The organism is Citrobacter sp. S46_ASV_140, assembly GCF_018919545.1.
In the GTDB taxonomy this organism is placed as follows: Bacteria; Pseudomonadota; Gammaproteobacteria; order Enterobacterales; family Enterobacteriaceae; genus Citrobacter; species Citrobacter braakii.
Genome location: NZ_JAHLRC010000024.1, coordinates 1 through 52,627, shown reverse-complemented (window position 1 = coordinate 52,627; position 52,627 = coordinate 1). Strand labels below are relative to the sequence as shown.

Below are 52,627 nucleotides of genomic sequence, written 5' to 3'. Positions count from 1 at the left end.
CGACCGTTTTCAGGATCTCCAGTCCGCCATTGAGCACCTCGACCTTCGGCATGGGTAACGCCAGCACTGTTTTCTTCAGTGCTCGCGCATCCTGACGCGCGGTGTCCGTGCCCATCGTCTGCAACGCCAGAAAACGTTCCACCGTACGCTGGAAATCTTCGCTCAACTGCTGCTGGAAACCTGCCAGCACTTCTGGCTTGATACCCGGCCACTCGTCACGCGCGCTAAAGCAAGGGGAAGACGCCACGGTCACCAGCGCCTGAACACGTTCAGGATGGGTTAACGCCACCTGGCTTGCGACCAGCCCGCCCAGACTCCAGCCAAGCCAGATGGCTTTCTCCGGTGCCTGTTTTACTACCCGCTCAGCCATCTCTTCCAGCGACATTGCGCCGAACCCCTGGCTGCGACCAAATCCCGGTAAGTCGACAAGATGCAGCGTGAAATGCGAACTCAGTTCCTCGCTTATGCAATGCCACACTTGCGCATTCAGTCCCCATCCGTGCAGCAGCACAAGATGGCAATTTCCCGAACCCTGGGTCTGCCACCAGATGTCATTCATCAGTTATTGTTCTCTTTTAGCCTGAAAGGATGCTTCTATGCTAACAGTACCGGGATTGTGCTGGCTATGCCGAATGCCCCTGACGTTAGGGCATTGGGGGATCTGTTCAGTCTGCACACGGGCAACGCATCAGCACGTCAGCCGGTGCCCTCAATGTGGACTCCCTGCCGCACATACCGTCGTTCCCTGCGGGCGCTGTCTGCAAAAACCACCGCCGTGGCAGCGACTGGTTACCGTCAGCGACTATGCTCCGCCGTTGAGTGGGCTTATCCACCAGCTCAAGTTTTCCCGACGTGGCGAAATGGCCCCCGCTCTTTCACGCTTGTTGTTGCTGGAGGTATTACAGGCCCGGCGCGTCAGCGGTCTTCCTCTGCCGGACAGGCTCGTCAGCGTCCCGCTCTGGCAACGCCGGCACTGGCGCAGAGGGTTTAATCAGAGCGACTTACTGTGTCGTCCCCTGGCCCGCTGGCTAGACTGCGACTGGGACAGCCGGGCCATCACGCGGGTTCGGGCAACCGCCACACAGCACCATCTCAGCGCCCGATTACGTAAACGTAACCTGAAAAACGCCTTTCGCCTTGAATTGCCAGTGCAGGGACTCCATATGGTCATTGTGGATGATGTCGTCACTACCGGAAGTACCGTCGCGGAAATCGCGCAGCTGCTTTTACGCAACGGCGCGGCGACTGTCCAGGTATGGTGCCTGTGTCGAACCTTGTAGAGCCTCGATGATGGGCGTATTATAACCAAGTAAAATAGTCAACTATTAGGCCATTACTATGATCCATATTTCCGATGCTGCACAAGCGCACTTTGCCAAACTGCTGGCAAATCAGGAAGAAGGGACACAAATCCGCGTATTTGTGATTAATCCCGGCACGCCTAACGCTGAATGCGGCGTTTCTTATTGTCCGCCGGACGCCGTGGAAGCAACCGACACCGCCATTAAATTTGACCTGCTGACCGCATATGTTGATGAACTGAGCGCACCGTATCTGGAAGATGCAGAAATCGATTTCGTTACCGACCAGTTAGGCTCCCAGCTGACCCTGAAAGCACCAAACGCCAAAATGCGTAAAGTTGCCGATGATGCGCCGCTGATGGAACGCGTGGAGTACATGCTGCAATCGCAGATCAACCCACAGCTGGCAGGTCATGGTGGCCGCGTCTCCCTGATGGAAATCACCGATGAAGGCTACGCTATTCTGCAGTTTGGCGGCGGATGTAACGGCTGTTCAATGGTGGATGTAACGCTGAAAGAAGGTATCGAGAAGCAGCTGCTGGCTGAATTCCCTGAACTGAAAGGCGTTCGCGATTTAACCGAACACCAGCGCGGCGAGCACTCTTACTACTAACGCCTCAACCTGTAGAATCTCCGTAGGCCCGTTAAGACGCATCCGCGCCGCCATCGGGCATTGATGCCGGATGGCAGCGTAATCGCTTTATCCGGCCTACAACCTTGCATTTCTCCGCATATTTCCTGCAACAATCCCCCTCATAATTTGACCAGCCTCTCATAATTTAAATTTTGCCTGCCCAGGTGATTTTCAAGCGCCGTATGTTACCCGTATCATTCTCATCAGCACCTAACACACACATAACAGCCAGCTAAACTGATTAGTTTTGAAGGCAACCAGCATTGGTGCTGAGAATGCTCTGTTCCCGGTCGGGACAATCGGAATTTGTCATCTAAACACTGACGTTACCCATAACAAAGTAAAGGCCAGGTAAATCATGCCATTAGTCATCGTTGCTATCGGTGTAATCTTGTTACTCCTCCTGATGATCCGTTTCAAAATGAACGGTTTCATCGCTCTCGTCCTGGTGGCGCTTGCTGTCGGATTGATGCAAGGGATGCCACTGGATAAAGTCATCGGTTCGATTAAAGCCGGCGTCGGCGGAACCCTTGGCAGCCTCGCCCTGATTATGGGTTTTGGCGCCATGCTGGGCAAAATGCTGGCGGACTGCGGCGGCGCACAGCGCATCGCAACCACCCTGATTGCTAAATTCGGCAAAAAACATATTCAATGGGCGGTGGTATTAACCGGCTTCACCGTCGGTTTTGCCCTGTTCTACGAAGTCGGCTTCGTGCTGATGCTGCCGCTGGTGTTCACCATCGCCGCTGCTGCCAACATCCCGCTGCTGTATGTTGGCGTGCCGATGGCTGCAGCGCTGTCCGTAACTCATGGCTTCCTGCCGCCGCACCCAGGTCCGACCGCTATTGCCACCATTTTCCATGCAGATATGGGTAAAACCCTGCTGTTTGGTACGATTCTGGCAATCCCGACCGTTATTCTCGCCGGTCCGGTGTACGCTCGCTTCCTGAAAGGCATCGATAAGCCAATCCCGGAAGGTCTGTACAGCGCGAAAACGTTTACCGAAGAAGAGATGCCTGGCTTTGGGGTCAGCGTCTGGACCTCTCTGGTACCGGTTATCCTGATGGCAATGCGCGCCGTGGCGGAGATGATTCTGCCAAAAGGCCACGCTTTCCTGACGGTGGCAGAATTCCTGGGTGACCCGGTTATGGCAACGCTTATCGCGGTGCTGATTGCGATGTTCACTTTTGGTCTGAACCGCGGACGTTCGATGGATCAGATCAACGACACGCTGGTGTCCTCCATCAAAATCATCGCGATGATGCTGTTGATCATCGGTGGTGGCGGTGCCTTCAAACAGGTCCTGGTGGATAGCGGCGTGGACAAGTACATCGCGTCAATGATGCACGGTTCAAACGTTTCTCCGCTGCTGATGGCATGGTCTATCGCTGCGGTACTGCGTATCGCACTGGGCTCCGCAACCGTTGCAGCGATCACCGCTGGTGGGATTGTGGCACCGCTGATTGCAACGACCGGCGTAAGCCCTGAGCTAATGGTTATTGCGGTTGGTTCCGGTTCCGTCATTTTCTCCCACGTGAACGATCCGGGCTTCTGGCTGTTCAAGGAGTACTTCAACTTGACCATCGGTGAAACCATCAAGTCATGGTCAATGCTGGAAACCATTATCTCCGTCTGCGGTCTGGTAGGGTGTCTGCTGCTGGGTATGGTGGTCTGATATAACTGTGCCGGGTGGCGCTTCGCTTACCCGGCCTACCTGCTATCACCCTAAAAAAGCCGGGGAAATCCCCGGCTTTTTTACTTCTTCTTCGCGGCCGCTTTTCGGCGCTTATCCAAATCCTTAATCAGCTTGTTCACACCGTCATCGGCAAACATCTGCTCCAGCGTGGCGGTGAGCTTACGCCGCCAGTTTTTGTACTGGTCGCTGGTCCCCGGAATATTGACGGGCTCAGCCATATCCAGCCAGTCTTCCGGTTGCAGGCCCAACAGCGCACTGTTGCTGTCAGCGATGTAGCGTTGCATGCCGCGATTAAGAATCGGCGTCATCGACATCAGTGACGCCTTGTGACCAGCACGTTTTGGCAGGCACCCGTATTTGTGCAGCGCGTCCAGCAGCCCCTGTTTCGCCAGTTCTCTGTCCTGATACAACCCACGCAGCACGACTTCATCCGGGTACAGCCCCAGCGCCTTACCCAGCGTCAGATCGCCGCTATCCCAATAACCTTTAAGCGTAGGAAGGTCATGCGTCGCCGCGACTGCCATTGATTGTTCCGGGTACGCTTTCGGCGCGCGGAAATTTTTCTCATGGTCATTCTCAAAATAAAGCACTTTGTAGGAGTACACGCCGCTGTCACGCAGCTTGCTGACGATCTCTACCGGCACAGTCCCCAGATCTTCACCAATTACCATGCAGTGATGACGTTTACTTTCCAGCGCCAGAATTGAAAGCAGATCGTCGACCGGATAATGCACGTAGGCGCCGTGATCGGCAGTTTCACCGTAAGGGATCCACCACAGACGCAGCATCGACATAACATGGTCGATACGCAACGCACCGCAGTTCTGCATATTGGCACGCAGCAGTTCGATAAACGGTTCGTAAGCGCGTGCCGTGATGATATGCGGATCCATCGGCGGCAATCCCCAGTTTTGCCCGAGCGGACCGAGAATATCCGGCGGTGCGCCAACCGAGGCTTTCAGGCAATACAACTCGCGGTCGCACCAGGTTTCCGCCCCGCCTTCGGCCACGCCGACAGCCAGATCGCGATATAATCCAATCGGCATCGCAAAGCCCTGGCTGGTTTTCCAGCAATCAGCAAACTGGGTATACGCCAGCCACTGCAACCACAGGTAGAAATCCACTTCATCACGATGCTCTTCGCAAAAGCGTTTTACCTCTGGCGAATCCACCGACTGGAAAGCTTGCGGCCACACCGGCCAGCCCCAGCGCAGTGCGTCCTCTTTCACCTGATGCGCATGCAGCGCGTCAAAGGCCGCCTGCCAGTACAGGCTATCCCCTCCCTGAATCACAAACTGACGAAATGCCGCCATCTGCTCATCGTCACGTGCAGAGAAGCTTTTCCACGCCATACGCAGCGCTGTCATCTTCAATGCGGTAACGGCAGAATAATCAACCCACTCGGTATCACGCGCGCGTTGCAGAGCTTGCTGAGTCGCGGGTTTCTGCCACCAGGCCTGCGCCTCTTTACTCAGGCGAAAATCGTCTACTGCGTTCACATCAATATAAATAACGTTCAACCAGCGGCGTGACGACGGGCTGTACGGACTGGCACTCTCCGGGTTCGCCGGATACAGCGCGTGAATCGGATTCAGGCCAATAAAAGCGCCGCCGCGTTGCGCCACCTCCACCAGCATGGCACGGAGATCGCCAAAGTCGCCAATCCCCCAGTTTTTTTCTGAACGCAGGGTATAGAGCTGAACGCATGCGCCCCACAGCTTCTGCCCGGCTAATAGAGCCTGCGGCTCATAGCAGCGTTTCGGCGCGACGATGATGCGGCAATGGGTACGCAACTCCCCTTGGGTGAGGGTAAGCGTGTGATACCCTTCCGGCAGCTTCGCCGGAAGGTTGAACGATTTACCGCCGACGGCATGTCCTTTGTGCTGCACGCCCTCTTCGGTGGTCAGCAGCCAGGTAAACTCTCCGCGTCCCTCAACTGCCAGCGGCATTTTCTTACCAGCGGTATAAACCATGACATTCGGCACCGGGGTCACCGCCACCTGAGCGGTGGCGGTGGAGCGATGCATAGCGTCAAGCAAACGCCGCTTGGTTTCGACGCCAATAGACTGCGGTTTACCGTGGGCATTAATGTAATTGGGGCTGATCCCCGCCGCCAACGCGGCATTATCCAGACGTTTGCTTTCCATCGCGATTCCTTAACGTTTCGCCTGCCAGATACGAGTCTGATAATCGCGGATGGAGCGATCCGAACTGAACATGCCGCAACGCGCGGTATTCAGAATCGCCGCCCGGGTCCAGGCTTCCTGGTCACGATACAACACGTCAACCTGCTTCTGGGCTTCAACGTAGGCCGCGAAGTCCGCCATTACCAGATACGGGTCACCGCCCTGCTTGCCGATACTGTGCAGCATCTGGTCGAAGGCATGTTTATCGCCGTCGCTGTACTTCCCGCTTTCCAGCTCTTTCAGAACAGCATCCAGCACTTTATCTTTCTTACGCCATTTCACCGGGTCGTACCCATTGGCCTTGAGCGCCTTCACCTCTTCCACGGTATGACCAAAGATAAAGATATTCTCGTCACCTACCTTCTCGGCGATTTCGACGTTTGCACCATCCAGCGTACCGACGGTTAACGCACCGTTCAGCGCCAGCTTCATGTTACCGGTGCCGGAAGCCTCTTTCCCTGCGGTGGAGATTTGCTCAGAGATATCTGCCGCCGGGATCAGCATTTCCGCCGCCGAGACACAATAATCCGGCAGGAAAACGACCTTCAGCTTGTCGCCCACCTGCGGGTCGTTATTGATGGTTTCTGCAACCTTGTTAATGGCAAAGATGATATTTTTCGCCAGGTAGTAACCCGGAGCGGCTTTCGCGCCAAACAGGAATACGCGCGGCACGCGATCGGCCTGCGGGGTCTCTCGAATTTCTTTGTACAACGCCAGAATATGCAGCAAGTTGAGGTGCTGACGCTTGTACTCATGCAGGCGTTTAATCTGAATATCAAAGAGAGCGTTAGTCGTTATCTCAATACCGGTACGCGCTTTAATAAACTTCACCAGACGCGCTTTGTTCGCCAGCTTGATGTCACGATACTGCTGACGAAACTTCGCGTCGTCGGCGTATTTTTCCAGGTTAATCAACTGATCGAGGTCGTTGGCCCACTCTTTTTTCAGCGATTTATCCAGCAGCGCGGCAAGTGCCGGGTTGCACTGCTTAATCCAGCGACGCGGAGTAATCCCGTTAGTGACGTTATGGAATTTGTTCGGCCAGAGCTGATGATATTCCGGGAACAGATCCTTCACCACCAAATCGGAGTGCAGCGCCGCCACGCCGTTAACCGCAAAGCCGCTGACCACACACATGTTGGCCATACGCACCTGTTTGTTATGCACCACCGCCAGCTTCGCCCAAACTTCAGCATCACCCGGCCAGGTTTTATCGACCAGCTTCTTAAAGCGGTCGTTAATCTCTTTGATGATTTGCATATGGCGCGGCAGTAGTGCTTTCACCAGCTTCTCGTCCCAGCACTCCAGCGCCTCTGGCATCAAAGTGTGGTTGGTATAAGCAAAGGTCTTACTGGTAATAGCCCACGCATCGTCCCAGCTCATCTGGTGCTCATCAATCAACACACGCAGTAACTCAGGAATGGCGATGGTCGGGTGAGTATCGTTGAGCTGAATCACCTCAAAATCAGCCAGCTCATGCAGTTTACGCCCTGCCAGATGATGGCGGCGCAGAATGTCAGCTACGGAGCAAGCGCACTGGAAGTATTGCTGCATCAGGCGCAGCTTTTTACCCGCGGTGTGGTTGTCGTTCGGGTACAGCACTTTGGTCAGTTTTTCAGCGTCGATGCCCTGCTGCTCTGCGCGCAGGAAATCGCCGTCATTAAATTTGGTCAGGTTAAACGGATGCGCGTGGCTGGCCTGCCACAGACGCAGCGGTTGCGCCACGCCGTTACGGTAGCCGAGAACCGGTAGATCCCAGGCCTGGCCGGTGATAACAAACCCCGGCTCCCAGTGCCCTTCTTTGGTGACCTTGCCGCCAATCCCTACTTGCACATCCAGTGCCTCGTTGTGACGGAACCACGGATAGCTGCCGCGATGCCAGTCATCCGGGGCTTCCATCTGCTGCCCATCGGCAAACGACTGACGGAACAGGCCGTACTGGTAGTTGAGACCATAGCCCGTCGCCGATTGACCGACTGTCGCCATCGAATCAAGGAAGCAGGCCGCCAGGCGCCCCAATCCACCGTTACCCAGCGCCGGGTCGATCTCTTCTTCCAGCAGGTCGGTCAGGTTGACGTCATGCGCTTTCAGCTCATCGCTCACCGCCTGATACCAGCCGAGATTGAGTAAGTTGTTGCCGGTCAGACGGCCAATCAAAAACTCCATCGAGATGTAGTTAACATGGCGCTGATTTTTTGCCGGTTTCGCCGCAGGCTGGGCGCTGAGTAACTCAGCCAACGCCCCACTCACTGCCTGCCACCACTGGCGCGACGTCATTTCTTGAGCCGACAGTAAACCGAAGCGCTGCCACTGACGCGTCAGGGCAGCCTGAAATTGATCTTTGTTGAAAGTAGGCTGTGACATAGGGGTTCCAGATCCTTAGGTAATAAAACAACGTTATCGCTAGTTTGCCAGGCTCGTTGTTGACCTTCCTCATCCTGGCACGGATTAGGCAGGGAGGAGGAGCGGGGATGAGCATAAAAGTGTGATCGCTGCCACTTAAAGGGGGTGTTATCGCCCGTAAATTCGCGTAAGTCCGGCATAACGCCCCTGTAATGCCCAACGGACGGCGCATTAATAACAAGAGATAAATCGACAATATCAAATAGAGGGGTGACGATGGGAAACAATCTGTAAACAGAGAAATAGTTTCTAACCTGAAATATCCAAGGTGGATAAGATAATTCACATAAAACTTTTAAGTCGGCCACAAAATTCGGCTCTTTACATTAAGCAACTGAGTAACCTTATAAAAAGGGAGGTATTTTTCGGCTCAGCCAAAATACCGACGGATCCAGTCGCCACGCCTGTTGTGACTCTTTAAAGCAATTAATGTAATAGATGTATAGATTTGTGACATAGTGCAAAATCAGACACACAAAAAGTCCGCTTAGCTTGCATAAAACACTAATCTGGCCGACCTTATATCTATTAATTACGAAGCGCAAAAAAAATCATTTTTCCCCATTTTCACACAGTGAAGTGACTAACTTATGTTGATTCCGTCTAAATTAAGTCGTCCGGTTCGACTCGACCATACGGTGGTTCGTGAGCGCCTGTTGGCTAAACTTTCTGGCGCGAACAATTTCAGGCTTGCCCTGATAACAAGTCCTGCTGGTTATGGAAAAACGACATTGGTTTCACAATGGGCAGCGGGGAAGAACGAATTAGGCTGGTACTCTCTGGATGAAGGCGATAATCAACAAGAGCGCTTTGCCAGCTATCTGATCGCCGCTATCCAGCAGGCAACCGGTGGACACTGCACCACCAGCGAAGCGATGGTGCAAAAGCGCCAATACGCCAGCCTGACGTCACTGTTTGCGCAGCTATTTATTGAACTGGCCGAGTGGCACCGCCCGCTCTACCTGGTAGTGGATGATTATCATCTCATTTCCAATCCGGCAATTCACGAAGCGATGCGTTTCTTCCTGCGTCATCAGCCTGAGAACCTCACGCTGGTCGTGCTGTCGCGCAACCTGCCACAGTTGGGTATTGCCAACCTGCGAGTACGCGATCAGTTGCTGGAGATAGGCAGCCAACAGCTGGCGTTTAACCACCAGGAAGCCAAACAATTTTTCGATCGACGTTTGTCCTCACCTATCGAAGCGGCAGAAAGCAGCCGGATGTGCGATGACGTTGCTGGCTGGGCCACGGCGTTACAGCTGATTGCCCTCTCCGCCCGCCAGAACAACCACTCTGCACACCAGTCCGCACGCCGCCTCGCCGGGATCAACGCCAGCCATTTGTCCGATTATCTGGTTGATGAAGTGCTGGACAGCGTCGACCTCGGCACCCGTCACTTCCTGCTGAAAAGCGCCATTCTGCGCTCAATGAACGACGCACTAATCGTCCGGGTCACCGGGGAAGAAAACGGCCAGATGCGGCTGGAGGAGATTGAGCGCCAGGGATTATTCTTGCAGCGGATGGATGACGTCGGTGAGTGGTTCAGCTACCACCCGCTGTTTGGCAGCTTTTTACGCCAGCGCTGTCAGTGGGAACTGGCAAGCGAACTGCCCGAAATACACCGCGCCGCCGCTGAAAGCTGGATGGCGCAAGGTTTCCCTAGCGAAGCTATCCACCACGCGCTGGCGGCAGGCGACGCCCATATGCTACGCGATATCCTGCTTAACCATGCGTGGGGACTGTTTAACCACAGCGAACTGACATTACTGGAAGAGTCGCTGAAAGCCCTGCCGTGGGAAAGTCTGCTGGAAAATCCGCGTCTGGTTCTGCTGCAAGCCTGGCTGATGCAAAGCCAGCACCGCTACGGCGAGGTTAATACCCTGCTGGCACGCGCTGAGCAGGAAATGAAAGGCGACATGGAACCGACGCTGCACGCCGAATTTAACGCCCTGCGTGCGCAGGTCGCGATTAACGACGGAAATCCTGACGAAGCCGAGCGCCTGGCAAAGCTGGCGCTGGATGAGTTACCCATCGCCTGGTTCTATAGCCGTATCGTCGCCACCTCGGTACACGGTGAAGTCCTGCACTGTAAGGGCGATCTCACGCGTTCTCTGGCGTTGATGCAGCAAACCGAGCAAATGGCGCGCCACCATGACGTCTGGCATTACGCGCTGTGGAGTTTAATTCAGCAAAGTGAAATTTTGTTTGCCCAGGGCTTTTTACAGGCCGCCTGGGAGACTCAGGAAAAAGCGTTTCAGCTGATCAAAGAGCAGCATCTGGAACAGCTGCCGATGCACGAGTTCCTGGTGCGTATTCGCGCGCAACTGCTGTGGGCATGGGCGCGCCTGGACGAATCGGAAGCGTCTGCCCGCTCGGGTATTGAACTGCTTTCCACATTCCAGCCGCAGCAACAGCTACAGTGCCTGGCGCTGCTGATTCAATGTTCGCTGGCCCGGGGGGATCTGGACAATGCGCGTAGCCTGCTCAACCGCCTGGAAAACCTGCTGGGTAACGGCCACTATCACAGTGACTGGATCTCAAACGCCGATAAGGTACGGGTGATTTACTGGCAAATGGTGGGCGACAAAAATTCGGCCGCCAACTGGCTGCGCCACACGCCGAAACCGGAATTCGCCAATAACCACTTCCTGCAAAGCCAGTGGCGCAACATCGCCCGCGCGCAGATCCTGCTGGGCGAGTTTGAACCGGCTGAGATTGTGCTGGAAGAGTTGAATGAAAATGCGCGCAATCTGCGCCTGATGAGCGATCTGAACCGTAACCTGCTGCTGCTTAATCAGCTCTACTGGCAGGCAGGACGCAAAAATGACGCACAGCGTGTGTTACTCGACGCGCTGCAGCTGGCGAACCGCACCGGATTTATCAGTCACTTTGTCATTGAAGGTGAGGCCATGGCGCAGCAACTGCGTCAGCTGATTCAGCTCAATACCTTACCGGAACTCGATCAGCACCGCGCCCAGCGCATTTTGCGTGAGATTAACCAGCATCACCGCCATAAATTCGCCCACTTCGATGAAGGATTCGTTGAGCGTCTGCTTACTCACCCGGAAGTACCGGAGCTTATCCGCACCAGCCCGCTGACCCAGCGCGAATGGCAGGTTCTGGGACTGATTTATTCGGGCTACAGCAACGAGCAGATCGCCGGAGAATTGGCCGTCGCGGCAACGACCATCAAGACGCACATCCGCAATTTGTATCAAAAGCTCGGCGTCGCACACCGCCAGGATGCGGTGCAACATGCGCAGAAACTGCTGAAAATGATGGGGTATGGGGTTTAGTTAATGCCTGATACGCTACGCTTATCAGGCCTGGAATTAACTTAGCACAGCTCTAACTGAATATGATGGTCCGCAATAACCTGCATCACGCCAGCTGGCGGCAGCGTGTCGGTATACACCGCATCCACCATGCTGATACTGCCCATATTCACCATCGCGTTACGCCCAAACTTCGAGTGATCCACCACCAGCATCACATGCCGTGAATTCTCAATAATCGCACGCTTGGTGCGAACTTCGTGATAATCAAACTCCAGCAGGGAGCCATCGCTATCGATACCGCTAATCCCTAAGATGCCGAAGTCCAGGCGGAACTGAGAAATAAAGTCGAGGGTCGCTTCGCCCATAATACCGCCGTCGCGGCTACGCAGTTCGCCACCGGCGAGTATGATGCGAAAATCCTCTTTCGCCATCAGCGTATTCGCCACATTGAGGTTGTTGGTCACAATGCGTAAATTGCTGTGATTGAGCAGCGCGTGAGCCACCGCTTCCGGCGTGGTGCCGATATCAATGAACAACGTAGAACCGTTCGGGATCTGCGTGGCAACTTTGCGGGCAATGCGCTCTTTTTCCGCCGTCTGTGTCGCTTTACGGTCATGCCACGGGGTGTTGACCGAGCTGGAGGGCAGCGCCGCGCCACCGTGATGGCGCAAAATCATGTTCTGATCGGCCAGATCGTTAAGATCGCGGCGAATCGTCTGCGGGCTGACGGAGAAATGCTCCACCAGTTCCTCAGTACTGACGTATCCCTGTTTCTTTACCAGCTCGATGATCGCGTCATGTCGTTGTGTTTGCTTCATTATTGTTCCCTGAAATTACGTTCGTTTTCGTACATTCATAGTATCGGCAAACGCCATTGCCAGACCCACGGCCAGCCCGGCGATATGTGCGCCGTTCGCCATCGACATGCCGAACACATCAAACCAGCCGGCAACAATCCAGATCAAAGCAAAGATAATCAAACCACGCTGCAGGAAAATACCGCTTTGTGGATCGCGCTCGCCGCGCAACCACACATAACCCATCAGCGCATATACCACACCAGACAGCCCACCAAACCACGGACCGCTAAATTTCTGCTGAACGTAGCCGCTTAGCAGGGCGCTGATCACGGTAATTACAATCAGTTTTCCGCTGCCCAGACGCTTTTCTACCGCACCGCCGAGATACCACCACCACAGCAGGTTGAACAGAATATGCATCAGCGAGAAGTGCATAAAAGCGTGGGTGAAATAACGCCAGAATTCAACTTTCAGCGAAGGGTCAAACGGCCATGCCAGCCAGAGCATCACGGTCTGGTCGCCCAGCGTGTTCATCGCGATAAACACCAATACACACACGGCCATCACCACCCAGGTTACCGGGCCTGCGCGTTCGCGCAATGTGGCCAGGAACGGATAACGCTGATAGCGCAGACCGCTGTCGGTATGACCCGACTGCCAGCTTGCCGCGAGGTAACGCGGATCGCCTGGATTCTCCAGAAACCGCGCCAGCTCAGCATGCACGCGCTCAGCCTGGGACTCATCCGCCAGCCAGACATCCGTTTGCTGATGTTGTTGAATCGTCAGGATAACGCCCTGTGTCGCCATATAATCAACAAATGCCTGCGCCACGCGGGGGTTAGCAAAAGAGGTAATCATCAACATGGTTGCTGTCGCTTATTCCACACAAAAGAGGACAGTATATATACCCTTCTTACTTCGAGCTGCATCTTTGTTGGCTTTCCTTACTCACTCCGGTCACATACTGTTCGTACGCGCCCGGAGATTTGCTGCGTCGCCGTCGCGATGCAACTCGAATTAATTTGGGTATAGTCTTACGAACCGTATGCCACTTCTGCCGGAAAATGTCGATGCCAGGCGTCGAAGCCACCGTCAACACTGTAAACCGCGTCATAGCCCTGCTGAAGAAGATATTGCGCCGCGCCTTTACTGCTGTTGCCGTGATAACACATTACTAACACGGCGGTGTCGAAATCATGCTCGCGCATAAATGACCCCAGCGTGTCGTTCGTCAGATGAAACGCCTGCGGGGCGTGACCCATCGCATAGCTTTGCGGGTCGCGGATATCCACTAACACCGCGGCCCCCTGGTGCAGCTTCTGATGCGCTTCTTCGACATTAATACATTCAAACTGATCCATTGCTCTCTCTTCTTTATATTGCAGGTGACGCTTTTCAGACATGTTACTTCTTAGTGTACGTCCCGACGGCAGTTAAACGCCATAATGTTATATGTATCACTGTAAATTGTTTATCCGATGTTACCAATGGCGCGATTCTTTGCTATTATGCTCGATAACGAACATTAATGAGCTATAACGAAAGTGCGAGAGGCCAGCATGGAAACCAAAGATCTGATTGTGATAGGTGGAGGCATTAACGGTGCCGGTATCGCGGCAGATGCCGCTGGACGCGGTTTATCCGTGCTGATGCTGGAAGCGCAGGATTTAGCCTGCGCCACCTCTTCCGCTAGCTCCAAACTCATCCACGGTGGCCTGCGCTACCTGGAACACTACGAATTTCGCCTGGTGAGCGAAGCGCTGGCCGAACGTGAAGTGCTGTTGAAAATGGCACCGCATATCGCCTTCCCGATGCGCTTTCGTCTGCCCCATCGCCCGCACCTGCGTCCAGCGTGGATGATCCGCATTGGTCTGTTTATGTACGATCATCTGGGCAAACGCACCAGTTTGCCGAGTTCGACCGGTTTGCGTTTTGGCGCAGATTCCGTAATGAAACCTGAGATTGTGCGCGGTTTCGAATATTCTGACTGCTGGGTAGACGATGCGCGGCTGGTTTTGGCAAACGCCCAAATGGTCGTACGCAAAGGCGGAGAGGTGTTAACCCGCACTCGCGCTACCTCCGCTCGCCGTGAAAACGGTTTGTGGATTGTTGAAGCTGAAGATATCGATACCGGTAAAAAGCACACCTGGCAGGCGCGTGGTCTGGTCAATGCCACCGGCCCATGGGTGAAAGAGTTCTTCGACGACGGCATGCATCTGCCATCGCCGTACGGTATTCGTCTGATTAAAGGCAGCCACATCGTGGTGCCGCGCGTCCATACCCAGAAGCAAGCTTATATACTGCAAAACGAAGATAAACGTATTGTGTTTGTCATCCCATGGATGGACGAATTCTCGATCATCGGGACGACTGACGTCGAATACAAAGGCGATCCGAAAGCGGTAAAAATTGATGAGAGTGAAATCAATTACCTGCTGAAGGTCTACAACGCGCACTTTAAGAAACAACTGGGCCGTGACGATATCGTCTGGACCTACTCTGGCGTACGTCCGCTGTGCGATGACGAGTCCGACTCGCCGCAGGCTATCACCCGTGATTACACGTTGGATATCCACGATGAAAACGGCAAAGCGCCGCTGCTGTCGGTCTTTGGCGGTAAGCTGACGACCTACCGTAAGCTGGCCGAACACGCGATGGAAAAACTGGCGTCGTACTATCAGGGAATCGGTCCGGCGTGGACAAAAGAGTGCATTCTGCCAGGCGGTGACATCGGCGGCGATCGTGAAGATTACGCGGCCAAACTGCGCCGTCGCTACCCGTTCCTGACCGAGTCGGTGGCGCGCCATTATTCGCGCACCTACGGCAGTAACACCGAATGGATTATCGGGGAAGCCACCTCGCTTGCCGAGTTAGGTGAAGACTTCGGCCATGAGTTCTATGAGGCCGAGCTGAAATATCTGGTCGATCACGAATGGGTGCGCCGTGCGGAAGATGCGCTGTGGCGTCGCACGAAAGAAGGTATGTGGCTGAACGCTGAACAGCAGTCGCGCATGACCCAGTGGCTGGTGGAGTACATTGAGAAACAGCAGCTGTCGCTGGCGTCTTAAGACACTCGATATAAAACTGTAGGCCCGGTAAGCGTCAGCGCTACCGGGCCTTTTGCCGGATGGCGGCTAACGCCTTATCCATCCGGCCTACAGATCGTCCTGCCCTTGTTACAACCGCACCGAGTCGATATGCCAGATGTTTTCGGCGTACTCTTTGATCGTCCTGTCCGACGAGAAGTAGCCCATGTTGGCGATATTAATCATCGACTTGGTGGTCCACTCTTCCGGGTGGCGATACAGTTCGTCAACCTTATCCTGGCAATCAACATAGCTGCGATAATCCGCCAGAACCTGATAGTGGTCGCCAAAGTTGATCAGCGAGTCAACCAGGTCACGATAGCGCCCCGGCTCCTCAGGACTGAATACACCGCTGCCAATCTGCGTCAGCACCTGGTGCAGCTCTTCGTCTTTCTCGTAATACTCACGCGGCTTGTAGCCCTGGCTGCGTAAGGCTTCGACCTCTTCCGCCGTATTACCAAAGATAAAGATATTTTCTGCGCCCACATGCTCCAGCATCTCGACGTTGGCACCGTCCAGCGTCCCAATGGTCAGCGCGCCGTTGAGGGCAAACTTCATATTACTGGTACCAGAGGCTTCGGTCCCGGCCAGCGAAATCTGCTCAGACAGGTCGGCAGCAGGAATAATCACCTGCGCCAGGCTGACGCTGTAGTTAGGAATAAACACCACTTTCAGCTTGTCACCAATTTGCGGATCGTTGTTGATCACTTTCGCGACGTCGTTGATCAGGTGAATGATGTGCTTCGCCATGTAATAGGCCGAAGCCGCTTTACCGGCGAAGATATTCACGCGCGGCACCCACTCGGCATCAGGATCGGCCTTAATGCGGTTGTAGCGGGTGATCACATGCAGCACGTTCATCAACTGGCGTTTGTATTCGTGAATACGCTTGATCTGCACATCAAACAGCGATTTCGGGTTCACCACCACGTTAAGCTGCTGGGCAATGAGCGTTGCCAGACGTTTTTTATTCTCCAGCTTCGCACGGCGCACCGCCTGATTTACCAGCGGGTAATCGCAGTGCTGTTCAAGCTCGCTTAGCTGACTGAGATCGGTTCGCCAGGTGCGGCCAATGTTCTCATCCAGTACCTCAGAGAGCGATGGGTTAGCCAGCGCCAGCCAGCGGCGCGGCGTCACGCCGTTTGTGACGTTGCAGAAGCGAGTCGGGAAAATCTTCGCAAAGTCAGCAAACAGCGACTGCACCATCAGGTTGGAGTGCAGCTCAGAAACGCCGTTAACCTTGTGGCTCACCACCACTGCGAGCCATGCCATACGCACCCGGCGGCCATTGGATTCATCGATAATCGACGTCCGTCCCAGCAGACTGGTATCGTTCGGATACTGTTCCTGCAACGTCTTCAGGAAGTAGTCGTTAATCTCAAAGATGATTTGCAGATGGCGCGGCAGAATTTTGCCCAGCATATCGACAGGCCAGGTCTCCAGCGCTTCGCTCATCAAGGTGTGGTTGGTATACGAGAAGACCTGGCAGCAGACCTCAAACGCATTATCCCAACTGAATTTGTGCTCATCGATCAGCAGACGCATCAGCTCAGGAATCGACAGTACCGGATGGGTGTCGTTGAGGTGAATGGCGATCTTATCTGCCAGGTTGTCGTAGGTTTTGTGCAGCTGATAATGACGGTTCAGGATGTCCTGCACCGTGGAGGAGACCAGAAAATACTCCTGGCGCAAACGCAGCTCGCGTCCTGAATAGGTGGAGTCATCCGGATACAGCACGCGGGAGACGTTCTCGGAGTGGTTTTTATCTTCCACCGCCGCAAAGTAGTCGCCCTGGTTAAATTTACCGAGGTTGATTTCGCTACTGGCCTGGGCATTCCACAAGCGAAGCGTATTGGTGGCGTCTGTGTCATAACCGGGAATAATTTGGTCGTAGGCTACCGCGAGGATCTCTTCAGTTTCTATCCAGCGCGTTTTCTTGCCTTCCTGCTGAATACGCCCGCCAAAGCGCACTTTGTAGCGCGTATTGTGGCGTTTGAATTCCCACGGGTTACCGTATTCCAGCCAGTAGTCCGGTGACTCTTTCTGTCGGCCATCAACAATGTTCTGTTTGAACATGCCGTAGTCATAACGAATACCGTAGCCGCGTCCCGGCAGACCCAACGTTGCCAGTGAGTCCAGGAAGCAGGCCGCCAGGCGCCCGAGGCCACCGTTGCCAAGACCAGGGTCGTTTTCTTCATCGATCAGATCTTCAAGATCCAACCCCATACCTTCCAGCGCATTTTTGACATCGTCATAAATACCCAACGATAACAGTGCATTGGAAAGTGTGCGGCCAATCAGAAACTCCATTGACAGATAATAAACCTGTCGAGTTTCCTGGGATAATTGCGCACGGTTAGAACGCAGCCAGCGCTCCACGAGACGATCGCGCACCGCGAACAACGTGGCGTTCAGCCACTCATGTTTATTGGCAATGACCGGGTCTTTACCAATCGTGAACATCAGCTTGTAGGCGATAGAATGCTTAAGTGCCTCTACGCTGAGTGTGGGCGATGCATAAGTAAATGGAGCATTCATATAGGTGATTCCTGGATATCTATTTCAAACGATAGTAAAGCTCACGGTATGACTTCGCCGCGACTTGCCAGCTAAAATCCATGGTCATGGCCTGACGTTGTACAAACCGCCACAGCGAAGGCCGGGACCACAATACGAAAGCACGCCGGATCGCGCGTAGCAGCGACCAGGCATTACTATCTTCAAATACAAACCCACTGGCGATACCATCCGCCAGGTTTTCCAGCGAACTGTCAGAGACCGTATCAGCCAGCCCACCGGTGCGCCGCACCAGCGGCAGCGTGCCGTACTTCAGTCCATACAACTGCGTTAAGCCACACGGCTCAAAACGGCTGGGAACCAATATAACGTCGGCCCCACCCATGATGCGGTGCGAGAAGGCTTCGTGATAGCCAATCTGTACGCCCACCTGTCCCGGATGTTCCGCCGCCGCGGCGAGGAAACCTTCCTGTAAAACCGGATCGCCCGCACCGAGCAATGCCAGCTGTCCACCCTGCTCTAACAACCCCGGTAGCGCTTCCAGCACCAGATCCAGCCCTTTCTGACTGGTCAGGCGGCTGACTACGGCAAATAGCGGCACTTTGTCGTTAACCTTAAGTCCCATCGCGATCTGTAGCTGGCGTTTGTTCTCCGCCTTCTCTTCCAGCGTTTCACGCGTATACCGCGACGCCAGCAGCAGATCGGTTTCCGGGCTCCAGATTTTTTCATCAACGCCGTTCAGCACACCAGAAAGACGTCCTTCACGATGACGCTGCTGCAACAGACCTTCCATGCCGTAGGCAAACTGCGGCTCGGTAATTTCCCGCGCGTAGGTCGGACTGACCGCCGTAATGTGGTCGGCGTAGTACAACCCGGCCTTCAGGAAAGAAATCTGCCCGTTAAACTCCAGTCCGTGCACGTTAAAGAACGACCATGGCAATTGGATGTCATCCATATGCTTTGCATAAAACATGCCTTGATACGCCAGGTTGTGCACGGTGAACACCGATTTCGCCGGATGGCCGCGCGCCGCCAGATACGCCGGGGCCAGACCGGCATGCCAGTCGTGCGCATGCACCACATCCGGGCGCCAGAATGGGTCAAAGCCACAGGCCATTTCACTGCCGACCCAACCCAGCAGCGCAAAACGCAGCACGTTATCGGTATATGCAAACAGGTTAGTGTCGTGATACGGGCTACCGGGACGGTCATAGAGATGCGGCGCGTCAATCAGGTAAATGCCCACACCGTTGAAATGCCCGAACAACAGCGTAATACGTCCGGCGAAGGTATCGCGACGCGTCACTACCTGCGCATCGGGAATGCCGCGACGGATATCAGGAAACGCCGGGAGCAGCACGCGGGCATCCACACCGTCCGCGATTTGCGCTGCGGGTAACGCCCCAATAACATCCGCCAGTCCCCCGGTTTTTAACAAAGGGAACATCTCTGAACAAACGTGTAAAACCTGCATTATCGCTCCTGTTTGATCTGCAGTTTGCGCAGCATTTCACGCGTGACCAGTACAATACCTTCCTCTGAACGGTAGAAACGACGAGCATCTTCTTCCGCGTTTTCACCAATCACCATGCCTTCAGGAATAACGCAGGCGCGGTCGATAATGCAACGACGTAAGCGGCACGAACGTCCCACCCACACTTCAGGTAACAACACTGCCGAATCAATGTTACAGAATGAATTCACCCGCACTCGCGGGAACAAAACGGACTGCACTACCACCGAACCAGAAATAATACAGCCGCCGGAGACCAGCGAGTTCAGCGTCATTCCGTGGCTACCGGAACGGTCCTGAACAAATTTCGCCGGCGGCAGTGATTCCATATGCGTACGGATTGGCCAGTCCTGGTCGTACATATCCAGTTCAGGCGTCACCGAAGCCAGATCAAGGTTTGCTTTCCAGTAGGCTTCCAGCGTTCCCACATCGCGCCAGTACGGCTCGGATTCCGGGTCAGACTGTACGCAGGACAATGGGAATGGATGAGCATATGCCATGCCAGCTTCGGTGATTTTCGGGATGATGTCTTTGCCAAAATCGTGACTGGATTTTTCATCGAGATCATCTTCCGCCAGCAGTTCATACAGATAATCGGCGTCGAAGATGTAGATCCCCATACTGGCAAGCGATTTGGTTGGATCATTAGGCATCGCTGGCGGGTTGGCGGGTTTTTCAACGAACTCGATAATTTTATCGGTGTCGTCCACGTCCATTACGCCAAACGCGCTGGCCTCTTCAATAGGCACTGGCATACAGGCCACTGTGCAACGCGCGCCTTTCTCAACGTGGTCGATCAGCATGCGTGAGTAGTCCTGCTTATAAATATGATCGCCCGCGAGGATCACCACATATTCCGCTTTATAGCGTCGAATGATGTCCAGGTTTTGGGTCACCGCATCCGCCGTACCGCGATACCAGTTTTCACCCTGCATCCTCTGCTGGGCAGGCAGCAGATCGACGAACTCGTTCATCTCTTCACTAAAGAACGACCAGCCGCGCTGAATATGCTGCACCAGCGTGTGTGACTGGTACTGAGTGATCACGCCGATACGGCGGATCCCGGAATTAAGACAGTTGGATAAGGCAAAATCGATAATGCGGAACTTACCGCCAAAGTGCACGGCAGGCTTGGCACGCTTATTGGTTAAATCTTTCAGGCGAGTACCGCGGCCACCGGCCAGGATCAGGGCAACAGATTTTAATGGCAGCTGGCGCGCCAACATTACACGATCGTTCTTCTCTAAACTTACCATGACTAACTCCTTTTTATCTTCTCTGGAACACACACAGTCCGTGCGCAGGTCCCTGCCAGACCGCCGTAAGCACCGGATTATCCTCTCCGGCAAATGGGGGAATGGCATGCCATTCCCCTTCAGGTAAAACGATATCTGTCACCTCAAGCGTGGCATTTATTGCAATCAGGAAACGATCTGAAAGCAGGATTTGCATCTGCCTCGGGCCGTTATGCCACTCATCCGCACTTAAGGGTTGTGCGTACTTATTCAGCCAACGAACATTGCCATCGCCCTCTTCCCACCAGCAATCGCCTGTTAATGCAGGTATTTGCCGGCGCAGATGAATCAACGCGGCGGTAAATGTGGTTAGCCCACTGTTTGCCTGCTGCCAGTCCAGCCAGGTTAAGGCGTTATCCTGGCAGTAAGCGTTATTATTACCGTGCTGGCTATGACCATGCTCATCACCCGCCAGCAGCATCGGCGTCCCCTGGGAGAGCAACAGCGTGGTTAACAGCGCATGAATGCTGTCGCGCCGCCGCTCAATCAGGTCCAGCGAGCCGCCTAATCCTTCTTTACCATGATTGTCACTGTAGTTATTGCTAGTGCCGTCGCGATTTTCCTCACCATTCGCTTCATTGTGCTTATTTGTGAAGCAAACGCAGTCGCGTAGCGTAAAACCGTCATGCGCGGTCACCAAATTGACCGTGGCGCTGGGATTGCGGCCCGGGCGTTTAAACACGTCGCTGGATGCAGCAAAACGTCCGGCAAACTCGCCCAACGAGAGATTACGCTGGAGCCAAAAACGTCGCGTTGCATCGCGGAAATGGTCGTTCCACTCGGCAAACGGCGGGGGGAAATTCCCCACCTGATACCCGCCTTCACCAATATCCCACGGTTCCGCAATCAGCTTGGCGCGTGAGAGCAGCGGACAGTTTTGGATCGCGGTAAACAGCGGAGCATCCTGACGAAACTCAGGCGTACGCCCCATGACGGAAGCCAAATCAAAACGAAAACCATCCACATGGCAGGTTTCAACCCAGTAGCGCAGGCACTCGCATGCGTATTCCACAACGCCAGGATGGCTCAGATTGATGGTGTTCCCACAACCGGTCCAGTTGTAGTAATCGCCATCATCTCTGATCCAATAATAGCTACGGTTATCAATTCCGCGCAGCGAGAAGACAGGTCCTTCGAGATCCAGCTCGGCGCTGTGGTTTAAAACGATGTCGAGAATGACCTCAATACCCGCTTTATGCAGCGCTTTTACCGCGTCGCGAAACTCATCAAGCGCACTCTCCGGCGAGCTGGCATAGGCCGGATGCAGCGCATACATCGCCACCGGGTTGTAGCCCCAGTAGTTTGACAGGCCCAGTCGCTGAAGCCGCGGTTCGCTGGCGAAATGCGCCACCGGTAACAGCTCCAGTGCGGTAATGCCGAGGCGCTTGAAATAGTCGATCATCACCGGATGACCCAGCGCTTTGTAGGTCCCGCGAATTTCTTCCGGCAGGTCAGGATGCAAATACGTCAGCCCTTTGACATGCGCTTCGTAAATTACGGTATTGCCCCACGGCGTGCGCGGCGGGGCATCATCCTCCCAGTCATAATGGTCGGACACCACTACGCCCTTCAGCGCGATGGCGGCATTATCATGATGATCCGGTTCATTCAGCCCACCGTGCAGCAGTGGGTTATCTTTTAACTCGCCATCCACCCGACGCGCGCAAGGGTCAAGCAGCAGTTTCGCCGGATTAAACCGGTGGCCCTGCTGCGGTTGCCACGGACCATGTACGCGATAGCCATAGCGCAGACCGGGACGGGCGTTGGCCAGATAGCCGTGCCAGACATCGCCGCTACGCCCCGGCAGGTCGTAGCGGAGTTCGCAGCCTTGCTCATCGAATACGCATAATTCAACGCGTTCAGCGTGGGCCGAAAAGAGGGTGAAATTGACGCCATGGCCGTCATACGTTGCACCATGGGGGGTGGCGTTGCCGGTTGCCAGTTGCGTCATTATCCCTCCCGCACCAGCCAGATCGTTGCCAGCGGTGGCAACGTCAGGCTCAGTGAGTGCTGACGACCATGACTGGCGATTTCATCGCTGTGCACCGCGCCGCCGTTACCGGTATTGCTACCGTGATAATGCATCGAATCGGTATTGAGGATCTCGCGCCATTTGCCCGGCTGATTGATACCGAAGCGATAGCCGTGGCGAGGTACTGGCGTAAAGTTGCTGATAACGATGATTTCATTACCGACTTTGTCACGACGAACGAAAGCCAGCACCGAACGTTCTTTGTCATCTACCACCAGCCACTCGAAGCCATAGGCGTCAAAATCAAGCTCGTGCAGCGCTTTGTGATGACGATAGGTAAGGTTCAGATCGCGCACCAAACGTTGTACGCCGTGGTGCCAGTTATCGCCGCCTTCCAGCAGATGCCAGTCGAGGCTGGCGTCATGGTTCCACTCACGCCCCTGAGCAAACTCGTTGCCCATAAACAGCAGTTTCTTGCCCGGGAAGGCCCACATCCAGCCGTAGTAGGCGCGCAGGTTGGCAAACTTCTGCCATGCGTCTCCCGGCATGCGATCGAGAATTGATTTTTTACCGTGTACCACTTCATCGTGCGACAGCGGCAGAACAAAGTTTTCGGTGTAGTTGTACAGCATGCCGAAGGTCAGCTTATCGTGATGGAACTGACGATGAACCGGATCCAATTTCATGTAGTCCAGCGTGTCGTGCATCCAGCCGAGGTTCCACTTATACCAGAATCCTAAACCGCCCATATCCTGCGGCCTTGAAACGCCGGCAAAGTCGGTGGACTCTTCCGCCATGCTCACGGCCCCCGGCACCTGCTCGCCAAGAATACGGTTGGTATTACGTAAAAACTCAATGGCTTCGAGGTTTTCACGACCGCCAAATTCGTTCGGGACCCACTCCCCTTCTTTACGGCTGTAGTCGCGATAAATCATCGACGCCACGGCATCTACGCGCAGCGCATCGATACCAAAACGTTCAATCCAGTACAGGGCATTGCCCACCAGATAGTTACTGACTTCACGGCGACCGTAGTTGTAGATCAGCGTGTTCCAGTCCTGGTGATACCCTTCGCGCGGGTCGCTATGCTCATACAGATTGGTGCCATCAAATTCTGCCAGACCAAAGTCGTCCGACGGGAAATGGCCCGGCACCCAGTCGAGAATGACGTTCAGTCCGGCCTGATGCGCGGCATTCACAAAATAGCGGAAATCATCACGCGTCCCGAAACGACGGGTCGGCGCATACATACCGGTAGGTTGGTAGCCCCAGCTACCGTCGAACGGATGCTCATTAATCGGCAACAGTTCGAGATGGGTAAAGCCCATCCACTTGACGTAAGGCACCAGCTGATCCGCCAGTTCGCGGTAGCTCAGCCAGAAGTTGTTATCGGTATGACGACGCCATGAGCCCAGGTGCACTTCATAGATAGAGATCGGCGCATCAAACTGGTTGGCTTTTTTTCGCTCCTCGCTTTGCACCACTTTTTCCGGCAGACCGCAGATAAGCGACGCGGTTTCCGGGCGCATTTGCGCTTCGAAGGCGTAAGGGTCCGCTTTGATTCGCAGCTTACCGTTCGCATCGATCATCTCGTATTTATACAGTTGACCATGCTGCGCGCCGGGGATAAACAGCTCCCAGATACCGCTTTCTTTGCGCAGGCGCATCGGGTGGCGACGGCCATCCCAGTAGTTGAACTGCCCAACCACTGACACGCGTTGAGCGTTAGGCGCCCAGACGGAGAAGCGCGTACCGGTTACGCCATCCATGGTATCCGCATGCGCGCCCAGCGTTTCGTAAGGTCGCAGGTGCGTACCTTCAGATAACAGCCAGGCATCCATATCCTGGATCAGCGGGCCAAAACGATAAGGGTCATCAATCAGATTCTCCTGTCCATGCCAGACAACAGCTAACTGATAGCGAAAGAAATTTTTACGGCGGGGAAGTACAGCACAGAAAAAACCGCGAGAGTCGAGGCAGTCCAGCTTGCCGACTTTGCGTCCGGTTTTGGGTTCGATCACCCACACTTCGGTGGCGTCAGGTAATAGGGCGCGGACTTCAAGTCCAGCGTCAGTTTGGTGCATACCGAGTACGGAAAAAGGATCCGCAAAATGGCCTGCAATTAGCGCATTAATCACGTCTCTATCGATACGAACGGACATGGTTGTCATCCTGTTTTATGGTGTCACGCCTTCCAACTGATCTTCGACATCAGGTAGTGACACTTTTTTTGACCTGAACGGCGCAGCACAATTGTGCATCCTCTCTGCGTCGTCCCACCTTCAGGCAACAACTTAATACCTCCGGTACTAAGTCACCCTTAAAGAATAGCCAATGCTTTATCTTACTCCTGGTAAAAAATGAAACATCTGCGCTTACTCCTGTATTACGCAAAAAAATGGGTGACTCAGCACCCATTGTTAAAACACGCAATCCCTCTGCCGGAGAGCCGTATTGACTGATCCGGCCAGGTGGTTCGCGTCGTTTGTAGGCCTGATAAACGTGGCGTCATCAGGCAGTCCCACATTACGCCAACTGACGCAGCATACGGCGCAATGGCTCCGCAGCACCCCACAGCAACTGGTCGCCCACGGTAAAGGCTGACAGGAACTCCGGTCCCATATTCAGCTTACGCAGACGGCCTACTGGCGTGGTCAGCGTACCGGTAACGGCCGCCGGGGTTAACTCACGCATGGTGATATCCCGATCGTTTGGCACGACTTTGGCCCACGGATTGTGCGCTGCCAGCAGTTCTTCCACGGTCGGAATAGACACATCTTTTTTCAGTTTAATGGTGAACGCCTGGCTGTGGCAGCGCAGCGCACCGACGCGCACGCACAGACCATCAACCGGGATCACGGAAGAGGTGTTAAGAATTTTGTTGGTTTCAGCCTGTCCCTTCCACTCTTCGCGGCTCTGACCGTTATCAAGTTGTTTGTCGATCCACGGAATCAGGCTACCGGCCAACGGTACGCCAAAGTTATCAACCGGCAGTTCACCGCTGCGGGACAGGGTCGTCACTTTACGTTCGATATCGAGAATAGCAGAGGAAGGGGTTGCCAGTTCATCGGCCACATGGCCATACAGATGACCCATCTGGGACAGCAGTTCGCGCATATGGCGCGCGCCGCCGCCGGAGGCCGCCTGATAGGTCGCCACAGAAACCCAGTCAACCAGGTCATTGGCAAACAGGCCACCGAGGGACATCAGCATCAGGCTAACGGTACAGTTACCGCCGACAAAGGTCTTAATACCTTTGTTCAGGCCGTCAGTGATGACATCCTGGTTAACCGGATCGAGAATGATGATGGCATCGTCTTTCATACGCAGCGAAGAGGCCGCGTCAATCCAGTAACCCTGCCAACCGCTTTCACGAAGCTTTGGATAGATTTCGTTGGTATAATCGCCGCCCTGACAGGTCACGATGATATCGAGCGCCTTCAGCGCATCCAGATCAAAAGCGTCCTGAAGCGTGCCGGTCGTGGTTCCACCGAATGTCGGTGCCGCCTGCCCGAGCTGGGAAGTAGAAAAGAAAACAGGGCGAATGGCGTCGAAGTCACGCTCCTCAACCATGCGTTGCATGAGAACAGAGCCGACCATACCGCGCCAGCCGATAAAACCAACATTTTTCATAGCGTTTTTTTCCTGCAGAGATGTGTGCTGTGTATGCTAACCAGTATCCTACTGGCCTATCCTTCACCATACAAAAAGCAGCCAAAGTCGCAAGTGAAATTAATCAATGATAGCGAAGCCATCAGTAATGCGACTTATCCCGCTGCGCAAGCAAGCAGAAAGTCCGCGGTAATAGTAAGGGAATTTGAGTTATGAATGAAATTATTTCAGCGGCAGTTTTATTGATCCTTATTATGGACCCGCTCGGAAATCTGCCCATTTTCATGTCCGTATTGAAACATACCGAACCCAAACGCCGCCGCGCGATTATGATTCGCGAGCTGTTCATTGCGCTGTTGGTGATGCTGATATTCCTGTTTGCTGGCGAGAAAATACTGGCATTTCTTAACCTGCGCGCGGAAACCGTATCGATCTCCGGGGGCATCATTTTGTTCCTGATCGCCATTAAGATGATTTTCCCCAGCGCCACCGGGAATAGCACCGGGCTTCCGGCAGGCGAAGAGCCGTTTATCGTGCCGCTGGCGATTCCGCTGGTAGCCGGTCCGACAATCCTGGCTTCATTAATGCTGTTATCACATCAGTATCCGAACCAGATGGGGCATCTGGTGATTGCTCTGCTGATCGCCTGGGGCGGTACTTTTGTGATTTTGCTGCAGTCTTCGCTGTTTTTACGCCTGCTGGGCGAGAAAGGGGTGAACGCACTGGAGCGCCTGATGGGGCTGATTCTGGTGATGATGGCTACCCAGATGTTCCTCGACGGCGTAAGGATGTGGATGAAGGGGTAATCTCTCCTTTTTGGCTCAGATAGCATGTTACCCGGAGAACAGTTCCGTTCACGTTATGCTCATTACTTCTCTGAGATCTCGTCACCAGTGAACGTGTTAAGGGGGGGGCTACGCAGCCCCCCCTTAACAATCCCGGCTCTCCGGCACCGCTGTAATTTCAGGTATTCCTTACGCTTTTAACTCGCTGAAAAAACGTATTTTCATTTCTGCGAGGTGCCTTCCGGAATGCCCTCTTGTCAGCATCGCGGATTGGCATTATCTTCTCGCTGCACCTGCAAAATCAGGTGCCAGAATTAGCCTTCTGAAAATCATACTGGCGACATATACTTCTATGTCGTGCGACCGATTTCGTCTCAATGGCGGGTCGAGCGGGGGCGTCGCAAGACGCGCCGGTATCCAGTATGACCGGTAAGGCTAACTCCGCTCGATTCCGCCACCCGCGAGATTAGCCTCTCCGGTGGTGGTTTAAATAAAACATACTGGAGGCTGCCCTATGGCGACTACCCCTCTCTTTTCACACTCTTTATTTACCCTGCCCTTTAGCCCTGCCACGGATTTCACCGAACTGGCGGATAACTGCGAGCGTTTTGTCGAAGGGCTGGTTGAATGCCATGACCCGGTTGAAAAACTGGCGATTTGTGCACGTCTGTCGGCCTGTCTCGCGTTATTGCAACCGACCTTAACGGAGCCTGTACCGCAGCATCTGCAAGCGAGCCTGACGGTAGAAACATTCCCGACCCGTTTTCCCCTTTTCGAGCCGGAACCAGACCAGATGGGGCGCTACTGTCAGTTATTAACGCACCTGCTGATGAGTAAAACGCTGTCTGACGAGATGGAACGAGTGACGGGTGACTTACTGCAGGATCTGGTGGGCTATTTCGCCGATACGCTAAAAGCGCCGCGCTGGCTGAAAACAGAAGAAGGGCTGGTCGTGCTATAAAAAAGCCGGGTAGCGCTTGCGCTTACCCGGCCTACGGTGTGGATGTGTGCTCGTTTCCAGGCCCGGTAAGCGTAAGCGCCACCGGGCAATGCCATCAGCTCAACAGCTGAAAGGCAATCATACCGACAATAGCACCGACCGTGCCGAGGATGGTTTCCATCATCGTCCAGGTCTTCAGCGTTTGCGCTTCGGTCGCACCGGTAAATTTACCGAACAACCAGAAACCAGCGTCGTTAACGTGGCTGACCACGATAGAGCCGCCCGCGATACAGATAGACAGTGCCGCCATCTGGGCACCGGAGTAGTTCAGTTGCTCAATCACCGGCATCACCAGACCGACCGCCGTTAAGCAGGCCACAGTCGCGGAACCCTGAATGATACGCACCGCCGCCGCCAGCACGAAGCAGGTGATGGCAATCGGCAGACCCATACCGGTTAACGCTTCGCCCAGCGCCGGACCGACGCCAGAATCAACCAGAACCTGTTTGAATACACCGCCCGCACCAATCACCAGCAGAATAATCCCCGCTGGCTGCAGCGCATGACCACAGATCTCCATCACGCGGTCTTTTGGCATGCCCTGGCGTACCGCCAGACCGTAAATTGCCACCAGACAGGCAACCAGAATCGCGGTAAACGGGTGACCGATAAACTCGAACCATTCATAGGTTGTAGAACCGACCGGAACAAAGCGTGCGGCGATAGTTTTCAGTCCCACCAGCACCAGCGGCAGCAGGATAAGCGATAAGCTGAAGCCAAAGGATGGCATTTTGCCTTCGCCCAAATGCGGCTCGGAAATATCTTCCGGTACGTGCAGCTCGACGTAACGGCTGATGAAACTCCCCCACAGCGGCCCGGCGATAATCATGCCCGGAATCGCGGCACACAGGCCAATCAGGATCATCCAGCCAAAGTCGGCGTGCATCTGAGAGGCCAGCAGCATCGGCGCAGGCCCAGGCAGCAGGAATGCCGCAGCAGCCGCTACGCCCGCAAACAGCGGGATCACAAGCTTAACCAGGTTTGTCCCCGTATGGCGCGCCATTGAGAATGCCACGCTAATCAGCAGCACAATCGCCACCTCAAAGAACAGCGGCAGCGCGCAAATCAGACCGGCCAGGCCAATCGCATAATGTGCGCGGCTGTGACCGAAGGATTTCAGCATTTTGACGGCAATCTGATCGACAGCTCCGGTCTCATGCAAAATCTTGCCGAACATCGCCCCCAGCGCCACAACAATCGCCAGGAAACCGAGCGTGCCTCCCATCCCTTTTTCCATGGTCGCCGCGATTTTATCGAGCGGCATACCGGAAAAGAGACCTGCACCAATGGATACCACCATCAAAGCAACGAAGGCGTGCATACGCGCCTTCATCACTAAAAACAGCAGTAATAAAACGGACCCTACTGCTGTTAAAACAAGCGTTAATGTACTCACTACTTACTGCCCTGGTTAATAACCTCAATGGTGCTGGCGACCACACCGTCCAGTGGTTGATCGATATCGACCACCAGTACATCGTTTTCATTCGCACCCGGTTCTTCCAGCGCTTCAAACTGGGTCACCAGCATCTGCGTTTTGAAGAAGTGACCTTTACGCGCTTTCAGGCGGCTTTCGATAACGTCAAAATCCCCTTTCAGATAGATGAAAGAGAGGTTCGGGTTACCGTCGCGTAGCTGGTCGCGATAGACTTTTTTCAGGGCGGAACAGACGATCAGCGAAACCTTGTTGGTACGCTGCATCGCAAAGGCGGCGTCATTCAACGCCTGTAACCACGGTTTGCGGTCGTCATCGTTGAGTGGCTCACCGGAAGCCATTTTCATGATGTTGCTGCGCGGATGGAGAAAATCGCCATCAAGAAACGCGGCCTGCAGTTGATGCGCCACTTCGCTGGCGACAGCAGATTTACCGCTGCCCGATACGCCCATCAGAACGTAAACGTGGTGATCATGATTAGTCGTGCTCAAAGCGTTGCCCCCACTGGTACAAGAATCAGGAAATTGTTACGGGTAACTGTTATCGGTAACATTGTCCAGCCGGATAAATAGAGAAGCAATATCCATTCGTGCTCGAAGTGTATAAGTGTGAGCTACTTCAAACTTGTTGGCTTAAATAGATCCGCCCGGTGACAAGGTGAAACCTAAATCTAACATTTTAGGTGTGACGGCTTCACCGCGGATGCGCGCCAGCAGACGTTCTGCGCCAATGCTGCCCATGCGTTCACGCGGCGTGAGCACGCTCGCCAGACGCGGCTCCATCACCTGCCCGATGTCGTGACCGTGGAATCCGGCAATCGCCATGTCATCAGGGATTTTCAGCCCTAAACGCTGGCATTCGAAGGCCGCCCCTACCGCCAGGTCATCGTTGGTACAAAAGACACCATCAAGCTGCGGGTATTCACGCCGCGCCTGACGGATAAGTTCAATACCGGAGGAGTAGGAAGAAGACTGCTCCACCATCACGCTGTACGGCACCAGGTCGGCATCGCGCATTGCCTGCTCGTAGCCTCTCTGTTTGATGATAGTACGTTCATCAAGGCGTGCGCCAAGATAGGCAACATGACGGTGCCCGCGGGCGATGATAGCGGCTGTCATCTGACGCGCGGCTTCGAAGTTGTCGAAGCCCACGGCAATATCAAGGCATGGGGACTGGCTGTCCATCAGCTCAACCACCGGGATACCGGCAACCTCAATCATTTTCAGCGTACGGGGCGTATGGCTACGTTCGGTGAGGATCAGGCCATCAATATTCCACGACAGCATCGATTCCAGACGCTCTTGTTCCATCTCAGGCTTATAGCCGTAGTGCGCCAGCATGGTTTGATAACCATGAGCGTCAGTGACAGCCTCAATGCCGCGTAGCACTTCAGCAAAAACCTGGTTAGTAAGAGACGGTAACAGCACGCCGATAGCGCGGCTGGTGGCGTTAGAAAGGATATCAGGAGCGCGATTGGGAATATAACCCAGCTCATCAAGTGCAGCGGCAATTTTGCCCCGCAGCGCCACGGAGACCTGCTCCGGGTTACGCAAAAAGCGGCTGACCGTCATTTTGGTCACGCCCACGCGGTCGGCTACATCCTGAAGTACGGGTCTTTTCTTTTTCATCGTCCTGAAGCGTTAAAAAGGGATAGATTCCCCCAGTTTACCACGGACGTGCGTGAACCTTCGCAGAGAAAAAAAGGAGTTTTTTATTGTGAGAAATACACAAAATCATTCGAGTTGCATCAAGGCGGCGACGCAGTAAATCCCCGGGAGCGTACATTAAGTACGCGACCGGGGTGAGCGAGGAAAGCCAACACAGATGCGGCTTTAAGCATGCCGTGTATTTTTATACTGGCGGCAGATCAAACAACAACACTTCGCTGTCGCTGTCGGCATGAATAGAAATGGCCTGCTCATCCCAGATTGCCAGACCATCGCTGGTGGTCGCTTTGGTCCCGTTAATTGTCACGTTACCTTTTACTACCTGGATCCAGACGCGGCGTTCAGCGGCAATCTGATGCACCGACTGCTCATCTTTGATCAGTGCCCAACGGTAAAGCTCCATATCCTGGTACACTTTCAGCGAGCCATCACGGGCATCCGGCGACAGCACCAGTTGTTTACCCTGAGCGGCATCAAAACGGCGCTGCTCATAGCGTGGGGTAATACCGTTTTCCTGCGGCATGATCCAAATCTGATACAGATGCAGCTTCTCAGTATTGCTCGGGTTGTACTCCGAGTGACGGATCCCCGTCCCGGCGCTCATTATCTGGAACTCACCGGCCGGAACCTGCTCTTTGTTCCCCATGCTGTCCTGATGTTCCACCGCGCCTTCCAGCACGTAAGTCAGGATTTCCATGTCTTTATGGGGATGAGTACCAAAGCCCTGACCTGCGTCGATCACGTCATCGTTAATCACGCGCAGTGCCGAGAACCCCATAAAATTTGGGTCATAGTAGTTGGCAAAAGAGAAGGTATGCCAGGAATCGAGCCAGCCATGATTAGCGTGGCCACGGTCATTAGCTTTGCGTAAGTAGATCATTGTGTTCACCCCCAGATGTTTTCGATGGAGTAAGTGTGGACTCAATCCGCCGGGGATCATAGAGGGTGAAAATTGACTCCTCTGTTCAAAAAAAATGAACAAGCCCAGAGGAGTCTGCGCAGGCTATTTGGCGAGAGTTATCGTCGCCGGAGAAGCCTGTTCAAAGGCGCGTTCGAGGAGTTCCAGGTTGGTAAGAACTTCAGATTCCTTGACGTAATTAGGCGTACCGGCTGTCAGCGTCTGGTAAAGCGCATCATAGACGCGACCATAATCCCCCACTTCCGGCTGCACCTCTTCTTTTACCGTCAGGCCGTCATCGTTAACGTACTCCAGCATCCCAATGGAATCGTCAGCAGCGAAACCTGGCTCACCTGGCATGATATTGGCCTTCAGGCTGGTTTCCTGCTGGTCGATGCCGTACTTCACAAACGAGCCTTTGGTACCGTGAACGATAAACTTCGGATAGTCGATTTTCACCAAGTGACTGGTTTTAACAATGGCTTTCAGAGAGCCGTAGAACAGCTGCGCTTCAAAGGTATCGTCCGGATTCGCTTTGTTGCGCAGGCTGCGGATGTCATAGGCCACGCAATCGGGACGACCGAACAGCGAGATAATCTGATCCATGGTGTGTACGCCCAGACCATAGAATGCGCCGTCCTGCGGCAGTCCCGGCTTGGTTTCCGCCTCGGGGCGGTAATAATCGAAATGGCTTTCAACCTCAACAATTTCACCGAGCTTGCCGCTCTCAATCGCTTTTTTAGCGGTGAGGAAGCAGGAATCAAAACGACGGTTCTGATATGGCGTAACGGTCAGCCCTTTGCTTTGCGCCAGTTCGAACAGTGCTTTTGCTTGCGCAAGCGTCGGCGTGAAGGGTTTCTCAACCAACACGTTTTTACCCGCTTCCAGCGCACGTTTGGCGTATTCAAAATGGCTGTCAGCATGGGTACAGACGATCACCAGCTTCACCTGCGGATCGTTTAAGATCTCGTCAAGGTCACTGGTGAAGTGAATATGTGAATATTGTGGTGCCTGCTCTTCCGGCTTGGCGTGGCGGCGAAAAATGTGCGCGACATGCCAGCTATTTTTGCGGTTGAGGACGTACGGCAAATGGTAGCGAGTGGTGCTTTTACCAAAACCAATAAATGCGCAGTGTAAGGTCATGAGACGATCCTTTCGAAGGTGATTGTCTACACCATAGCGCAAAGCGGCTGGAGACTGAATGTTGGATTCTTTGCCGGATGGCGCTTGAACTGCACCACAGGGCGACAGGATCGGCCGTCGGCGTCGCAGGCAGTTTGTTCACAGCAAGCGCGCAGGGCCCGGAGCGTACTAAATGTACGTGAGGAGCACGAGCACTTCCCGGGGACGAAATGGCAAGTAAGCCAGGCAGACACAAAACCTCAAAAAAAAAGCCAGCAAAAGCTGGCTAAAGTAATACTGGAAGCAATGTGAGCAATGTCGTGCTTTCAGGTTCTCCGTAGGGGTTCCCCTGAACGCAGAGCAATAATAATCATTCTCATTCGCACTTGTCTACTTCTTTTTGCAAAAAAATGCAGTTGACGGAATTTTCTTTCTCAGCGAGTGTAAATACACAATTAACCCTGCTGGAGATAAGGAATGAGTGAGATAGTGATACGCCACGCTGAACCGAAAGATTACGACGTAATTCGTCAGATCCACGCCCAGCCGGAGGTGTACCACAACACGCTACAGGTTCCTCATCCTTCCCTCGAGATGTGGCAAGCGAGGCTAACCGAGCAAGCCGGGGTCAAACAACTGGTTGCCTGCATTGACGATATCGTCGTGGGGCATCTCTGTATTGAGGTCGCGCAACGCCCGCGCCGCAGCCACGTGGCTGATTTTGGTATCTGCGTGGATGCACGGTGGCACAATCGCGGCGTTGCCAGCGCGTTGATTCGCACGATGATCGACATGTGCGACAACTGGCTGCGCGTCGAGCGTATTGAGCTAACGGTATTTGTTGATAATGAGCCGGCCGTGGCGGTGTATAAGAAATACGGCTTTGAAATCGAAGGCACAGGTAAGAAATACGGCCTGCGCAACGGTGAATACGTTGATGCCTACTTTATGGCGCGCGTGAAATAAAATTAAGGGCGAGTCTTATCGCCCTTCTTATTGAAAGGACGCAAGAGTGAAAAAGTACCTTCCCCTGGTGTTGCTGGCAGCACTCTCCCCTGCTTTCGCCACTACCGTACAAAATCTCGATTCCGTGCCCAGCGCCATTCAACACCCGGAAGGTAAACAGATTTTTGCTGAGCAAATGGCAGGAGCAACATCTGCCAAAGGATTTGGCGAGCTTCCACAGGGATTATCTGAGAACGCGTGGATTGCCTGGGTTGCGCCGAATGAAGATCCTGACAACCTGATCCTCACGGGTGCCAAAGCCTGGGGCAAAGACGGCAAATATATCGGTGTCGCCTGTTTCGCCGACAATCCAGCCGACGCCGGGCAGGCAAAGAGATACGCGGATAACAACTGTCCGGAAAACTACAGCAACGGGCACGCCAATAAATTATATCTCGGCGTTTTTTCCTGGCAGAACCAACAGCTAACGCCGATTGCACGCTCGGAAAAACCATTAAACCAACTCTCTGAGTGGAATAAAACCGCCGAAAAAGAGAGCGATGATGAGTCCGTCAGACCGCTGGCCTATTATACAAAACTGGATCTGGCACCGTACCGGATCGCACCCGATACGCTGGCGTTTGGGGTGCGCGGTGGATACTCTGAGGCGTATTCCGGCGGCGGCGCATTTTATGAAGTGCTGGAGCTCTATGCGATCAAAGACAACAGGATAATCAACGTATATTCCGACCTTGTTTATCAATATACGGACATCGCCGGAGAGTGGAATAAAGACGGTACAAGACAGCACGACATCAGCGAAAGTAAATATATCCTCAAAATGCGTTCGGCAAAAACGCACGGGTTTTATGATTTAGAGCGCGTAAACCTGCAGGATAAAAGCAGCCAAATATTCCGCTGGTCTGAATCGCTGCAGCGATATGCGCCATAACCAACCAATAAGGCCGACATCGTTCTGAACGCTGTAGGCCATTATCCGTTATATCTCACCGTTAAATTCAGGAGCAGAAGCGCTATCCGACCCTGGCATAGAGTTTTTGATTGCAGTCCATCGTTTCCCCCGCCGTCATGTTCAGGCCTAACAACCACCTGAATTATATGGTTATTCACCTTTTTATCTTCATCGCTATTTTTCGTAACGTTAATAATATTAATATTACATTTTTGTTTTTTTTTGGTTTCTGCCATCACTTTATGGTGACAATCACAACAATATACTTCTCCTGGGACTAACTTAACCACGGTGAGGTAAAAAATGAAATTTGAACGCCATCATAGAATATTGAAAGAAATCAGTATTTCGGGAGTTGTAAAAGTTTCAAATCTGGCGAAAAGTCTCAAGGTAACAAAAGAAACCATTCGCTCAGATCTCAATGAACTTGCCGGACAGGGATATCTCACTCGCTGTCATGGTGGTGCATTTATTACCCTTGATTCTCTTGATAACGTTGCAAAAAACGAAATTGCTTATGTGCTGGAAAAATATGAATCAGCGCAGAAAATAAAAAAAGGTCTCTCTGCCATGAAAAATAATGTATGTGTTATTGGCTCGTTCAATGTTGATATTATCAGTTACCTACCGAGGCTACCCTCGACAGGAGAATCATTACTTGCCGATAAATTTATTTTTTCGCCAGGCGGTAAAGGATGTAATCAAGCATTAGCAGCAAGCTATGCCGATTCTGATGTGCATTTTATTACTAAAGTAGGGTCAGACCATTTTAGTGATTACGCCATTAATTTTATAAACTCATCAAAAATCCATAAAAGTGTAATCTACCAGACCAAAGAAACACAAACTGGTACAGCTACCATCATGGTGAATGGAGATACCGGGGATAACGTCATCGCTATCTATCCCGGTGCTAATATGACAATTTCACCTGATGAAATCACCATACAAAAAGAAGCCATTACCCATTCAGATATTGTACTTGTACAACTGGAGACAAATTATGAGGCGCTTCAGCAAACAATTCGTCTCGCACAAAAAAATGACATACCGGTAATTATCAATCCAGCGCCATACAATGAAATGGTCAATACCATCATTGATGACATCGATTATATTACGCCAAATGAAACCGAAGCTGGTCTCCTGGCAAACATGTCCGTCAATGACATTGAGTCAGCCAAATGTGCAGCGAAGATTATTCATCAGAAAGGTGTAAAAAATACCATTATTACTTTAGGTAGCAAAGGATCTCTCGCTTATGACGGAACGCAATTCATCTATTCTCCGGCATTCCCGGCAGTTGTAAAAAACACCGCAGGAGCTGGCGACGCCTTCAATGGCGCACTCGCATCTGGCCTTGCTAAAGGAAAATCACTGGCATCCGCATTATGCTACGCCAGCGCATTCGCCTCGCTTGCTGTTGAAACACCCAATGCCTCTGACATGCCAGAAAACGAATCCGTTCTACATCGCATTCAGAGTTCACATTACAAACAAACTATCTCAACTCACTAAATCAAGGAGCAGACTATGAACAATACGCAGAAAAAACTAAAGGTGCTCTTTATTGGAGAATCCTGGCATATTCACATGATTCATTCAAAAGGTTATGACAGCTTTACCTCCAGTAAATATGAAGAAGGCGCTACATGGTTACTGGAATGCTTAAAGAAAGGTGGTGTGGAAATTGATTACATGCCTGCTCACACCGTACAAATCGCATTTCCAGAAAGCATTGATGAACTAAACCGTTATGATGCCATTGTCATTAGCGATATCGGCAGCAATACATTCCTGTTGCAAAACGAGACATTCTATCAGCTCAAAATAAAGCCAAATGCTCTGGAATCAATTAAAGAGTACGTCAAAAATGGTGGTGGTCTGCTTATGATTGGCGGCTATCTGTCATTTATGGGTATTGAGGCAAAGGCCAATTACAAGAACACCATTCTTGCCGAGGTCTTGCCAGTTATTATGCTTGACGGCGATGACCGAGTAGAAAAACCAGAGGGTATCTACGCTGAGGCTGTCTCGCCTGAACATCCTGTTGTAGACGGATTCTCAGACTACCCGATATTTCTTGGATATAACCAGGTTGTCGCCAGAGAAGATGCTGATGTCGTATTAACAATAAATAATGACCCTCTATTAGTGTTCGGTAAATACCAACAGGGTAAAACCGCCTGTTTTATGAGTGACTGTTCGCCGCACTGGGGAACTCAGCAATTCATGTCCTGGCCGTTTTATACCGACCTGTGGGTTAACACGCTTCAATTCATCGCCAGAAAATAAAAAACAATGGAGTAACGAAAGTTACTCCTTTTATAAAATATAAGGATTGATGTATGAACAAGAATAAGTACTCAACCCCCTTACTGATGCTTGCAACCATCTTAGCCGGTATGCTTTCCCCAATGCAGTCTGCCGTTAATGGGCAATTGGGACACTGGTTGCAGGATGGTAATGCTTGCGCAGTAATCTCTTTCGCCAGCGGTCTGGTCGTCATGTTTTTTATTATTATTGCGCGTAAAGAAACACGCCATCAATTCGCGTCGATCCCTACGCTGATTAAAAAGCGGAAAATCCCCTTGTGGAATTGGTTTGCCGGGTTATGCGGGGCGATGGTCGTATTTTCTGAAGGCGCATCAGCCAGCGCGTTAGGCGTTGCCACTTTTCAAACTGCTTTAATTTCCGCCCTGCTCCTTTCCGGCCTGTTGTGCGACCGTTTTGGCGTCGGTGTGGATGAGAAGAAATATTTCACGCCATGGCGCGTTACTGGCGCATTGTTCGCTGTTATTGCCACGATTTTTGTCGTGTCGCCACAGTGGCACTCAACCTCGTTTATCCTGCTGGCTATCCTTCCATTTTTGGCAGGATTACTCGCTGGCTGGCAGCCTGCGGGGAATGCCAAAGTCGCCGAGGCAACGGGATCCATGCTGGTTTCCATTACCTGGAACTTCATCGTCGGCTTTTGTGTCCTGGGTGCTGCGCTGGCGATACGTGTCGCATTAGGGCATGTCACCGTCCAGTTACCCGATACGTGGTGGATGTATCTCGGTGGCCCGCTGGGTCTGCTGTCCATCGGGCTGATGGCGATTCTGGTCAGAGGCTTAGGACTATTAATGCTGGGTGTCGCTTCTACCGCGGGTCAGTTACTGGGATCGGTGTTGATTGATGAGTTAATCCCATCATTAGGCAATACGGTCTATCTGGTCACCATCATCGGTACATTATTCGCGTTAGTAGGTGCAATTGTTACCACCATCCCCGAATACAGAGCATCCAAAATGGCGAAAAAAATGGAGGTGTCAGGATGAAAGGCTTCCTGCAAACCGTAACGGGCCCAGTGGCACACTCAGAAATGGGTCTGACGCTACCGCATGAGCACCTGTTTAACGATTTGTCATCCGTTGTTGACGAGCCACAGTATGCTTTTTCACAGCAGTTGGTGGGAAAGAAAGTCAGTGCTGACCTGCAGTGGGGACTGAAACACGACCCGTACTGCTGCGCCGATAACATGGACAGAAAAGAGATTGATGATGTCATCTTTGAAATCAATAACTTCATGTCACTGGGAGGCAGGACGATTGTCGACGCGACGGGTTCTGAATCTATTGGTCGGGACGCCACTTCATTGCGGGAAGTGGCATTAAAAACTGGTTTGAATATCGTTGCTTCTTCAGGACCTTATCTGGAAAAGTTTGAAAGCGCCAGGATCCACAAACCTGTCGAGTTATTAGCCTCACTTATTGATAAGGAACTGAATCAGGGGATTGGCGAGACGGATATTCGCGCCGGTATGATCGGTGAAATTGGCGTATCACCCGCTTTTACCCAAGCTGAGCGCAACAGCCTGCGCGCGGCGTCTCTGGCACAACGTAATAATCCCCATACGGCAATGAATATCCATATGCCAGGGTGGCTGCGGCTGGGTGATGAGGTACTGGATATTGTCCTTGAAGAGATGAACGTCTCTCCGGCAAAAGTTTCGCTGGCGCACTCAGACCCTTCAGGAAAGGATGTTGCCTATCAACGTAAAATGCTTGACCGCGGCGTATGGCTTGAATTTGACATGATTGGTCTGGACATTACTTTCCCCAAAGAAGGTATCGCCCCAGGTGTTCAGGACACCGCAGATGCGGTAGCGCATCTGATTGAACTGGGTTACGCCGACCAGATCGTATTAAGCCATGATGTTTTTCTCAAACAGATGTGGGCAAAAAATGGGGGGAATGGTTGGGGATTTGTCCCAAATGTTTTCCTCGCCTATCTGGCTGCCCGTGGCGTAGATAACGATACTCTTCGCAAGCTCTGTATTGATAATCCGGCGCGGTTACTCACGGCGTAACTAACATATAGCCCGGCGCCTGATGCCGGGCTATTAATCAACAATCAGTAACCCGCCGTTAAATCATCCACGGAACGCGGGTCGGACGCGCCATACAGTGCGCCATCCGGTCCAACCATAATGCTCTGCGTGCTGCCCATCGCTTCTTTCAGCGCCACTTTCTGTCCTTTTTGCTCCAGCAGCTTAATTGTATCCGGGCTGAAGCCCTTCTCAATACGAAGCTCATCCGGCAACCACTGATGATGGAAGCGTGGTGCGTTGGTCGCTTCGGCGACGTTCATCCCGAAATCAATGCTGTTGACCACCATTTGCAGCACAGTAGTGATAATTCGACTCCCGCCTGGGCTGCCGGTAACCAGCCAGGTTTTCCCATCTTTTACCACGATAGTCGGCGACATAGATGACAGCGGACGCTTCTTCGGTCCGACCGCGTTGGCATCGCCGCCTACCAGACCGTATACGTTCGGTACGCCCGGCTTGGCAGAGAAGTCGTCCATTTCATTATTGAGCAGAATGCCAGTGTTACCCGCCACAATACCGGTCCCGAAGGTGGTATTCAGGGTATAGGTCACCGCCACGGCATTGCCGTCTTTATCCACCACCGAGAAGTGAGTGGTCTGATTGCTTTCATACGGGGCGAGCTTGCCAGGTTTAATCTGGCTGGAAGGCTTAGCCTTGTTGATATCAATCTGATCGGCAAGCGTTTTAGCATAGGCTTTGTTGGTCAATGCCTGCCACGGCACTTTCACAAAATCGGGATCGCCCAGATACTCCGAGCGGTCAGCGTAGGCATACTTCTCCGCTTCAGCCATGACCTGCATGGCGTCGGCGCTGCCAAATCCGTATTTCTTCATATCAAAGTTTTCAAGAATATTGAGGATCTGCACGATGTGAATACCGCCAGAGGAGGGCGGCGGCATGGAGAAGACCTGATACCCGCGATAGTCACCGCTAATCGGCGTACGCTCCACGGCTTTATAGCTGGCTAAGTCCTCTTTGGTCATCAGCCCGCCGTTCTTCTGCATTTCCCCGGCGATCTGATCGGCAATAGCCCCTTTATAAAACGCATCCGGGCCGCTTTCGGCAATCATTTCCAGACTTTTCGCCAGGTTCTTTTGTACCAGCTTATCGCCTTTTTTCAGTGGCTCGCCGTCTTTCCAGAAAATGGCTTTGCTGTTCTCGTGATTAGGGAGCACTTCACTGCCATAGGTTTTCAGATCGTCGGCCAGTGCGTCATTAACCACAAAGCCCTCTTCCGCCAGCTTCATCGCCGGACGTACCACTTTGTTCAGCGGCATCGTGCCGTATTTCTCCAGCGCCAGCGAGAAACCCGCGACGGTACCCGGCGTACCGGATGCCAGATGCGACGTCAGCGACTTTTTCGCATCGGGGTTGCCCTGCTCATCAAGGAACATGTCGCGGGTCGCGCCAGCAGGGGCCATTTCGCGAAAATCAATCGCCGTGGTGTTACCGTCTTTGGTACGCAGCAGCATAAAACCGCCACCGCCCAGATTGCCCGCCTGGGGATGCGTCACCGCCAGCGCGTAGCCAACGGCCACGGCGGCATCAACGGCATTCCCACCCTGTTTAAGAATATCCACCCCCACCTGAGTGGCAAGCGCATCCACGGAGGCCACCATCCCCTGCTGCGCACGCACGGGATGGAACACATCCTCCTCAACACCGTATGATACCGGCGGCGGTGCTGCCGGAGCGGCAGCAACGCTAAAACAACTTCCTGAGAGCAGAGCAGCAATGGCTACCCGGCGTAAAAACGTCGGTTTTATCATCGTTATTCTCCAGATGTATGGGGGTCAGCCCCCACTAAGCCTGGTGCATAACTCTGAAATAATCATCGTAACGGCGAGAAAGGAGTAAACTTAAGAGATCCCCGAGAGGAGAAAAGCGATGAAACGACTCTTACTTTTAGCCATGCTGTTGCCGTTTGCAGGCTTTGCACAGCCCATCAACACCATGAATAACCCGAATCAACCCGGTTATCAGATCCCGAGCCAGCAGCGTATGCAAACCCAAATGCAATCGCAGCAGATTCAGCAGAAAGGGATGCTCAATCAGCAGTTGCAAACGCAGACGCGTATGCAACAACAGCATATGGAAAACCAAATCAATACCAACTCCCAGCGCGTCCTTCAGTCTCAGCCTGGTGAATTTAATTCCAGCCAGCAGCAAATGTTGCCCAACAGCAACGGTGGGATGTTAAGTGGAACCCGTAACCCGGACAGCTCGCTGAATAAGCAACATATGCTGTCGGAGAAAAAGAACGGCGACATGCTGAAGCCCTCCAGCACGCCGCAGCCTAACGTTCCGTTAAAAACAATTGGGCCTTAACAGGGCTGGAAATCCGGACCAATCGTATCAATGGCATCGGTACAGATGCAGTCCACTCCCCAGCGTAGCAGTTCCGCCGCGCGCTGGGGTCGGTTGACGGTATACACCAGAATACGCAGCCCTGCGTCGCGCAGCGCATCCACGCGCGCTTCATCCAGCAGCTTGTGATTAAGATGAATAGAGACGCAGCCCAGCCGCGTTGTCAGCTCACGCCAGTCCTCGCGCCACTCATCAAGCAGTAAGCCTCTCGGCAGTTCAGGCGCCGCCTGCTGCGCCGCTTCAAGCGCGTCAATTTCAAAGGATGACAACAGCGGTGGTGTCATTCCCGCCCACAGTTCCCGAGCGGCCAGCGCTACGGCTTTGCCGGTTAACGTTCCGGTGCCGGTGGTAGGTTTAATTTCAATATTCGCCATCATACCGTGCTGACGGCAGCGCTCGGCCACTTGCGAGAGCAGCGGTAGCGGTTCGCCTTTAAACTCACCGCTAAACCAGCCGCCGGCGTCCACGCGCAATAAATCCTGCCAGTTCAGCTCGCCTGCCACACCCCAACCATTGCTGGTGCGTTCCAGGTTGTCGTCATGCAGCAAGAAGATCTCACCGTCTTTCGACAATTTAGCGTCAAACTCAATCATGGTATGCCCGTATCGCGCCCCCATGTCGATCGCCGCCAGGGTGTTTTCCGGTGCCAGCTTACCGCCGCCGCGATGGGCGACGATATGGGGGTAAGGCCAGTTACTCATACGCGTTGTCCTGTTTCGCCATCAAAAAGATGCAGATGATTTTCCGGCAGATGCAGCCACAGCGTGCTGCCTGCCGTCGGGCGATGCTGATGCGCCAGTCGCACCACCAGCTTTTGCTCACCCCAACGTCCGTGTGCCAGGTTATCCGCTCCCAGCATTTCCAGCGTGTCGACGACCAACGGCACGCCGCCTTCGGCCTGCGAGCTTAGCGCAATATGCTCCGGGCGGATACCCAACGTCATGTTACGCCCACCAGACTCCCTCGCGCTTCTGCCGAGGGGCAACGTCATGCCGTCATCCAGTTCAAAATGGGTGCCCGAGGCGCTGATGCGCCCGTCCAGCAGATTCATCGCCGGGCTGCCGATAAAACTCGCCACAAAGCGGCTGGCAGGCTTTTCATATACCTCAACCGGCGTGCCGATCTGCTCGGCAATGCCTTTGTTCATCACCATCACCCGCTGGGCGAGGGTCATCGCTTCTACCTGATCGTGCGTCACATACAGTGAGGTGGTTTTCAGTCGGCGATGCAGATGTTGTAACTCCAGACGCATCTGTACGCGCAGCTTGGCATCGAGGTTAGACAGCGGCTCATCAAACAGGAATACCGCTGGGTCACGGACAATCGCCCGCCCCATCGCCACACGCTGGCGCTGACCGCCAGAAAGCTCGCGCGGACGACGCTTGAGCAGTTCACCCAGCTCGAGAATACGCGCCGCCTCTTTCACCCGTTCGGCAATATGCTCCTTGCCCATCCCACGGATTTTCAGCCCCCAGGCCATATTTTCTTCCACGCTCATATGTGGGTAGAGCGCGTAGTTCTGAAAGACCATCGCAATGCCGCGATCCTTAGGCTCCATTTCGGTGACGCGTTTATTATTAATCCAGATATCGCCGCCGCTCACCCGTTCAAGCCCGGCCACCATCCGTAGCAGCGTTGACTTACCGCAGCCGGATGGGCCAACCATCACGATAAATTCTCCGTCCGCGACATCCAGCGTCAGCGGTTTAATCACCTGGGTTTTGCCGTCCCAGCTTTTGGTTACTGCCTGTAGTTTTAAACCAGCCATTTTTATTTCTCACTATCGACCAGGCCACGTACGAAGGCACGCTGCATGGCTAACACGATGATTACCGGAGGGATGAGCGTCAGCAGCATGGCTGCCATTACCTGATTCCACTGCGTGGTGCCTTCACCAGTAGCAATCATGCCTTTGATACCTGCCACCGCAGTGCCCAAATTGACATCGGTAATAATTAACAACGGCCACAAATACTGGTTCCAGCCGTAGATAAAGGTGATCACAAACAGCGCCGCCAGATTGGTTTTTGACAGCGGTAGTACAATATCGCGGAAAAAACGCATCGGTGACGCGCCGTCAATACGCGCCGCCTCAACCAGTTCATCCGGCAGGGTCATAAAAAACTGCCGGAACAGGAACGTCGCAGTCGCCGATGCCATTAACGGCAGCGTCAGACCCGCATAGCTGTCGAGCATTTTCAGGTTGGCGATCACTTCCACCGTCGGGAAAATACGCACCTCTACCGGCAGCATCAGCGTGATAAAAATCATCCAGAAGAACAGGTTACGCAGTGGAAAGCGGAACCAGACGATGGCGAATGCGGAGAGCATAGAGACGGTGATTTTCCCTACCGTAATACTGAACGCCATGATGAAACTGTTGAGCATCATCAGCCAGAACGGCGCGCTGTTAACGCCCACGCCGTTGACCCAGATGTATTTCATGTTTTCCAGCAGTTGTGTGCCGGGAACCAGCGTCATCGGCGTTTCAAAGACTGCTTTGTTATCCAGCGTCGCCGCAACAAACGCGACGTACAGCGGAAACAGGATCACCATGATCCCCATAATCAACATGGCATGGCTGAATATTGTCAGCCCACGACGATTCTCAATCATTGGTAACGCACCTTACTTTCCACATAGCGGAACTGCACCACCGTCAAAATAATGACCAGGAACATCAGCACTACCGATTGGGCGGCCGAGGCGGAGAGATCCAGCCCGACAAAGCCTTCGCGATAGATCTTATAAATCAACGTAGTGGTCGCCTGTACCGGCCCACCCGCCGTGGCGGCATCGATCACCGGGAAGGTATCAAAGAAGGCATAAACCAGATTCACCACCAGCAGAAAGAAGCTGACCGGTGCAATCAGCGGCAGCGCCAGCTTAAAGAAGCGGCGAACCGGTCCCGCACCATCAATCGCGGCGGCTTCAATCAGCGACCGCGGAATAGACTGTAGTGCGGCAAAGAAGAACAGAAAGTTGTAACTAATCTGCTTCCAGACCGACGCAAACACCACCAGAAACATCGCCTGACCGCTGTTTTGCGCATGGTTCCAGTCATAGCCAAACTCACCGAGAAAATGGGTAATCAGCCCGCGCCCTGGGTTAAACAGGAAGATCCACAATACGGCGGCGACGGCGGGCGCGACGGCGTAAGGCAACAGCATCAGCGTCTGGTAAAAACGGCTGCCGCGCACCACGTAATTCACCAGCGCCGCAAAAAATAACGACACCAGCAAACCGCTTACCGTGACTAATGTACTGAACTTAATGGTGGTCCAGAATGAATCAAGGTAGTACGGGTCATGAAACAGCGCGATAAAGTTTTCCAGTCCGACAAACTGGCTAGAAAGACCAAACGGATCAACGGATTGTAGTGAGTACCACAGCGCTTCACCGGCGGGCCAGATAAAGAAAATAACGGTGATAACCAACTGCGGGGCCACCAGCAAATAGGGAAGCCAGCGCGAGCGGAACACCGGACGGGATGAAGACATGTAGGTTCTTTTCCTGGAAGGTGCCAGATTGCGGTGCAAACACCGTATCCGGCCTACAAACTACACGCATTTGTAGGCCGGGTAAGTCGCAGCCGCCACCCGGCATTTCACATTACGATTTAGTCGATTGCTCAAAGCGGCGCAGTAACTGATTGCCACGCTCAACGGCAGCATCCAGCGCCTGCTGCGGGGTTTTCTTCCCGGTCCAGACGCTTTCCAGTTCTTCATCTACGATGGTGCGGATCTGCGGCATGTTGCCCAGACGCAGCCCTTTGGTGAACGGCAACGGTGGCTTGTTCAGCATCTGGCGGGTGGCGATATCAGCCCCAGGGTTCTTATCATAGAAGCCCTGCTCGCGGGTCAAGTCGTACGCGGCGGTGGTAATGGGCAGGTAGCCGGTCTTCTGGTGCCATTCGGCAGCAATTTCAGGCTTCGCCAGGAAGTTGAGGAACTGCGCCACGCCTTCGTAGGTTGCTTTGTCTTTACCCTGCATCACCCACAGGCTGGCCCCCCCGATAATCGCGTTCTGCGGCGCGCCCTTCACATCGGCATCGTACGGCATCATGCCGACGCCATAGTTGAATTTGGCGTAGTGGCGGATGTCAGCCAGAGAACCGGAAGAGGCAGTGGTAATGGCACAATCCCCGTTATAGAACTTCTCGGTAGACTCGTCTTTACGCCCGAAGTAGCTGAAATCCCCTTTTTTGTTCAACTCTTCCAGCAGGGCGATATGTTTCACCTGTTCCGGTTTATTGAATTCCAGCACCGCGTCAGTACCATCAAAGCCGTTGTTTTTGGTGGCTACCGGCAAACCATTCCAGGCGCTGAAGTTTTCAATCTGAATCCATCCCTGCCAGCCGCTGGCGTAGCCGCACTTCATGCCTGCTGCTTTCAGCTTCGCGGTGTATTCCGCCAGATCCTGCCAGGTTTTTGGCGGCTGCTCAGGGTCTAAACCGGCTTTTTTGAAGGCATCTTTGTTGTAGTACAGCACCGGCGTGGAGCTGTTAAACGGCTGGGAGAGTAAGTGTCCGCTTTTAGAGTCGGTGTAATAACCGGAAACCGTCGGCACGAACTGAGACTCATCGAAGTTAATACCAGCCTCTTTGAATACTTCATAGACCGGTTTAATGGCTTTCGAGGCCATCATCGTTGCCGTGCCCACTTCATAAACCTGCAGTAGCGCAGGTGCGTTTCCGGTACGGAAAGCCGCAATACCTGCGCTCAGGCTCTGCTCGTAGTTGCCTTTGTACTGCGGAACAATTTTGTAGTCGGGATTGGCGGCATTAAAACGTTGCGCCAGTGAATCAACTTCTTTACCCAGTTCACCTTCCATTGAGTGCCAGAACGGGATAGTGGTGACGGCCAGAGCCTGACCTGCAAACGCCAGGCTAAGTGCCAGTCCTAAAGCTGTATGTCGTAACGATATCATCGGTTATCTCTCTTGTTGTGCCGGATGCGCGATATCACGCGTTTTATGCTCGCGGGGGTAACATGACATGCTCGAATGACAGAAAAATAACTTTTTTATTACAAAAAAAAGATAGTAAGGCGACAAACAGATGGCAAGGCGGTGAAAGCGTAGTGACAGGAAAATGCGGGGTGGTGCACAACAAAGCCGGGTAACGCTATGTCTTACCCGGCCAGGATGACGTTATCTGTTGCAGCCAGCAAGGAACATTAATCTTTACGCCAGCGTCGTTCATATTCATTCTGTAAACGCTGCTGTTCCCGCCGCTCACGTTCGCGCTGAATATCCGATTTCTCATCTTCCCAGCCCGGGCAGACAGAGGAGGTGAACACTTCACAGGGCGAGCTAGACTGCGCTAACGAGTTGTCCGGTTTCTCTTCCCAGATTGAAGGGTCGCGCGGGTCGAACGCTGGCGGTGTTAAGGCCAGGGTATTTGATGAAAGCGTCAAAAACAAACCGCCAATCATCATGCAGCTACCGGAACGTATCATCCTTTCTCCATGTTCACTTTTATTATTGATAACTATTCTCAATAATAACATAGAGCAATAAAAAGGGGCCATATCAGGCCCCCTTGTCCATTCAGAGAATGTTAACCGCCAAGATACGCGCTGCGCACTGCTTCGTTAGCCAGTAACGCATCACCGGTGTCTTCCAGCACCACATGACCGTTTTCCAGCACGTAGCCGCGATCGGCGAGCTTCAGCGCCTGGTTAGCGTTCTGTTCGACGAGGAAGATTGTCATCCCCTGCTCGCGCAGTTGTTCGATGGTGTTGAAGATCTGCTGGATGATAATCGGCGCCAGACCCAGCGACGGCTCATCAAGCAGCAGCAGCCGCGGCTGACTCATCAGCGCACGGCCTATCGCCAGCATCTGCTGTTCACCGCCGGACATCGTGCCCGCACGCTGAATTCGACGTTCATGCAGGCGGGGAAACAGGTCATACACCCACTTGATGCGTTCCTGAAACTGGTCCTTTTCGGCAAAGAAGCCGCCCATCGCCAGGTTCTCTTCCACCGTCATGCGGGAAAACACGCGACGCCCCTCCGGAACAATCGCTACCGCTTCGCGCATGATTTTCGCCGTCTGCCAGTCGGTAATGTCTTTACCATCAAAGACAATTCGCCCACTTGTCGCTCGCGGATCGCCGCACAGCGTACCAAGCAGCGTGGTTTTTCCCGCGCCGTTGGCGCCGATAAGCGTCACGATTTCACCCTGATTGATATACAAGCTGACGTCGTGCAGCGCCTGTATCTTGCCGTAGTGGGCGCTGACTTTGTCAAAGGACAACATGACTTTTTCCATATTATGCGTCACCACCATTATGCTTCACCTAAATAGGCGCGGATCACGTCCGGGTTGTTACGAATCTGTTCCGGCGTCCCGTTCGCCAGCGGCGTGCCCTGATTCACCACGTAAATACGGTCGGAAATACCCATCACCAGCTTCATGTCGTGCTCAATCAACAAAATAGTGGTGTTGTGATGGTTACGCAGTTCAGCAATCAGCTCGTCCAGCTCTTTGGTCTCTTTCGGGTTGAGGCCTGCGGCGGGTTCGTCGAGCATCAGGATTTCCGGCTGGGTCACCATGCAACGTGCAATCTCCAGACGGCGCTGGTCGCCGTAGGCCAGGTTACTGGCCTGACGGTTGGCGTGCTCCAGCAAACCAATACGCTCCAGCCAGGTGGCGGCGCGATCCAACGCTTCACTCTGCGCGCGACGGAACGACGGGGTTTTCAACAGGCCGGAGAAGACGCCGGTTTTCAGCTGCTGATGTTGCGCCACCAGCAGGTTTTCAATCACCGTCATCTCGCGAAACAGACGCACGTGCTGGAAAGTACGCACCACACCCATCCGCGCAATTTGCTGACCCGGCAGCCCTTCCAGATGCTGGTCGCGCAGCTTAATCGTCCCACCCGTCGGCTTATAAAAACCGGTCAGGCAGTTAAAGACCGTGGTTTTTCCCGCGCCGTTTGGCCCGATTAACGAGACGATCTCTTGTGGTCTCAGCTCCAGTTCAACGTTGTTTACCGCCAGCAGACCGCCGAAGCGCATCATCAGGCCGTTGACGGATAATAATGGCTGACTCATGCCTGCTCTCCTTTTGCTTCCCCGTTTTTCAGCTTCAACTGCGGACGGGTCATCGGCAACAAGCCCTGCGGACGCCAGATCATCATCAGTACCATTAAACCACCCAGCATTAACATGCTGTATTCATTGAAATCACGCATCAGCTCGCGTGACACCACCAGCAGGATGGCCGCGAGGATCACTGCGAACTGTGAGCCCATTCCGCCCAGTACCACAATCGCCAGCACAAAGGCCGACTCGGCAAAGGTGAAGGATTCCGGGCTGACAAAACCCTGACGCGCGGCAAACAACGTACCGGCAAAACCGGCGAACGCGGCGCTGATGGTAAAGGCGGTCAGCTTGATGCGCGTAGGGTTTAAGCCCAACGAGCGACAGGCAATTTCATCTTCGCGCAGCGCTTCCCACGCACGACCCAACGGCATACGCAGCAGACGGTTGATGACAAACAGCGAGAAGACCACCAGCAGCAGCGCCACCAGATAGAGGAAAATAACGCGGTCAGAGGGATCGTACTTCACGTTAAAGAAGTTGCTGAAGGTATCCCAGCCACCTTCACGGGCAGTACGGCTGAACTCCAGACCGAAAAAGGTCGGTTTCGGGATCTGGCTGATACCGTTCGGACCACCGGTCACTTCGGTGTTGTTGAGCAGCAGGATACGGACGATTTCGCCGAAGCCTAAAGTCACAATCGCCAGATAGTCACCGCGCAGGCGCAGTACCGGGAAGCCGAGCATAAAGCCCGCAGCAGCGGAAACCAGCCCCGCCAGCGGCAGACAGGTCCAGAAGCCGAGTCCGTAATAGTGGTTCAGCAGCGCGAAGGTGTAAGCACCGATGGCATAGAAGCCGCCGTAACCCAGCACCAGCAGACCGGAAAGTCCCACCACCACGTTTAAGCCGAGGCCGAGGATGATATAAATCATCGTCAGCGTGGCAATATCAACCGTACCGCGCGACACCATAAACGGCCACGCCACGGCAATCACCAGCAGCGCCACCAGGAACAGCTTCTGTTTAACGGTGGAGCCATCAATCGCCGGCAGAATAAACTTCGGTCCGGAGACGCTCTTCAAGCCCTTCTGGAAAGCTGGACGCAACAGTTGGAAGAGAAAAACCACGCCAGTGCCGATAAACACCCACTGCCAGCGGATATCCGCGGCGGTATCCACCACCAGTTTGGTGCCGTCAAGCTCCAACTGGACACCCATAAAGACGCCCGCCAGGATGAAGAACATAGCGGCAGAGAGCAGCGCCATTGCAAAATGCATCGGTTTCATACTTTCTCTACCTCCGGGCGACCCAGAATACCGGTCGGCATCACCAGCAGCACCAGAATCAGCAGCGCGAATGAAACCACGTCTTTGTATTCGGTACTCAGATAAGCAGAGGAGAGCGCTTCCGCAACACCCAGAATCAGACCGCCGATCATCGCCCCAGGAATGCTGCCGATGCCGCCCAGTACCGCCGCGGTAAAGGCTTTCATCCCGGCCATAAAGCCGATATAGGGGTTAATTACGCCGTAGAACTGGCCGAGCAGTACGCCCGCTACCGCCGCCATTGCCGCGCCAATCACAAAGGTCAGTGCAATCACGCGATCGGTATTTATGCCGAGCAGGCTGGCCATTTTCAGGTCTTCCGCGCAGGCACGGCAGGCACGGCCCATACGGGAGTAACGGATAAACAGCGTCAGCGCCAGCATCGCCAGGAAGGTTACAATCCAGATAACCAACTGCATGGTGGTGATGGAAGCAGAGAAGTTTTCGCTACTGCCGACGGTCCACTGGCCGTTAAACAGGCTGGGCAGCGCCACATCGCGCGAACCTTCCGTCAGGCTGACGTAGTTTTGCAGGAAGATGGACATCCCGATAGCGGAAATCAGCGCGATCAGGCGCTTAGAGCTGCGCACGGGCCGATACGCTACGCGTTCAATGCTCCAGCCGTAGGCGCTGGCAATCACAATCGCGCCGACAAAGCCCGCCGCGACCAGTAGCCAGCTGGAATCAATACCCATCATCATTAGCGCAGCGATGATCATAAAGGAGACATAGCTGCCGATCATATACACCTCGCCGTGGGCGAAGTTGATCATGCCGATAATGCCGTACACCATCGTGTAACCGATAGCGATCAGCGCGTAGGTGCTTCCCAGCGTGACGCCGTTAAACATCTGCTGCAAGAAATAGAGGAACTGCTCGGACATAAGGTAACCTTTCTTAACCCGCCCGTTTTGCACGGGCGGTGGGATAACTCGTCTTCAGCTATTACTTCGCGACGGTCGATGATCCGTCCGCGTGCCACTGGAAGACACCAAACTCAAATCCCTTCAAATCGCCTTTTTCGTCCCATTTCAGCGGCCCAATCACGGTGTCAGCCCCGTGTGCTTTCAGATCTTTCACCAGATCCAACGGCTCTTTGCTACCGCTGCGATCCATTGCGGTCGCCAATGACTGGACGGCTGCATAAGTGATCCACACGTACGGCCCGGTTGGATCTTTCTTGTCAGCTTTGAGCGCATCGACGATAGCTTTATTCGCCGGATCCTGGTCATAGCGTTTTGGCATGGTCACCAGCATGCCTTCAGCGGCATCACCGGCAATGTTAGACAGCGACGCATTGCCCACGCCCTCAGGTCCCATAAACTGGGTATTCAGCCCGACGGAGCGAGCCTGGCGCAGCATTTGTCCCATTTCCGGGTAGTAGCCGCCGTAATAAACAAAATCGATATTTTCTTTTTTCAGGCGGGCGATCAGCGCAGAAAAATCTTTTTCCCCGGCAGTGATCCCGTCAAAGAAGACGATATTGGCTTTGCCCGCTTTCAGGCTCTCCTGCACTGAACGCGCCAGGCCTTCACCGTATTGCTGTTTATCGTGAATGATGGCGATGCGTTGCGGCTTCACCTTCTCCAGAATGTATTTCGCGGCGGTCGGCCCCTGAGAGGAGTCCAGGCCCGCTGTACGCATAATGTGTGCGTAACCGCGCTGGGTCAGTTCCGGGTTGGTCGCGCCCGGGGAAATCATCAGAATGCCTTCGTCTTCATAGATATCTGATGCGGGCTGCGTGGAAGATGAGCACAGATGACCAATGACGTACTGAATGCCGTCATTGACGATTTTGTTCGCTACCGCAACGGCCTGTTTCGGATCGCAGGCATCGTCATATTCGACGGCAACCAGTTTGTCGCCTTTGACCCCGCCTTTGGCATTGATATCTTTAATGGCCTGACGTGCGCCATTAAATTCCATATCACCCCACTGCGCGACCGGACCTGACATCGCCCCGACAACAGCGACCTTGATATCCTCCGCCATGACCGCGTGTGACATTGCCAGTGCTATCACCCCTGCGATGATTGTTTTCGCATTCCGTTTCATTTTCCTGAATCCCCATTCGTGATGATGTATATATTTTGTATTTATGTGGTTAAAAAGCAGACTGTGCTTTTTTTGAACTGTACTATTTTTACCAGTCTCGTTAATGGTTTAGCGCAGTTTTTTAAGCAAATTACGGCTAAAATCTCTATTTTTCAGTCGATTAAGAAAAGATAATATTCTGCTTTTCACTATAGATAAACAAAAAAAAGTGCATTTGTCAGCATAAAATAACGGCACAAAGAGCGGAATAAAATGCTGCATTCCAGGGTATTATCCTGCCTGTTTTTCAAACTCTACTGTTTCAATCTGTCATTGTCGTTGTTACAAAACTATTAACCTGGTT

General features: G+C 53.4%; 43 protein-coding genes. 14 read left to right on the top strand and 29 right to left on the bottom strand.

Features of this window, described 5'->3' with window-relative positions; genetic code table 11:
- Positions 1-559, bottom strand: a 559-nt coding sequence (bioH, locus tag KQJ19_RS09210; RefSeq protein ID WP_216403582.1) for a pimeloyl-ACP methyl ester esterase BioH, incomplete at its 3' end; no start/stop codon positions are given.
- A gap of 37 nt (positions 560-596) precedes the next feature.
- Here bioH and gntX point away from each other — a divergent pair.
- From gntX to gntT, 3 genes are all read left to right on the top strand, one after another.
- Complete coding sequence (gene gntX / locus KQJ19_RS09205) at positions 597-1,280, top strand: DNA utilization protein GntX (protein WP_016157647.1); 684 nt, start codon at positions 597-599, stop codon at positions 1,278-1,280.
- Positions 1,281-1,338: 58 nt separating this feature from the next.
- The gene (gene nfuA / locus KQJ19_RS09200) at positions 1,339-1,914 is read left to right on the top strand and encodes a Fe-S biogenesis protein NfuA (RefSeq protein ID WP_003023509.1); all 576 of its coding nucleotides are present in this window, start codon (positions 1,339-1,341) and stop codon (positions 1,912-1,914) included.
- Between the two features lie 379 nt (positions 1,915-2,293).
- Positions 2,294-3,610 (top strand): gluconate transporter, encoded by a 1,317-nt coding sequence (gene gntT / locus KQJ19_RS09195; RefSeq protein ID WP_003023507.1) that lies wholly within the window; start codon positions 2,294-2,296, stop codon positions 3,608-3,610.
- Between the two features lie 80 nt (positions 3,611-3,690).
- Here gntT and malQ read toward each other — a convergent pair whose 3' ends face one another.
- Positions 3,691-5,778, bottom strand: a complete 2,088-nt coding sequence (malQ, locus tag KQJ19_RS09190) for a 4-alpha-glucanotransferase (protein ID WP_216403581.1) — start codon at positions 5,776-5,778, stop codon at positions 3,691-3,693.
- Positions 5,779-5,787: 9 nt separating this feature from the next.
- Entirely contained in the window at positions 5,788-8,181 is a 2,394-nt protein-coding gene (malP, locus tag KQJ19_RS09185; protein WP_216403580.1) for a maltodextrin phosphorylase, read from the bottom strand.
- A 629-nt stretch (positions 8,182-8,810) separates the two neighbouring features.
- Here malP and malT point away from each other — a divergent pair.
- Entirely contained in the window at positions 8,811-11,516 is a 2,706-nt protein-coding gene (gene malT / locus KQJ19_RS09180) for an HTH-type transcriptional regulator MalT (RefSeq protein WP_200104072.1), read from the top strand.
- A 41-nt stretch (positions 11,517-11,557) separates the two neighbouring features.
- Here malT and KQJ19_RS09175 read toward each other — a convergent pair whose 3' ends face one another.
- The 3 genes from KQJ19_RS09175 to glpE all read right to left on the bottom strand — a co-directional run bounded on the left by KQJ19_RS09175 (position 11,558) and on the right by glpE (position 13,659).
- On the bottom strand, positions 11,558-12,316 hold the full coding sequence (locus KQJ19_RS09175) for a DeoR/GlpR family transcriptional regulator (RefSeq protein ID WP_003023499.1): 759 nt from the start codon (positions 12,314-12,316) through the stop codon (positions 11,558-11,560).
- Positions 12,317-12,331: 15 nt separating this feature from the next.
- Positions 12,332-13,162 (bottom strand): rhomboid family intramembrane serine protease GlpG, encoded by an 831-nt coding sequence (gene glpG / locus KQJ19_RS09170; protein ID WP_216403579.1) that lies wholly within the window; start codon positions 13,160-13,162, stop codon positions 12,332-12,334.
- A 170-nt stretch (positions 13,163-13,332) separates the two neighbouring features.
- Positions 13,333-13,659 (bottom strand): thiosulfate sulfurtransferase GlpE, encoded by a 327-nt coding sequence (glpE, locus tag KQJ19_RS09165; protein WP_003023495.1) that lies wholly within the window; start codon positions 13,657-13,659, stop codon positions 13,333-13,335.
- 198 nt (positions 13,660-13,857) lie between these two features.
- Between glpE and glpD the strand changes: the two genes are divergently transcribed.
- Positions 13,858-15,366 carry a glycerol-3-phosphate dehydrogenase gene (gene glpD / locus KQJ19_RS09160; protein ID WP_047501440.1) on the top strand — a complete coding sequence of 503 codons (1,509 nt, stop codon included), beginning with the start codon at positions 13,858-13,860 and terminating at the stop codon, positions 15,364-15,366.
- A 108-nt stretch (positions 15,367-15,474) separates the two neighbouring features.
- Here glpD and glgP read toward each other — a convergent pair whose 3' ends face one another.
- From glgP to asd, 6 genes are all read right to left on the bottom strand, one after another.
- Positions 15,475-17,922, bottom strand: a complete 2,448-nt coding sequence (glgP, locus tag KQJ19_RS09155; RefSeq protein WP_016154813.1) for a glycogen phosphorylase — start codon at positions 17,920-17,922, stop codon at positions 15,475-15,477.
- Positions 17,923-17,941: 19 nt separating this feature from the next.
- Positions 17,942-19,375, bottom strand: coding sequence for a glycogen synthase GlgA (glgA, locus tag KQJ19_RS09150; protein WP_016154814.1), 1,434 nt, complete (start codon positions 19,373-19,375; stop codon positions 17,942-17,944).
- Positions 19,375-20,670 (bottom strand): glucose-1-phosphate adenylyltransferase, encoded by a 1,296-nt coding sequence (gene glgC, locus KQJ19_RS09145; protein ID WP_016154815.1) that lies wholly within the window; start codon positions 20,668-20,670, stop codon positions 19,375-19,377. The genes glgA and glgC overlap by 1 nt, the downstream gene beginning before the upstream one ends.
- Positions 20,671-20,683: 13 nt before the next feature.
- Complete coding sequence (gene glgX, locus KQJ19_RS09140) at positions 20,684-22,660, bottom strand: glycogen debranching protein GlgX (RefSeq protein ID WP_019078135.1); 1,977 nt, start codon at positions 22,658-22,660, stop codon at positions 20,684-20,686.
- Positions 22,660-24,843, bottom strand: a complete 2,184-nt coding sequence (glgB, locus tag KQJ19_RS09135) for a 1,4-alpha-glucan branching enzyme (RefSeq protein ID WP_016154817.1) — start codon at positions 24,841-24,843, stop codon at positions 22,660-22,662. The genes glgX and glgB overlap by 1 nt, the downstream gene beginning before the upstream one ends.
- A 364-nt stretch (positions 24,844-25,207) precedes the next feature.
- Positions 25,208-26,314: an aspartate-semialdehyde dehydrogenase gene (asd, locus tag KQJ19_RS09130; RefSeq protein ID WP_016154818.1), complete on the bottom strand. Its 1,107-nt coding sequence runs from the start codon at positions 26,312-26,314 to the stop codon at positions 25,208-25,210.
- A 191-nt stretch (positions 26,315-26,505) separates the two neighbouring features.
- Here asd and yhgN point away from each other — a divergent pair, with 191 nt between their 5' ends.
- Both yhgN and KQJ19_RS09120 read left to right on the top strand, forming a co-directional pair.
- Positions 26,506-27,099, top strand: coding sequence for an NAAT family transporter YhgN (gene yhgN, locus KQJ19_RS09125; RefSeq protein ID WP_003023480.1), 594 nt, complete (start codon positions 26,506-26,508; stop codon positions 27,097-27,099).
- A 493-nt stretch (positions 27,100-27,592) separates the two neighbouring features.
- A complete protein-coding gene (locus KQJ19_RS09120) occupies positions 27,593-28,039 on the top strand; it encodes a hypothetical protein (protein WP_181633148.1) in 447 nt (148 codons plus the stop codon).
- Positions 28,040-28,133: 94 nt separating this feature from the next.
- Here KQJ19_RS09120 and gntU read toward each other — a convergent pair whose 3' ends face one another.
- The 5 genes from gntU to KQJ19_RS09095 form a co-directional block, all read right to left on the bottom strand.
- Positions 28,134-29,474 carry a gluconate transporter gene (gene gntU / locus KQJ19_RS09115; protein ID WP_103766948.1) on the bottom strand — a complete coding sequence of 447 codons (1,341 nt, stop codon included), beginning with the start codon at positions 29,472-29,474 and terminating at the stop codon, positions 28,134-28,136.
- Positions 29,474-30,004 carry a gluconokinase gene (gene gntK / locus KQJ19_RS09110; RefSeq protein WP_003023475.1) on the bottom strand — a complete coding sequence of 177 codons (531 nt, stop codon included), beginning with the start codon at positions 30,002-30,004 and terminating at the stop codon, positions 29,474-29,476. Before gntK ends, gntU begins: the two co-directional genes overlap by 1 nt.
- 141 nt (positions 30,005-30,145) lie before the next feature.
- Positions 30,146-31,141 carry a gluconate operon transcriptional repressor GntR gene (gene gntR / locus KQJ19_RS09105; protein ID WP_016157654.1) on the bottom strand — a complete coding sequence of 332 codons (996 nt, stop codon included), beginning with the start codon at positions 31,139-31,141 and terminating at the stop codon, positions 30,146-30,148.
- A gap of 223 nt (positions 31,142-31,364) precedes the next feature.
- On the bottom strand, positions 31,365-32,060 hold the full coding sequence (gene yhhW / locus KQJ19_RS09100) for a quercetin 2,3-dioxygenase (RefSeq protein ID WP_016154822.1): 696 nt from the start codon (positions 32,058-32,060) through the stop codon (positions 31,365-31,367).
- A 123-nt stretch (positions 32,061-32,183) separates the two neighbouring features.
- Positions 32,184-33,221, bottom strand: coding sequence for an oxidoreductase (locus KQJ19_RS09095; RefSeq protein ID WP_046274517.1), 1,038 nt, complete (start codon positions 33,219-33,221; stop codon positions 32,184-32,186).
- 456 nt (positions 33,222-33,677) lie between these two features.
- Between KQJ19_RS09095 and yhhY the strand changes: the two genes are divergently transcribed.
- From yhhY to KQJ19_RS09065, 6 genes are all read left to right on the top strand, one after another.
- Positions 33,678-34,166 carry an N-acetyltransferase gene (yhhY, locus tag KQJ19_RS09090; RefSeq protein WP_216403578.1) on the top strand — a complete coding sequence of 163 codons (489 nt, stop codon included), beginning with the start codon at positions 33,678-33,680 and terminating at the stop codon, positions 34,164-34,166.
- Positions 34,167-34,212: 46 nt separating this feature from the next.
- Positions 34,213-35,097 (top strand): hypothetical protein, encoded by an 885-nt coding sequence (locus KQJ19_RS09085; protein ID WP_216403577.1) that lies wholly within the window; start codon positions 34,213-34,215, stop codon positions 35,095-35,097.
- Between the two features lie 324 nt (positions 35,098-35,421).
- Entirely contained in the window at positions 35,422-36,636 is a 1,215-nt protein-coding gene (locus KQJ19_RS09080; protein WP_216403576.1) for a PfkB family carbohydrate kinase, read from the top strand.
- Between the two features lie 15 nt (positions 36,637-36,651).
- Positions 36,652-37,413 (top strand): glutamine amidotransferase, encoded by a 762-nt coding sequence (locus KQJ19_RS09075; protein WP_216403575.1) that lies wholly within the window; start codon positions 36,652-36,654, stop codon positions 37,411-37,413.
- 53 nt (positions 37,414-37,466) lie between these two features.
- Entirely contained in the window at positions 37,467-38,438 is a 972-nt protein-coding gene (locus tag KQJ19_RS09070; RefSeq protein WP_049283110.1) for a DMT family transporter, read from the top strand.
- The gene (locus KQJ19_RS09065; RefSeq protein ID WP_049283111.1) at positions 38,435-39,469 is read left to right on the top strand and encodes a phosphotriesterase; all 1,035 of its coding nucleotides are present in this window, start codon (positions 38,435-38,437) and stop codon (positions 39,467-39,469) included. The genes KQJ19_RS09070 and KQJ19_RS09065 overlap by 4 nt, the downstream gene beginning before the upstream one ends.
- A gap of 44 nt (positions 39,470-39,513) precedes the next feature.
- Here KQJ19_RS09065 and ggt read toward each other — a convergent pair whose 3' ends face one another.
- Positions 39,514-41,259 (bottom strand): gamma-glutamyltransferase, encoded by a 1,746-nt coding sequence (gene ggt, locus KQJ19_RS09060; protein ID WP_194831213.1) that lies wholly within the window; start codon positions 41,257-41,259, stop codon positions 39,514-39,516.
- 118 nt (positions 41,260-41,377) lie between these two features.
- Here ggt and KQJ19_RS09055 point away from each other — a divergent pair, with 118 nt between their 5' ends.
- The gene (locus KQJ19_RS09055) at positions 41,378-41,818 is read left to right on the top strand and encodes a DUF2756 family protein (RefSeq protein ID WP_049283113.1); all 441 of its coding nucleotides are present in this window, start codon (positions 41,378-41,380) and stop codon (positions 41,816-41,818) included.
- On the opposite strand, the gene ugpQ is transcribed toward KQJ19_RS09055, so the two are convergent.
- The 11 genes from ugpQ to livK form a co-directional block, all read right to left on the bottom strand.
- Complete coding sequence (gene ugpQ, locus KQJ19_RS09050) at positions 41,815-42,558, bottom strand: glycerophosphodiester phosphodiesterase (protein WP_047501430.1); 744 nt, start codon at positions 42,556-42,558, stop codon at positions 41,815-41,817. The genes KQJ19_RS09055 and ugpQ overlap by 4 nt on opposite strands.
- Positions 42,555-43,625: a sn-glycerol-3-phosphate import ATP-binding protein UgpC gene (locus KQJ19_RS09045; protein ID WP_141875791.1), complete on the bottom strand. Its 1,071-nt coding sequence runs from the start codon at positions 43,623-43,625 to the stop codon at positions 42,555-42,557. The genes ugpQ and KQJ19_RS09045 overlap by 4 nt, the downstream gene beginning before the upstream one ends.
- Before the next feature lie 2 nt (positions 43,626-43,627).
- A complete protein-coding gene (gene ugpE, locus KQJ19_RS09040) occupies positions 43,628-44,473 on the bottom strand; it encodes a sn-glycerol-3-phosphate ABC transporter permease UgpE (RefSeq protein WP_003023450.1) in 846 nt (281 codons plus the stop codon).
- Positions 44,470-45,357: a sn-glycerol-3-phosphate ABC transporter permease UgpA gene (gene ugpA / locus KQJ19_RS09035; RefSeq protein ID WP_016154830.1), complete on the bottom strand. Its 888-nt coding sequence runs from the start codon at positions 45,355-45,357 to the stop codon at positions 44,470-44,472. Before ugpA ends, ugpE begins: the two co-directional genes overlap by 4 nt.
- A 112-nt stretch (positions 45,358-45,469) precedes the next feature.
- Positions 45,470-46,786, bottom strand: coding sequence for a sn-glycerol-3-phosphate ABC transporter substrate-binding protein UgpB (gene ugpB / locus KQJ19_RS09030; protein ID WP_016154831.1), 1,317 nt, complete (start codon positions 46,784-46,786; stop codon positions 45,470-45,472).
- Positions 46,787-47,034: 248 nt separating this feature from the next.
- The gene (locus KQJ19_RS09025; protein WP_200046839.1) at positions 47,035-47,316 is read right to left on the bottom strand and encodes a hypothetical protein; all 282 of its coding nucleotides are present in this window, start codon (positions 47,314-47,316) and stop codon (positions 47,035-47,037) included.
- Between the two features lie 101 nt (positions 47,317-47,417).
- Entirely contained in the window at positions 47,418-48,131 is a 714-nt protein-coding gene (gene livF, locus KQJ19_RS09020) for a high-affinity branched-chain amino acid ABC transporter ATP-binding protein LivF (protein WP_085951092.1), read from the bottom strand.
- A 17-nt stretch (positions 48,132-48,148) separates the two neighbouring features.
- Positions 48,149-48,916, bottom strand: coding sequence for a high-affinity branched-chain amino acid ABC transporter ATP-binding protein LivG (gene livG / locus KQJ19_RS09015; RefSeq protein WP_003023438.1), 768 nt, complete (start codon positions 48,914-48,916; stop codon positions 48,149-48,151).
- Positions 48,913-50,190, bottom strand: a complete 1,278-nt coding sequence (livM, locus tag KQJ19_RS09010; protein ID WP_016154835.1) for a branched chain amino acid ABC transporter permease LivM — start codon at positions 50,188-50,190, stop codon at positions 48,913-48,915. The genes livG and livM overlap by 4 nt, the downstream gene beginning before the upstream one ends.
- A complete protein-coding gene (gene livH / locus KQJ19_RS09005) occupies positions 50,187-51,113 on the bottom strand; it encodes a high-affinity branched-chain amino acid ABC transporter permease LivH (protein WP_003023435.1) in 927 nt (308 codons plus the stop codon). The genes livM and livH overlap by 4 nt, the downstream gene beginning before the upstream one ends.
- 61 nt (positions 51,114-51,174) lie before the next feature.
- Complete coding sequence (livK, locus tag KQJ19_RS09000; protein ID WP_047415930.1) at positions 51,175-52,284, bottom strand: high-affinity branched-chain amino acid ABC transporter substrate-binding protein LivK; 1,110 nt, start codon at positions 52,282-52,284, stop codon at positions 51,175-51,177.
- Positions 52,285-52,627 lie beyond the last annotated feature (343 nt).

Coding starts and splice junctions, on each gene's coding strand:
- gntX (WP_016157647.1), top strand. CDS start 597: ATGCTAACAGTACCGGGATTGTGCTGGCTATGCCGAATGCCCCTGACG.
- nfuA (WP_003023509.1), top strand. CDS start 1,339: ATGATCCATATTTCCGATGCTGCACAAGCGCACTTTGCCAAACTGCTG.
- gntT (WP_003023507.1), top strand. CDS start 2,294: ATGCCATTAGTCATCGTTGCTATCGGTGTAATCTTGTTACTCCTCCTG.
- malQ (WP_216403581.1), bottom strand. CDS start 5,778: ATGGAAAGCAAACGTCTGGATAATGCCGCGTTGGCGGCGGGGATCAGC.
- malP (WP_216403580.1), bottom strand. CDS start 8,181: ATGTCACAGCCTACTTTCAACAAAGATCAATTTCAGGCTGCCCTGACG.
- malT (WP_200104072.1), top strand. CDS start 8,811: ATGTTGATTCCGTCTAAATTAAGTCGTCCGGTTCGACTCGACCATACG.
- KQJ19_RS09175 (WP_003023499.1), bottom strand. CDS start 12,316: ATGAAGCAAACACAACGACATGACGCGATCATCGAGCTGGTAAAGAAA.
- glpG (WP_216403579.1), bottom strand. CDS start 13,162: ATGTTGATGATTACCTCTTTTGCTAACCCCCGCGTGGCGCAGGCATTT.
- glpE (WP_003023495.1), bottom strand. CDS start 13,659: ATGGATCAGTTTGAATGTATTAATGTCGAAGAAGCGCATCAGAAGCTG.
- glpD (WP_047501440.1), top strand. CDS start 13,858: ATGGAAACCAAAGATCTGATTGTGATAGGTGGAGGCATTAACGGTGCC.
- glgP (WP_016154813.1), bottom strand. CDS start 17,922: ATGAATGCTCCATTTACTTATGCATCGCCCACACTCAGCGTAGAGGCA.
- glgA (WP_016154814.1), bottom strand. CDS start 19,375: ATGCAGGTTTTACACGTTTGTTCAGAGATGTTCCCTTTGTTAAAAACC.
- glgC (WP_016154815.1), bottom strand. CDS start 20,670: ATGGTAAGTTTAGAGAAGAACGATCGTGTAATGTTGGCGCGCCAGCTG.
- glgX (WP_019078135.1), bottom strand. CDS start 22,660: ATGACGCAACTGGCAACCGGCAACGCCACCCCCCATGGTGCAACGTAT.
- glgB (WP_016154817.1), bottom strand. CDS start 24,843: ATGTCCGTTCGTATCGATAGAGACGTGATTAATGCGCTAATTGCAGGC.
- asd (WP_016154818.1), bottom strand. CDS start 26,314: ATGAAAAATGTTGGTTTTATCGGCTGGCGCGGTATGGTCGGCTCTGTT.
- yhgN (WP_003023480.1), top strand. CDS start 26,506: ATGAATGAAATTATTTCAGCGGCAGTTTTATTGATCCTTATTATGGAC.
- KQJ19_RS09120 (WP_181633148.1), top strand. CDS start 27,593: ATGGCGACTACCCCTCTCTTTTCACACTCTTTATTTACCCTGCCCTTT.
- gntR (WP_016157654.1), bottom strand. CDS start 31,141: ATGAAAAAGAAAAGACCCGTACTTCAGGATGTAGCCGACCGCGTGGGC.
- yhhW (WP_016154822.1), bottom strand. CDS start 32,060: ATGATCTACTTACGCAAAGCTAATGACCGTGGCCACGCTAATCATGGC.
- KQJ19_RS09095 (WP_046274517.1), bottom strand. CDS start 33,221: ATGACCTTACACTGCGCATTTATTGGTTTTGGTAAAAGCACCACTCGC.
- yhhY (WP_216403578.1), top strand. CDS start 33,678: ATGAGTGAGATAGTGATACGCCACGCTGAACCGAAAGATTACGACGTA.
- KQJ19_RS09080 (WP_216403576.1), top strand. CDS start 35,422: ATGAAATTTGAACGCCATCATAGAATATTGAAAGAAATCAGTATTTCG.
- KQJ19_RS09075 (WP_216403575.1), top strand. CDS start 36,652: ATGAACAATACGCAGAAAAAACTAAAGGTGCTCTTTATTGGAGAATCC.
- KQJ19_RS09070 (WP_049283110.1), top strand. CDS start 37,467: ATGAACAAGAATAAGTACTCAACCCCCTTACTGATGCTTGCAACCATC.
- KQJ19_RS09065 (WP_049283111.1), top strand. CDS start 38,435: ATGAAAGGCTTCCTGCAAACCGTAACGGGCCCAGTGGCACACTCAGAA.
- ggt (WP_194831213.1), bottom strand. CDS start 41,259: ATGATAAAACCGACGTTTTTACGCCGGGTAGCCATTGCTGCTCTGCTC.
- KQJ19_RS09055 (WP_049283113.1), top strand. CDS start 41,378: ATGAAACGACTCTTACTTTTAGCCATGCTGTTGCCGTTTGCAGGCTTT.
- ugpQ (WP_047501430.1), bottom strand. CDS start 42,558: ATGAGTAACTGGCCTTACCCCCATATCGTCGCCCATCGCGGCGGCGGT.
- KQJ19_RS09045 (WP_141875791.1), bottom strand. CDS start 43,625: ATGGCTGGTTTAAAACTACAGGCAGTAACCAAAAGCTGGGACGGCAAA.
- ugpE (WP_003023450.1), bottom strand. CDS start 44,473: ATGATTGAGAATCGTCGTGGGCTGACAATATTCAGCCATGCCATGTTG.
- ugpA (WP_016154830.1), bottom strand. CDS start 45,357: ATGTCTTCATCCCGTCCGGTGTTCCGCTCGCGCTGGCTTCCCTATTTG.
- ugpB (WP_016154831.1), bottom strand. CDS start 46,786: ATGATATCGTTACGACATACAGCTTTAGGACTGGCACTTAGCCTGGCG.
- KQJ19_RS09025 (WP_200046839.1), bottom strand. CDS start 47,316: ATGATACGTTCCGGTAGCTGCATGATGATTGGCGGTTTGTTTTTGACG.
- livF (WP_085951092.1), bottom strand. CDS start 48,131: ATGGAAAAAGTCATGTTGTCCTTTGACAAAGTCAGCGCCCACTACGGC.
- livG (WP_003023438.1), bottom strand. CDS start 48,916: ATGAGTCAGCCATTATTATCCGTCAACGGCCTGATGATGCGCTTCGGC.
- livM (WP_016154835.1), bottom strand. CDS start 50,190: ATGAAACCGATGCATTTTGCAATGGCGCTGCTCTCTGCCGCTATGTTC.
- livH (WP_003023435.1), bottom strand. CDS start 51,113: ATGTCCGAGCAGTTCCTCTATTTCTTGCAGCAGATGTTTAACGGCGTC.
- livK (WP_047415930.1), bottom strand. CDS start 52,284: ATGAAACGGAATGCGAAAACAATCATCGCAGGGGTGATAGCACTGGCA.